The organism is Phyllobacterium sp. T2-21 (assembly GCF_055378485.1).
This window is the reverse complement of record NZ_AP027913.1, coordinates 172,254-229,924: the sequence shown is the minus strand read 5'-3', so window position 1 is coordinate 229,924 and position 57,671 is coordinate 172,254. Positions and strand designations below refer to the sequence as shown.

Sequence of the window (57,671 nt, the reverse complement as noted above, 5' to 3'; positions counted from 1 at the left end):
CAGAGTCCGATCTTTACCCGGTCCGGCCACGACAGATGAAAGACGCGGATAACCGGGGCGCCTGGGACGCCCCGGTTATCCGGTGAAAGTGGATGCTTACTTGGCGGCGGCTGCCTGTTCGATGAGAGCAGCGACGGCTTCAGGCTTGGAAACATAGACGGCATGGCTGCCGGCCGTTTCGACGACGGTGGCATTCGCGCGCTTGGCCATCATGCGCTGGGCTGGCGGCGGGATCATGTGATCGTCCGAGGCAACCAGGTAGAAGCTCGGCTTGCTCTTCCAGGCCGGTTCGGTCACCGCACCGGCCAGGGCTTCGACACCCCAGGGAACCTGCGAGTCAGCCATGAATGCAGCCGTTCCCGCATCGACATCGGCAGCGAAGGCGGCGGCAAACTTGGCTTTGTCAAGGAACAGATAGCCATCAACGGGCGGTAGGATCGGCGGCACGGGAGCGCCGGCGGGCGGATTGGCGATCAGGGACGAGACGGATTCGCCTTTGTCGGGCGCAAACGCTGCGATATAAACGACAGCCTTCACCTTTTCATCCGTACCGGCTTCGCTGACAACGACGCCGCCATAGGAATGGCCGACGAGGATTACGGGACCGTCCTGCTGCGCGATGATCCGCTTGGTCACAGCCACGTCATCGGCCAGCGAGGTTGTCGGATTCTGCACGATGCTGACGGTGTAACCATCCTTTTTCAGGATGTTGTAGACGCCCTGCCAACCGGAGCCATCGACGAAGCCGCCGTGGACAAGGACGATGTTCTTGGCACCGGCGGGTGCGGCGTGAACGGGGTTCAAAGCGGTTGCGGCCATGGCGAGGGTGGCGGCTGCGGTCAGGATCTTGCTCATGTGCGTATCTCCTTTTGTTTGGTTCGCAATAATCATTATCGCGATAATTAATAGATAACCGATGATCCAAACCTTGTAAAGCATTTTCTTTATCGCGATATCATTATTGTGATAAAGGTTATACACACCGTCGAATCAAGGAGGCCACAATGGACAATGCACCCACCCTGCCGCTTGACAGCCAGCTCTGCTTTTCAATCTATTCGGCGTCGATCGCCATTCACCGGGTCTACAAGCCGATGCTCGATGAGCTTGGGGTTACCTATACGCAGTATCTTGTCCTGAGCACCCTGTGGGAACAGGACGGCCTGACCATCAGCGCCATTGGCGATCGGCTGGCGCTGGAGCCAAGCACGATCACGCCCGCCGTCAAGCGGCTGGAAAGCGCCGGCTTTCTCGCACGCCGCCGCAGCGTTATCGATGAGCGTCAGGTTGAGGTGCATCTCAGCCCCAAAGGCACCGACCTTCACGCCAGGACGGGATGCCTCACGGAGACGCTGTTGCGCCGCTCCGGCTTCACCATACCGGAGATGATCGATCTCAACCGCAAGGTCCAGTTGTTGCGCGACGGAATGACAAAGGCATCGGTCTAATGGCCGCATTCGTTGAACGGGAGTGGCTGGATTGTCCGCGAGTTGATCAACCCGGTTGACGCCGGTAATGCCACAGACACTGCGGCACCACCGGGCATCCGCCGGTTCTACAAGGAAAGTTCACGCCGCAACGCTTCGAGCCATTCCATCGCAGTCACTCCGTCATGAATCGTCGGAGCAGCTGTCGAAGCGCCGCCAAGCGCCGATACGACGTCGGCGAGGAGTGAGTGATAGCCTTTCGGATCCTCGTTCGCCGCTGCGGTGAAATTTGGCTTCCATGTCAGCGTATCCAGATCGTCGGCGAGCGTCGCGTGGGGATCGTCGACCTTGAACGGAGGATTGCGGTTCCAGCGCACTTCGATCACGTCATCCACCTCCAGCCGCTGATGATCACTCATCAGTTCGATGCGTTCGACCGGTGTGCCACGCGACTGGATCGTCCCCATCGCAATATTGCCGATGGCTCCGCATTCAAACTCGAAACCCACATGAAAGAGTACCCTGCCCGGCGTCTTTTCCACCTTCCGGGCGGAAATCGTCCGTATCGGCGACACAAAGAACGATACAAGATCCATGTAGTGCACACAGTGGTGCAAGAAGAAGCCGGTGTAGTCGACATTCCCGGTGAAATAGCCCGGGGCTGTCATGTAATACCCCGTAAGGCCGAGTACAGGCCCAAAACGTCCGGACTGGATGATGTTGTGGGCAATCTTGTTGCCGACTGAATAGCGCTTCATGAAGCCGACCAGCAGCGGTTTTCCGGAACGTTCGGACGCTGCACGCAAGTCACGCGCGCCCTGCGCCGTGCCTGATGGCGGCTTTTCCATGAACACAGGCAATCCTCGCTCGAGAGCCATTTTGCCGAAGTGCAGGTGCTGCTCAGGGCCCACAGCCATGCCGACGGCATCAATGCCGGGCGTGCGGATCAACTCCTCGGCATCGCTGGTCAGGCGGGACACGCCGAATTGCCGCCCTGCATCCGCCAGGCGTTTGCCGTCAATATCGCACAGTGCAACGATCTCGACATCGTGGCGAACAAGTTGCGGAAGAAGCATCTGGGTTGCGTGAATACCGCAACCGATCCAGCCGATTTTCAATGTCATCGCCGATATTCCGTCAGTGTGAGGTGGGATTTGATAAAGGCTGCACTCGCCGCCAGACGCTCGCTTTCATCCTCATGGGGCGGGCGCCACTGCGCGAAAGGAACGCCGAAACGGTCGTCATTGCGCCGGAACGGTTCCAACGATACCGGCCCGTTATAACCGATCTCGTGCAGCGCCCGACCGACGGAAACCCAGTCTGTCGATCCGGTCCCCGGAAACCCGCGATGGTTTTCGTTCGCCTGGAAATGCACGAGGTGTGCTCCGCCCAGCCGGATGGCTTCGGCAATCGAGGCTTCTTCCATATGCATATGGAAGGTATCGAGCATCAGCTTGATGGCTGGATGATCGACCGCTTCAAGAAGTTCGATGGCCTGCTGTGTCGTGCACAGCACATCGCTTTCAAACCGGTTGAGCGGTTCAATAGCAAGCAGGACACCTGCACTTGCAGCATGGTTGCCCGCTTCCACCAGACCTTTGACACAGCGCTCCTTGCGCGCCAGGCGCTCATCTTCCGGCACGGGCAGAGGAGCGCGTCCGGCAAAGACCAGCGGATTGCCTGTCAACGGCCCGCCGACCACGCGCGCACCGAGCGCGGCCGCGCAGTCAGCCGTGTAGCGCAGATAATCGATCCCGGCACGATGCGCTTTCTGATCGTCTGACGAGAGGTTGCGCTGAAGATTGACGCGCGCTGCAAGCACGACATCGAGCCCTGCATCGTCCAGCGCACGCCTGGCCTCGGCAAGATCGATTTCGCCCGGTTCCGGTACGAGCAGTTCGACGAAGTCGAAGCCGAGGTCGCGCATCTTCTTGAACAGGGGAAAATGCGCGGCGGTAAACGGCCTTGCATATTGCATGGAGATCAATCCGATGGGATTCATCATAGGTCCTCTTTGATAAGCATGGGTCATCCCTTCACCGCACCTTGGGTAAGGCCACCGATGAGACGGCGTTGGACGAGAAGGAAAAGGAGGGTGGCAGGCAGCGCACCGACAACGCCACCCGCGGCAAGCAAACCCCACTCGATCTGGTATTCACCGATCAGGGTCTGGATCGCTACGGTAACCGGCCGGACATTGCGGCCTCCCAGCGTCAAGGCATAGAGGTACTCGTTCCAGGCGGTGATGAAGATGTAGATACCGGTCGAAATGATGCCGGGCATCGCCAGGGGCAGAACGATGCGCCGCAGGGCCTGCAGCCGCGAACAGCCATCAATCATGGCCGCCTCGTCAAGGCTGCGCGGAATGGCGCCGACATAGCTGGTCAGCATCCAGACGGCGAAGGGAATGGCAACCGTCGAATTGGCAAGGATCAGCCCGATATGGGTATCGAGAATACCGATCTTCCGCATGAGGACGAAGAGCGGCAGGATCAGGAGCACGATCGGGAACATGTTGACCAGCAGGAACTGCAGCATGATCAGCTTGCGTCCGGCAAACCGGAAGCGCGACAGTGCATAGGCTGCGGTAACCGAAACGACGAGCCCGAGGACAACGGTGCCGCCGGCAATGATCAGGCTGTCCAGCATGTTGTGAAGAAATGAAGTTTGCCGGAGAAGCCGGGCATAATTGTCGATGCTCCATCCTGATGGTGACAAGGATACACCGGACGCAGACAGCTGCGCGGTCGGCGTGAGCGAGGTGAGGATCATCCAGACAAATGGCCCTATGGCGAGAAGGATGATCAGGACAACGGGAATGTCGGTTGTGAGAATGCGCCGGAGTGTCGAGGGCTTGTTCATCTTTCCACCTCGCGCAGCGTGCGGACGATATAGACCGCAACGATCGCCCCAAGCAGAAATGTGAAGGTCACGGCGATCGCTGTCCCGTAACCGAAGTCGAGATTTTGACGCGCCTTGATGAAGGCGTAGAGCGGCAGCGTGTGCGTTGCATAGCCCGGGCCGCCGCCGGTCATTACAAAAATCACGTCCATGGAATTGGCAACCCAGATAATGCGCAGCAATCCTGCGGTTGCCAGCACGGGCGCAATTCCCGGCAGCGTTATATGGACGAACTGCCGCCAAGGGCTGGCGCCGTCGATAGAGGCGGCTTCATACTGACTTTGCGGAATGCCTTGCAGGCCAGCCAGGATCATCACTGCGAAAAACGGAAAACCCTGCCAGGTCAGCGTCGCGATTACCGCATAGAGCGCGAGGTGGGGATCGGCGAGCCAGGGCACCGTCGAATGAATGATGGAGAGATAGAGCAGGATATCGTTGAGCACCCCTGTGGTCGGGTCATAAATCCAGCGCCACATCAAAGCGATGACCACACTTGGCAATGCCCAGGGAATGATGACCAGCGCCCGCGCCAGGCCACGCCAGGGAAATTCCCGGTTGAGCAGAAGTGCCGTGACAAGACCAAGCCCCATCTGCAACGGAACCGTCAGACCGATCCAGATTGCCGTGTGGCCAAGCGACGTCCAGAACACCGGATCACGCAGAAGTTTGACATAGTTGCCAAAGCCAACGAAGCGATTGGCGTTCGGCTTCCACAGGATGACATCATAGAAGCTGGTGACAACCGCCTGGACCATCGGAAAAAACACGATGAACAATGTCACCAGCACAGCAGGCGCCAGCAAAGCATAGGGCATCAGCCTGCTGCGGAGCGGGCGCGCCTGCGTGAAATCGTCCGGTGCGGATGGTGCGAGCGTGGACATGGGCTGACTTTCTGGCGGTGCCAATGACGAGAACCTGCACGCGCTATTGCGCGAACAGATTCTCGAGTTGCTCCATCATCTGCTGCGAGGTGATCTGGCCGGTCAGCGCCTGCTGCATTGACGTCTGCCACGCGGTGTTGACGAACTCTGCCGTAGCGGTGCTTTGCGGCAAGACGTGTGCAAAGGGCAAGGACTGGACCGTGGCGTCAACAAACCGGCGTTCGTGCAGAGTCCAATGTTCAGCTCCGCTTTTGGTCACGGTCATCTGCCCGGTTGCCTTGTTGAAGGCCACGTTGTTTTCAGCTTCCGCCAGGAAGGAAATCCACTTCCACGCAGCGTCCTTTACCTGTGACGACGAAAAGATCGCCAGGGATTCGTCGCCATAGGAGGTCCACTGCTTGCCGCCGCATTTGGGGACGGGAACTGCGGATACCTTGTCACCGAGCGCTTTGACCAGGTCATTCGACGAGCCGATATGGTGAATGGTCATGGCTGTCTTGCCGGCCTTGAATGCCGCGACAATTTCCTGGAAGCCGTCATTGGGGGCCGATGGCGGGATGACTTTGTCCTTTTGGAACAGATCGATCAACCACTGGTTGGCGGCAATAGCCGATGGCGTGGTCAAACCACCCGGCTTGAGTTCCGCCCCTTGCGAAAAGACAAATGCTCCCCACTGATCCCAGCCGCCCTTGCCGCCACGCAGGCCAAAGCCATAGGTGTCAGGTGCCTTGGTCAGCTTTTGCGCTGCCGTGCGAAACTCCTCGCAGGTGGCGGGTGGATTGAGGTTCGCGTCCTTGAACAGATCGGCACGATAGTAGAGATAAAGCACGACATACTGGATCGGCAGATAATATTGCTGCCCGTCCGGTCCCTTGTTCAACTCCAGCAGATTGTCCAGCAGGTCGGCTTTGCCTGGCCATGCATTGATACGGTCGCCGAGCGGCTCGAGTGCACCCATTTCCGCCAGTCTTGGCTGCGCGAAAAGCTTGACCATTCCGGCGTCCGGCGCGTTGCCGCCGACCAGCGACGTGTAGAGATTATCGTAATAACTGTTCCATGGAACGTTCTCAGCGTCGATCTTGATATCCGGGTTCTTGGCCTGGAATTTTGCCACAAGATCCGACATCGGATTTTCCGGATTGTCGAAATGATACCAGAATCGTACCGTTTCCGCCGCGTTGGCCGTGCTGATCGCCAAGCCGGTCAGGAATGCGCAGCTGATACCCAGCTTCTTGAGAATGCTCATTGTTTCCTCCACGTTTATTATGCATTTATCGATTGCCGCTGATCATTCCCCGGGCAGCTTCACCAGCCGACTTAAGCGCCTCCCGCGCTGCCGCCAGTTCGTTGGTGTTTTGCAGAAATCCATGTGTGACCCCCGGCACCACCGACAGGGGATCATCGCGGCCGACCACCTTCAGCCGTTCGGCTAGACGAAGCGTATCGGACAGCAACGGGTCGACCCCGGCAGCCATGAGATAGAGCGGCGGCAGCGCGCGCAGCGCGTCATCATCGGCCTGAAGCGGAGCAGCCAATGGATTGCGCCGCGCCTGATGATCCGCGCAGTACCAGTCCCAGTAACGTTGCATTTTACCAAGCGTCAGCCCCGGACCATCGGCAAAGCGCCGATAGGACTCCGTATTGAAATCGGCATCAAACGTGCCGTAAAATAGCAGTGCGCCCGATGGCAGCGGCCGTCCCGCCTTCTGTTCGTGCATGATCGCTGCGAGCGCGAGATTTGCACCGGCTGAATCCCCCGAGATGATCAGCGGCCCCGCCGATACGCCTGCGGGAGATGTTGCAGCGAATGCAGCACGCAGGCAGGCGATAACATCGTGCAAGCCCGCTGGAAACGGATGTTCCGGGGCAAGACGATAATCGGGAACGAGCACGGGCATCCTGGTCTCATTGGCAAGAACGCGGGCACATCGTTCATGCGTCTCGGGGCTGCAAAAGGCAAAGCCGCCGCCATGAACAAAGAGGACGGCACCGGCACCCGCCCCGTGCGGAACAAGAACGCGCAGGCGGCAGGCCGAGGAGCCAAGCTCTGCGTCAGCGGCAACAACGACTTCCGTTGCCCCGGCAAGCGGCGGCAGATCGACGTTGTTCCGCTCATTCGCGCGTTCGGATTGTGCCCTGCCCTCGGCGGGCGTCAGCAATGTAGGATCGGATTGCGGTCCCAACGCACGTTCCGCGCGAAGCAGCACCTCACGCATATCCACCGAAAGCTCATTGCTGAAACCGAGCGCGACGCTCATTGATCCGCGTCCGGGAATACGGTCGGCCCGAAGTCGACGATTGTCACGATATGGTGACGCAAGGTTTGCGTCGCAACCGAAACATCGCCCTGCTCGATGGCCTCTATTATGACGCGATGCCGCAACGCTGTGGCCATAAGATCGCGGGAACCGATACTTCTCGATATCTTGAACCGGTGATTGTGAACGAGGCAGCGATGAAGGATCGGATCGAGCGCCGGAAGATCGGCATCACGAAAGATTCTGCGATGAAAATCCCGGTCAAATGCCGCCAGTTGCAGCTCGTCATCGACCTTCGCAGCGTCGACCATATCGTTTGCGATCTCGTTCAGGTCGGCGATCAGCGTGCGGCTTTTGTGGCGCAAAACCCGGATGATGCCGTTGCACTCGATCTGTTGCCTCACCCGGAACATCTCGACCGCTTCATCAACGGTGCAGGCTGACACCAGCGTACCGCGGTGCCCCTGACGCCGCACGAGCCCCTCTTCCTGCAATTGCAACAGCGCCTCCCGAACCTTGCCCTGGCTGCACTGGAAGCGGGCGGCAAGGTCGAGTTCCGTCAGCGGCTCTCCGGCACGCAATTCACCAAGCATGATATCGCGCTTGAGCGAGTCGAACACGGCGGATGCCTTGGAGACGGCCGGATTGCGCGACGGACGGATTGGCCGCGGAGCGATGGGGTCGGACACTGCTGGCTCTCCTGTCAAGTTGCGGACTGCACGAATTATCATTATTGATATTGATATCGATAATGGAAGTCAATAACGTATTGGCGGAGGAGGAACAACACATGACAGCGATCAGTCTGAAGCAGATCAAAAAGCTCTATGGCACGGTTCCCGTGATCCACGGTGTCGACATTGACATTGCGAGCGGCGAATTTCTGGTTCTCGTTGGTCCATCCGGTTGTGGAAAATCCACACTGCTGCGCATGATCGCTGGACTGGAGGAAATCAGTTCAGGCGAGTTGAAGATTGGTGACACGACGGTCAACACGCTGCCGCCATCGGATCGTGACATAGCCATGGTCTTTCAGGATTACGCGCTCTATCCGCATATGAGCGTTGAGGAGAACATGGCATTTGGACTGAAGATGCGCAGTGAACCCGCCACCGAAATTGACAAGCGCGTCGCAGGCGCCGCAGACATCCTCAAACTTCAGGATTATCTCGAACGGCGTCCAGCACAACTTTCGGGCGGACAGCGCCAGCGTGTCGCCATGGGGCGCGCCATCGTCCGCCGGCCAAAGGCCTTCCTGTTTGACGAGCCGCTATCGAACCTTGACGCGGCGTTGCGCGTCGAGATGCGGCTGGAGATCGCCAAGCTGCATCGCCGGATGCAGGCGACGACGGTCTATGTCACGCACGATCAGGTCGAAGCAATGACATTGGCGGACCGGATCGTGGTGATGAACGCCGGTCATATCGAGCAGATCGGCCAGCCGCTTGACCTTTATCGCAAACCGGCAAGCCTGTTCGTTGCGCGCTTCATCGGCAGCCCGACGATGAATACCTTCCCTGCCCAAGTCATCGAATCCGGCGGTAACCATCTGGTCGTGCAGTTGCCGGCAGGCAAGGCCTCGGTCGAAATCTTGAACAGTTCATATGAAACAGCAAAAATGGTTACCTTCGGTGTCCGGCCGGAAGATCTTGCGATCTGCGACGCCGCGGAAGCATGGTTCAGCGGCGAATTGGTGGTGGTCGAACGGCTTGGGAGTCAGACCTTCGGTTACCTCGATGCCGGAACGGAGAAATTGATCACCGTCGAATTTCCGAGAACCGCGGACATTCGCGTCGGCGAGCGGATCACCATCAAGGGTGATGGTTCCCACATCCATCTGTTCGATATCGACAGAGGAAAGCGGATCAATTGACAGGCTGGCGAACCACACTTATTGCGCTTAACGGGGGATGAGGTTCGGGCCAACAATATGGCCCTTGAACCGTGCCTGGGAATCAGCAAAGAATCATAGCCGCACTGTATTGAACAGCCCCGTTTCTGCGGCCTGTATTCATATAATCAAATGGTTTGGAAAACACTGTGAGCAGCAACGCATTCAAGCGGGCGGCGAGTCATTCGGATTCGTTGGCGCACGCAAATGCAGCGGGGTGGGGTCAAGGCTTCTCCACCCTTGTCCGAATTACCCATATGACGCTTCGCCATCCCTGGCAGACGACATTTGCCATCGGAGCCACCGTGATTGCGGCCAGTCTCCAGCTGATGATCCCCAAGCTCCTGGGGCGTGCCATCGACGAGACCCAAACGGCCATGGCTGGAGGAACCGCTGGCACGATTGCACAGAATGCCCTGCTCGTGACCGCTCTCGTCCTTTTGGTGGTCAGCATTCTGCGCGGCGTCTTCACCATGATTCAGAACTATTATAGCGAGGCCGTGGGCCACCATATGGGTTACGAGTTGCGTCTGGCCTGTTATGAGAAAATCCAGCGGCTCAGTTTCAGTTTTCATGACAGCGTTCACTCAGGCGATCTCATCACGGTCGGCATGCTCGATCTCGAGGGGGTGCGCATGTATTTCTCCACAGCGCTGATACGCACAGTTCTCCTGTCCATTCTGATCGGCATCGGCGCCTATATGCTCTTGTCGACGGATTTCACTTTGGGGCTTGTTGCGTTGAGTTTTGTGCCCTTCGTCGCATGGCGCTCGTCGGTTACACAGTTGCGCTTGCGTGCGACATGGCTCGATCTGCAAGAGCGATTGTCGGTGCTCACAAGGGTCATGGAGGAAAATCTCGGCGGCATTCGCGTGGTGCGCGCATTTGCGGCGAAGGATCATGAGCTGGCAAAGTTTGACAAGGCTTCGCAAACAGCACTCGATCTTGCCCACGAACGTGTCGGTATCCGCGTCAGAAACACCAGCGCCATGACGCTTTCCTTTTTTGCGGCCATGGGCCTCGTGCTGTGGGTTGGCGGCAACAAGGTCGTTGCAGGTGAAATCACCGTGGGAACGCTGACCTCGTTCCTGACATTCATGACGATCCTGCAAATGCCCGTGCGCCAGCTTGGCCTGATGGTCAACTCCTATGCCCGTGCCTCCACATGCGGAACACGCATCTTTGCGCTTCTCGACCTTGATGTCGCGATCAAGGACCCCGTAAATGCCAGGCAGCTTGCCATATCGGATGGGCTGTTGCGTTTTGAAGATGTTGGCTTCTCCTATCCGCAGCTCAGCAACCGGCCGGTCTTGCAGCATCTGAGTTTCGAAGCCCGGCGCGGTGAAACCGTTGGTATTGTCGGCAAACCAGGCAGCGGGAAAAGCACGTTGGCGCATCTCATTCCACGTTTTTACGACGCTACCAGCGGCAGGATCACCATCGACGGACAGGATATTCGCAGCGTGACGCTGGAATCGCTGCGCCGCGCGGTCGCGGTCATTCAGCAGGACGCATTTCTGTTCACGACGACAATCGAAAACAACATCGCCTATGGTGATCCATGGGCGGAAGAGCCGAGAATCGAACGGGCAAGCGAGTCCGCGCAGCTGCATAATTACGTCCTCGGCCTGCCCATGGGCTATGGCACAATCGTCGGTGAACGCGGCGTTTCATTGTCGGGGGGACAGCGGCAGCGCCTTTCCATCGCGCGCACCCTCATGCTCAAGCCGGCGGTCATGGTGTTCGACGATTCAACGGCTGCAATCGATGCCGGCACGGAACAGCGCATCCGCATCGCCATGCGCCGCTACGCCAAGGACCGGGTGACAATCGTTGTGGCGCACCGCCTGAGTTCATTGATGCATGCCGATCAGATTCTGTTCATCGAGGACGGCCAGATCGTTGAACGCGGGACCCATGAAAGCCTGCTCGCGGCAGGCGGCCGCTACAAGGCACTTTACGATTTGCAGGTTCGCCCCGGTGACGGTCACGCCGCAATGGAAAAAACGGAGATGGGATCGTGAGCGACGAGAATGAGACGGAGCGCAACGACGTTCGCGACGATGGACGCCGCCCGCCCCGCGCCGTTGTGGGATCGCACCGGATCGAAGAGGAAATGTTCGGCAAGGTTTTCGATGGCAACATCGTCAGACGGATCTGGGCGTTCGTAGCACCTTACAAGACGCAGATGCTCATTGCCGTTGGTGCAGTGCTGACGTTTACGGCCACGCAATTGATGATCCCGCTTATCATCCGCTACGCAATCGACCACGGCATTGCGCCAGGCGGCAATCACGCCGCACTTGCCTATGCGATCGTTGCATTTGCTCTGGCGATACTTGTCAATTTCGTTGCCAGCTATATCCAGGAAACGGTGGTGGGACGTGTCGCGGAAGACGTCCTGTTTGACATTCGCCGGGCGATGTTCTCGCATCTCCAGCGCGTTTCCCTTTCCTTCATGGACAAGACCGAGGTTGGACGGCTGATGTCGCGGCTGCAGGGCGACGTGAACTCGATGCAGGAGTTTCTCGAAACCTCCGTCCTGTCGGTTGGCGATATCACCCTGCTCTTCGGCATTGTCTTCGTCATGCTGTATCTGGATTTTCGCCTTGGGCTTTTGACCCTTGCCGTGCTTCCCATTTTGTTCGTCGTGCGCATTTTCTGGCTGCCCCGTGCTCGGATCGCCTTCATGGCTGCGCATGAAACCAATTCAGTCACCAACGGTGCTCTGGCTGAAACCATCCACGGCGTGCGCGCCGTTCAAAGCATGGGACGCCAGAGGGTCAATTTCATGCTCTACAATGACAAAGCCCATGCCAATCTGATGACCCATCTCAGAGCAGCAAAGTACGCTCAGGTCATGGTACCGATCGTGGATTCACTCACCGGCGTTGCCATGGCGCTCGTCATCGTCGTCGGCGGCGCGCGCGTGCTCAATCAGGCGCTTGACGTGGGTGTCATGGTCGCGTTCCTGTTTTACATCCAGCGCTTCTTCGATCCGATCCGCTCCCTGACCCTGCAATATTCGGTGATGCAGCGGGCCATGGCGTCGGGACAGCGGCTGACCGAAGTGCTGGATGTGCCGATCAGCATCACCGATGCTCCGGATGCACGGGTTCTCACGCCGGACACCGATGGATCGGTCGAGTTCCGCAACGTCGTTTTCGGCTACAATCCGAAGCATCCGGTTCTGAAAAATGTCAGCTTCAAGGTCAACCCGGGCGAGACAGTGGCGCTCGTTGGCCCCACCGGTTCCGGCAAGTCGAGTGCAATGGCACTCATTCACCGCTTCTATGATGTCCAGCAGGGACAGGTTCTGGTGGGCGGCCATGACGTGCGGAATCTGACCCAGGATTCCCTCGGTCAGCAGATCGCAATGGTCCTGCAGGAGCCGTTTCTGTTCACCGGAACGGTTTTCGAAAACATCCGCTACCACAAGGACAGCGCATCGCTCGACGATGTCATCGAGGCGGCCAAGGCCGTCGGCGCGCACGAGTTCATCATGAATCTTGCCGAGGGATACGAGACTGAACTGGGCGAGCGCGGCGGAAATCTTTCGCTTGGCCAGCGCCAACTGATCAGCTTTGCCCGCGCACTGGTGGCCGATGCCAAGATCCTCGTTCTTGACGAGGCCACGGCAAATATCGACAGCTACACCGAGATGCTCATCCAGAAGGCCCTCGTCAAGCTGCTGGAGAACCGCACCGGGCTTGTGATCGCCCACCGCCTCGCCACCATTCGCGAAGCCGATCGCATCATCGTCCTGCAAAATGGACAGATGATCGAAATGGGAGACCATGATGCCCTTATGGAGAATGGCAAACTCTATGCGCAGCTCTACAATCTCAACTATTCATCCTTCGATGATATTCCGGCCGTCGAGCCCGAATGGGGCCAGGCCAAGGATTCCGGCACGTAGCGAATTCACCGCGGATGGCAGTGCCGGCAATAGCTATTTCGCGGGCGCCTGTTTGCGGACAGTACGGGCCTGCGGAACACGTTTGTCCGGTGACGGTTCCATGCGCGGCTTGCCGGTGAGCTTCCCCTCGACAAAGGTTAGATAAACGGAGCCGCTCCAACCGTCAGGAACGATCCTCGGCAGTGCCGACGGTTCCAGATGAAGCATCCCGGCAGCCGGGGCATCAAACAAGGCGGCGAGTTTCGAACCAATAGGCGAACCGATGCCCGTACATGGGTCGGGACCGATGCGTGCCCGGTAATAACCATTGTCACCCACAGTGATATCGTTGAAGCACATATGGTTCAGCCAGAGTTTGGGCGTGATAAAACCAAGTTTGCGGCCAAAAGCGGCAAACAGGCCTGCATAGAGAGGTGCCACCGCGCTGGTACCGCCGACGATCATCGTCTGCCCGTGCACGCAAATCTCATAACCGGTGCGCGGATCGGCATGCGCAGCAACATCAGGCACCATCCGGCCCGGCCCGTGCGGCGCGCCGGCCTCCCACGGTTGCGGCGCAAACAATGTCGAGAAGCCGCCGCCCGTCCCATTGCCGTCCGGATTGCCCGGATCTTCATTCCAGACCACTTCACCTGCCGCCGATTTGGTGGTTCCACCGCAACCGATCACATTCGGGCAGGACGCGGGCATGTCGACATTGGCGGGACTGCTGCCACCATCACTTGAATTATTGTCACCAGCTGCCGCGAAAACCACCATGCCCGCTGTTGTCGCCGCCTGCACTGCGCTTTGCATCTGGGCAACCAGATCCTGGCCAGTGCCCTGTCCGGCCTTGACCCAAAGTGCCTCATCGGCACCCCAGGAAAGCGAGCAGATATCGCAGCCATCCGCTGCCGCCGCCCGCACCGCCGCTGCGATTCCACTGGGTTGAGGCGACGCCCAGTAAACCCGGATCGAGGCGGGCCGGCCGGTTGCCGCATAATAGGACGCGGCCGCGATCTGAATATCGAGTGCAACCTCGACATCGGCATCACCGGACCGGCCATTGTTCCTATTGGGATTGTTCCCGGCACCGGCAACCGGCACATCAACGATCTGAGGCACAGGCTGTCCCAGCGCTGCAAAATACGCGTCCGTGTCGCTCGCAACCCAGCCGCCGTCAAGCTCAACAATGGCAATCACACCGCCGCCGAGAAGGTTCTGCGGCCAGTCATAGGCCTTGCAAAGATCAGGAACGCTCCAGCTTGCCGGTACCGCCTGGCCACGGCCGGTCTTGTGCGCCTCGACAGGATTTCGAAGTTTGAAATAGGGCCTGCAAATGGCAGACTGTTCGCTGCGCAGCGCCTGGGCAATGAAACGGGCCCTTGTGCTGTCGTAGAAAACACTGAGATCAGCTTTCAACGCGGTCCGGGATTCGCCATCAAGATAAATCATGTGCCCCGACGGATAGTTGCGAACAGTCAGATTGGCGCGCACCGACGGATTGGTGAGCGGCATAGCCGCCAATGTCAGCGCGGTCTGGAAGAATGGCGTGACGGAATCATAATAGCCATTGGCTGAAAACACCTTGAGACTGGGATTGAGCGCCATCACCGCCGCCAGATCGCCGGCCGTATAGAGAACCGGGTTGCCATTGGCATCCTTGCCGCCTCTCTGCGCGCCCGTTGGATCGATGTGGCCGAAATCCCAATTTTGAAATGCCTGGTCGTTGAGATCGGCGAAGGGTGACAGAGCCGTGAACTTCAACTCATCGTTCAGATAGGTATTCCACATGGCGGTATAGACGCCGCTCACGGCGGTCATCGTCGGGTCATTGCCGCCGGAATTAGGGTCAATCTGACCGGCAATTCCCGTATCGATGGCAGTCACCCTTCCATCATAGGCCCCAAGCGCCAGCCCCCGATCCTGCAGGAGGGTCGTCAGGAAAAGGAGATTGGCACCATTGTTCGCCTCGACATTCAAGCTCCAGGACGTGAGGACGACGGGCGAAATGCCGAGATAATCACTCAGTGTCTGCAATGTCGCCGCGTCAAACTTGGGAAAATCTGTCAAAGCCTTTGCATAAGGACCTTGCGCGAAGGCCTTCACCGTATCCATGAAGGCAGGCAGCGGCGGCCGCACCCCCACATTGACTTTATTATGATACCAGGCGTCTGCCGCCAATGTCGGCAACAGTCCAACCGGATTGCCGATTTGCGTATAATCGAGGATCGACGACTGCAGCGTCAGGCCGTTGATATCGACACCGTCTTCATGCAGCATCCATGCCAATACACAGGTGCGGGGCGTGCCATAGGATTCGCCGAAGAGGAATTTGGGTGAATTCCAACGATCAAAGGCGGTCAAATAACGCTTGATGAATTGCGCGATCGAGCGCGCATCCTGATCGACACCCCAAAAATCCCGGTTCCGGTTCGGCGCGATTGCGCTTGAGTAGCCGGTGCCAACGGGATTGATAAACACCAGATCGCTGCGATCCAGCAGACTGTCCGGATTGTCCTCGATGGTATAGGGAGCGGGCGGCGTAAAATCGGGCATATTCGTCTTGATGCGCCGCGGCGCAAACGACCCGAGCAGCAGGAACACCGACGAGGACCCCGGCCCGCCATTATAGAAAAAAGTGACCGGGCGCGTCGATGGATCGACACCATCAGCGGCAAAACTGACGTAGAAGAACGCCGCTGCCGGCTGCGCACTGGATGGATTAACGGTAACCAGATGGCCGGCACGCGCTGTATAGGGAATTGTCTTGCCGCCAATCACTGCCACGTGGTGAGTAACCGCAGCATTCTCTGCCGCGCTTGCAACGGAATCATCAGGCCCTGCACCGTAAGGCGTGGTATCGAGAACGGGTTGGTCTGAGGGAGATTCTTCAACAGATGAAACCTCGGTCATGGATCACACTCCGATACTAGGTAACATTTTCTCTGCTGCCTTGATCCTAGACCTCAAGCTTTGCCCTGTAAATCAGATAGGCGCCGCTTTGAGGCGACGCCGTCTTGATCCGGCACCAACCACCGCAGAGCGGATGGCACCGCGTGCCCTGGATTTGCGGGAGGATGAGCGGCGCTTCTGCCACCGCCCTGTAGAAACGGCCTACATCAATCCTTCCAGCCGGACATAACTCGCTTCCATGCCGTGCTCCATGCCGCTTGCCAGCATCATGGCCCGCGTTTCAGCGTCAGGCAAAGTCATCCGCATAGTCATCAGCGTACCGGATCCGTCCGGATCGAACCGCGTTTCCACATGGTTGTCCGGCGTCGTGTCTGGAAGATGCATCCGCTCGATATGAACAATGCGGCTATAAGGCTCCAATTCCAGATATTCGCCTGTCAGATAAAAGCCACTGCCGTCAGGGCCTTTCCATTCAAATCGGATCTTCCCGCCAGGGCGCGCCTCGTTGGTGCACACGGGCATTGTCCATCCGTCCGGCCCAAGCATCCATCTTTGAATCAGCGTTGGCTCTATGTGTGCACGGTAAACGGCTTGAGGCGGCGCATTGAAATGCCTCGTCATCACAACATGCAGATCGCCCTCGGTCTTGATCGTTAGTTTGCTCATTTCAATTCCTCTCCATTGTCAGCCATGTCCGCCAGGACTCCATCGAGCCTGTCGTAGTTCTGAGCCAGTGCATCCCTCAGCATCGCAAGCCATCGATCGACGGTTTCGATCCCGTCGCCCGATAACCGGCACGGCCGCTTCGCGCCCTGGATACGCCGGACAATCAGCCCGGCATTTTCGAGCACCTTCAAGTGCCGAGAAATTGCTGGCTGGGTCATCGCGAAGGGTTCCGCCAACTGCATCACCGTCTCCTCGCCATGCGCCAGGCGCGCAAGAATTGCCCGGCGTGTGGGGTCGGCCAGCGCTAAAAATGCAGCATCGAGATTTGTCGCGTCAGTTGAAATGTTCATAACATGTTTGTTATATAACATATTCGTTATAGTCAATAGGGAGCACACGTCTTGACACCGGATTGGGCATGATGTCCCAGCCTGCGGTCAGACCGCCCATTCCAGATCAGTGGTGAATGCAATTGTCAGCCACCGGTCTGTACTTTCGTCGCCTATGGCTTCGCCGATCTCATCCCGGATAGCATCCCATTCCTCAAGGCGCCTTGACGGCCACCCCATAGGGACAATGAAGTACAGCTCAATCTGCTTTCCGCGTCCGACCTTTGCCACATAAGCACGGTAGGAAACGAAGCCATATCGCTCAACAAAATGTTGCGCGACGGTGTCGACGTGCAATTTCAGCGCCGGGGGCGTGATCAGAAAGATATCGGCCAGTGCCTGCCTGATCGTGCCGATGGGAAGTGGAATGATAACGACGCAGACGAGGGCAAGGACTGCAGGATCAATATAGGGGGTGATCCAGTCGAGCCGCGTTCCCTCTATTGCATAGCCAACGGAAAATGCCACCAATAGTGCAGCGGTAATGCCCCCCGACATAATCCAGGCCTTGGCATCCAAAGCGACAAAGTCGGAATGCAGACGTTTATTCATTCTCATTTCAACGACTGCCATGACCGTGCAGGCAACGAGAGCAACGGCGGCATAGAAAATCGCGAAGCTGAACTCGAGATCACGGCCGCCGCTCATCAGGCTGCCGATCGCATTGATCAATGCGTAAATCGCAACGCCCGATAGCATAATGCCGTTGAGGCCAAGCACCATGGGTTCAAGATGCCAAAAACCCATTGTGAACCGTTCCCGGAGTTTTCCGGTCGGAACAGCGGATAATGCGATCAGCCGCGCAACCCCCAGAGCCAGGCCGCTCATCGCGGCATCGGCCAGCATGTAGACACCATCAAATACGATGGAGAAAGACCCTGCCAGCAAGCCGAATATCACGCCAAAGCCCGCGACACAGATTGTAACAGCTATGGATATGCGAAGAATGCCCTGTTCGCTGTTCAACGGTGGCCTCCGGTCATGAGTGTCGGAATGATATCCCGGCGAACCGTATCACCATCACAAGATGACCGACAGGGATTCCGGGCAGCAACACACTTGCGGATAAACATTCCGACATAAAACCCGTCCGCGCCCCGCGGGACACCGAGCATCGGCGAATGCCCGGCGCGCCCAATCTAATGCTCGCCCAACTTCTTCAAATAGATGGAAAGAAGTTGGGTCTGGGACGATATGCCGAGCTTGCGGTAAACATTACGCCGGTGAACCTTTACAGTGCCCATGGTGATCGAAAGCCGCAATCCGATAGATTCCGACGAGTGCCCTTGCAGCACAAGTTCGATGATCGCCGCCTCGCGATCCGTCAGGTTGAGATCACGCCACACCGTGTCAGCGGCATTTAACTTGTCCTTGCGACGCCCTTTCCTTTGCTTTGCAACGGCGGCATCAAAGAGAAGGCCGATATCCTGATAATAGTGTTTCACCAGTCGTGCGATCAGCGGCTCAGCCTTGCGCAACAGCGAAAGATCTTGCGTTGCAAAGGGACCTGTTTCTTCGCGCCGCATCAGCGAAAGCACAATCGTCAGGTCCTGCGCGATGGGAACGAAGAAGCCAATTTCCTCGGCAAGTCCTGTCTGAACATAATAGGTGCGATAGTACTCGCTGGAAAAAAAGCGGTCTGGCGCAAGCTCGCGCATGCGCCAGATGCCGGACCTCGCCTCGCGGGCGTTGTGATAGAAGGGATCGAGGAGATAAGGGCCCATTTGATACAGATTGACGAAAATGACCTGCTCCGCCGGATCAAAAGTGCTGTAGAGATCAATGGGGCGTTCATTCCCGCGATAAGCAAACATCACCACGTGATCGAACTTGACCAACGAGCGCATCATCTGGCGAAAAAGATCGCCAAACTCATGCGACAGCATTGTCGATCTGCCTACAAACCGGCGAAACACATCGAATAGCGTTTCAATATCGACGCTCATCGTGCCGGCCCCTCATCTTTTCATAACCGCAATTGCATATACACCTTACATTGGTATTGGCCTGATGAAATACCTCTTTTGGGGTATATACCGCACGGTCACGGATTGGCTACTTTGCTGGTCATGACGGTGGCAAAGGCAGCGCAGACTGACCAATGTAACTTAAAAGCCGCAGGGGACTAATGTGACATCTCATTCAGTGAACGACATCGAGTTTCGGTCGGTCAGCAAATCCTATGGCGCCGTGACCGCTGTCTCCGATATTAATCTTCAGGTCCCAAAAGGCGCATTCGTCGCTTTGCTCGGCCCGTCCGGCTGCGGCAAGACAACGTGCCTGCGCATGATTGGCGGTTTCGAACAGCCCACGACGGGCGACGTCCTGATCAACGGCAAGCCCATGAACGGTGTCCCGGCCCACCAGCGGCCCGTGAACATGGTGTTTCAGCAATACGCACTCTTTCCGCATTTCAATGTCGAACAGAATGTCTCCTACGGGCTAAGGCAGGCCCGCCCGAAGATCAGTGCGCCCGAGATATCCCGCCGCGTCGGCGAGGCGCTGGAAATGGTGCGGCTTGGCGGGTTCGGCAAGCGCCGTATCCATGAAATGTCCGGTGGACAGCAGCAGCGCGTGGCCTTGGCGCGCGCATTGGTCAACAAGCCGTCCGTGCTGCTTCTGGACGAACCCCTTGCGGCACTCGACAAGAAATTGCGCACGGCCATGCAGATTGAGCTGCAAACATTGCAGCGCGAATTGGGCATCACCTTCGTCCTGGTAACCCATGACCAGGAAGAGGCCCTCTCCATGAGCGACCTTGTCTGTGTGATGAATGCGGGACGCATCGTACAGCTTGCAGCCCCGCAGGAAGTCTATGACAAACCGCGCGATCTCTTTGTTGCCGACTTTGTCGGCAAGACCAATCGAATAGCTGCAACAGTCGAAGCCGATGGTGCCACGCTGCGCCTTGCAGATGGGAGTGCCCTGTCGATAGGGGAAAGGAGCGCCCTGCCCCCTGGCGCCGTGACCCTGGCGCTGCGCCCTGAGGCCATCACCTTGCATCGACAAAACCAATCGATCTCGGGCAGGCTTTCGGGGGTTGTAACCCACCGAATCTTCCTTGGATCATCGGTTGAATATTCGGTTTCCGTTAACGGGCTTGGCAATTTCCTGATCACTGCCGATCGGCATGTTCTCTCGGAGAGCAGCCTGGTTGAGCCCAATGAAAGGGTTGTGCTGAGCTTCAACCCGGACGCTGCGCATATCTTTCCGGCCTGAACAATATCAAAAAAGGGAACATCTTCATGCCTAAACACTATAGAGAGAATGCCCCAATAACAGCTGCAGAGTTCATGGATGAGTTGATGCGCCTCAAACGCGGGTCCGTCTCCCGCCGGCACTTCCTGGGCGTTACCGGACTTGGTCTGGCCTCCGCAGTGCTGGCAGGCCAGACCGGCTTGCTCTCGTCTCCGGCCTTCGCCGAGGACCTTGGCAAGCAGATGTCGATCGCCACCTGGCCGAACTATCATGATCCTGCAACGTTTGAAGCTTTCACGGCGAAAACCGGCGTTGCGGTCGAAGTCAATGTTTTTGGTTCGAATGAGGAAATGCTGGCGAAACTACAGGCCGGAGGCACCGGCTGGGACCTGTTTGTGCCAACCAACTACACCATCTCCACCTATGTAAAGCTTGGCCTGATCGATCCTCTCGATATGTCGAAGCTGACCAACTACAGCCCCGCCACAGAAACGGCGCGCTTCACCGCCGAGGGGACTATCAGCGGCACGACCTATGCGGTGCCAAAAAACTGGGGCACGACCGGAATTGCTCTCAACTCAAAGAAAATCAAAACACCCGTAGCGAGCTGGAAGGATTTCTTCGAGGTCGCACAAAATGAGGCCGACACGCGCACTATCGTGCATGACTATCAGCTCACGACAATCGGCAGCGCTCTGGTTTCGCTCGGCTACTCCTTCAACTCCGTCAAACCTGACGAACTGGCCAAGGCAGAAGCACTTCTGGTGAAGGTCAAACCGCACCTCTATGCCATCAACAGCGATTATCAGCCGGCCATGCGTGCAGGAGATGCTTGGATGACCATGTGCTGGACCAATGATGGTGCGCAGCTCAACCGCGATGTGCCGGAAATCAAGTTTGTCCTTGGCAAAGATGGCGGCGAGATCTGGTCGGACTTCTATGCCATCCCCAAAAGCGCCGCGAACAAACCGGCGGGTTACGCTCTGTTGAACTACCTCATGGATCCAGCCAACGCCGTCAAGGAGCATATCGCCAATGGCGCTCCGACAACTGACAGCCGCGTGCTTTCGCTTCTTCCGAAGGAAATTACCTCCAACACCATTGTCTATCCCCCGGATGGTCAACTGACCCCGCTGGAGTTCGGCGCGGCAGTCACGCTCACCGATCCCGCCCGTGCCGAGGTCATGGCGCGCTTCAAGTCAGCCTGACAACACAACTTGTCCTTCTCTCGGCACTCCGTAGTCGAGAGAAGGACGGGCACATCATCCATACAAGAGATATCCGATGGCATTGGCTATAAACACAAAACGAAGGATGGTGACCGCATCGCTTGTCGCACCGGCTGTGGCTTGGCTTTTCATTTTCCTCGTGCTGCCCTTCATTGCCATGCTGGTTTTTTCAGTCGGAGAGCGCGCACCTGAAGGCGGATATCAACCGGCCTTCACATTCGCACAATTTGCCAATCTGCCATCGCGCGCTGCGGCTTTCTGGAATACGCTCTTTCTCGCGCCTGTCGGCGCCTTCATCTGCCTGATTGTCGCTTATCCGGTTGCCTACTACCTCGCAGTCAAGGCCAATCCCCGGTATCGGCTCCTGCTTGTTTCACTGGTCATTGTCCCATTCTGGACCAGCCTTTTGGTGCGCACCTATGCCTGGATGTATCTCCTCGGCTCCCGCGGCATTCCCAACCTTCTGAGCATGGTCGGTTTCGACGACGTGCGCATCCTCAACACCCATGGCGCCGTCCTTCTTGGTATCGTTTACGGCTATCTGCCGCTGATGATCATGCCCATCTATGTCAGTCTGGAAAAGCTTGATCGTCGCCTTCTCGAAGCGTCCGCTGATCTGGGTGCCAAACCGGTCTCCACTTTTTTCAGCATCACACTGCCACTCTCCCTGCCCGGGGTGATGACAGGATTGTCGCTCGTCACGATCCTGCTGCTCGGCGAGTATTTGATCCCGCAGCTTCTTGGCGGCGGCAAGGTGTTTTTCATCGGCAATGCCCTCGTCGATCTCTTCCTGCAGTCGCGCAACTGGCCATTCGGATCGGCAATCGCCGTCACACTGGTGATTTCAGTGGTTTTCGTGCTGCTCATTGCCATGCGTATTGCCTGGAAGATCGCGGGAACCAGACAAGTGGACCTCATTTGATGCGTGCTTTTATTTCGGCAGTCTATGTGTTCCTCTACGCGCCGATCGCGCTCGTGGTGCTGTTTTCCTTCAATGCCGGTCGCAATGCCAGTGAATTCACCGGCTTCTCAACGATGTGGTATGGCAAGGCTCTGGGCAACACGTTTCTCGTTGCCGCACTGCAGAACAGCCTCATCATCGCCCTGACAAGCGCGACACTGGCCGCCATATTCGGCACAATGGCAGCCATCGGGATGGAGCGGTTGGGCACCCGCACGCGGGCTGTGCTCGACGGTCTGTTTGCAGCTGCCATCGTCGTGCCGGGCGTGGTGATCGGCATTGCGACACTCGTTGCATTGGTGGAAGTTTTCTCCTTTCTCAATCCACTGCTCAACGCCATTTGGCCTGGTGCCAATCCGCCGCAGCTTGGCCTTGGCTACGGATCGATTGTCGCTGCGCACGGGCTCTTTTCGATGGCATTGGTGACCATGATCGTGAAGGCGCGCATCGCCAGTCTCGGCCGCGACATCGTCGAAGCTTCAAGCGATCTCTACGCAACGCCGCTGACCACTTTTCGATTGGTCGTGCTGCCGCAAATCCTGCCGTCGGTGCTGGCGGGCTTTCTGCTCTCGTTCACATTTTCCTTCGACGATTTCATCATCGCCTTTTTCGTCGCCGGTTCCAAAACGACTTTGCCCATCTATGTCTTCGCGTCCATTCGCCGGGGTGTTACCCCGGAGATAAATGCCATTGCCACGCTGGTTCTGGTCGCCTCGCTGATGATGATCCTGATAGCCCGCATTCTGATGCGTGAGAAAAAAACAACAAACTGACACACAGGAAACCCCATGATCCTCAGAGATCGCGTTGCTATAGTCACCGGAGCCGGCTCCGGAATCGGCGAGGCCGGTGCCGCCATTCTGGCGCGCGAAGGCGCCCATGTGGTCGTCATTGATATCAATGCAGAGAATGCGGAAATCGTCGTGGACCGCATTTGCAAGGCGGGCGGACACGCGGAAATTGCTGTTGTCGACGTGACCGATGATGAGGCGCTTGCGGCAAGTATATCTTCAGTGGCCGCCAGGCACGGGCGCATCGATATTTTGCACAACCATGCCGGAGCACAGATTGCCGGCAACCTCGAGCAGGTGCCGGTTGAAGGGTTCGACCGGTCCTGGAGCCTCAATGTTCGGGCGCATTTCATGGCCTCCCGTCTTGTCATGCCGGTGATGAAGGCCGCCGGCAGAGGCGTCATACTCAACACATCATCATCGTCCGGCGTGCTCTATGATCGCGAGATGATTGCATACACGACCACCAAACATGCTGTCATCGCGATGACCCGCCAAATGGCCGGCGATTACGCGCGATTTGGAATCCGTGTAAACGCGCTTTGCCCCGGTTGGGTTGATACCCCCTTCAACGAACCTTTCATCGGCCAAATGGGCGGACGCAGTGCAATAGAAGCCTATGTCCAACAGCAGGTTCCATTGGGGCGCTGGGCAGATGTCGAGGAAATAGCCGAATCGATCCTGTTTCTGGTTTCAGATCGTTCGTCCTACATTACCGGGCAAGCGCTCGTGGTGGATGGTGGAGAAACAGTCTCCTGAGCGCTGGCGGATAACGCGGACATGCAGGCCAGCTCGGACGTCTCTTGAAAAGGGCCGGACCATTGGGTCCGGCCAAGTTGTGAAGGCCCAAGACCTTCTCCCTGGGGTGGGGGATGTCAGCACCCAAGAGGAGTGGTGCCGACATGTCTTCAGTAATGCCCTGCTGAAGCACTTGCAACCCGATTGTCTCCAGCATTCTCACATTATGGGCCGCTTGCCAGTCCCTCGCAGCAGGTTCATTATTTAATGGGGAATCCAGCCCGTGGGATAAAGCGCGGCAGGATCGTACATCCGGGTTCCTGCGAGGTCATATCGATGAACTGCACGGGTTGCGGTTTTGACGTTCAAAGCGGTTTTGCGTTTTGCCCAAAATGTGGCGCGAAACAAGCCAGCGCGTGCCCCAACTGCGAATATCTGTGTCCACCAGACTTCGTGTTCTGCCCAAAATGCGGAGCCCAGATCGCCGATCCCCCGACAATCAGCGGCCTGCAAAGGCCGCAAGAATCGTCCCGTCAAGTCCTCCGGCCCACGCTGGTAAAATCCGAAACTGGTGCGGATCGCCGTACCGTTACCGTGTTGTTTGCCGATCTCTGCGGTTTCACCACATTGAGCGAACAACTCGACCCGGAAGTCATGCAAACGCTCCAAAACGAACTTTTTGAAGAGCTGACGGCGGCGGTGCAGGGCTTCGGGGGCTTTGTCGACAAATTCATCGGCGATGCGCTGCTCGCATTGTTCGGGGCACCGGTCGCACATGAAGACGACCCCGAGCGAGCGCTCCACGCGGCGCTGGACATGGTCAGCCGGGCCGCAATGGTGGGAAAACGCTGGCAAACACGCTCGCATTCGCCCCTGATTCTGCATGTTGGCATCAATACAGGCCCGGTCGTTGCCGGCGGCTTTGGTGCGGGCAACGCCAAATCCTATTCAGTGACGGGCGATACGGTGAACAGCGCACAACGGCTGCAGTCGATGGCGAAACCGGGCGAGATCCTCGTTGGGCCGCTCACCTATCGCCTCACGCGACATGCATTCTCTTATGATTCGCTTGGTGACCAGGCCCTGCGTGGCAAGGTTGGCAGCGTGCTCGTACATCGGCTGGTGGGAGCACTCGAGGAGCCCCGCACCGCACGGGGCCTCGAAACACTTGGCCTGAGTGCGCCACTGGTCGGGCGTGAAAAGGAACTTGCCCGTATGCTTGGCTGTCTTGATCTAGCAGCCGCAGGTCGAGCCCAACTGGTACGGCTGATCGGCGAGGCAGGCATTGGGAAATCACGCCTGACCGAGGAATTCCTGGCAAACACGCGTGATGATCCTCGTTTCACCAATGTCGTGGTTCGGCGAGCCATCTGTTCACCGCTCGGTGAACCGTCATATGGCACACTCGCCGCTGTGTTGCGCAGCGCCTATGAAATCAACGCCAATGATTCACCGGAGAAAACAAAGGATTTGCTCGCCGCAGGCCTGAGCGAACTTGGCCTTGCCGCCGGCGAAGTGAAGCAATTGATGCCGCTCCTGCTTTACGTTATCGGCCTTGGCGAATCCGATGACGTGCTGCATCAGGTTGAACCCGAGCAATTGCGCCGGCAGATCTTCTATGCGATCCGCACTATTTTCGAGCAGCGCCTGGCGCGTTCACCCCTGCTGCTTGTCGTCGAAGACCTCCATTGGGCTGATACCGCATCGCTCGAGGCATTGCGCTTTTTGATGGACCGTCTGGAGCGCAGCCGCTTCATGCTGCTGACAACCCATCGGCCTGCATTTGACACGGATATGCTGGATTCAAGCCGTATCAGCTTGACGGCGCTGCGCCTCCCCCCTTTGCACGCCAATGACGGTCGAAAAATGCTCAGTGCATTCTTCGGTCACGGCCCCAGCGGATTGCCAGCCGATCTGTGCAACAGCATTGTCGATCGCGCCAACGGCAATCCTCTGTTCATCGAGGAAATTGTGCGTCATTTCATTGAGGTTGGGGCCGTGCAAAGGGACAACCGGCATTGGCGGGTGGCAAACAGGGAGGCAGCTGCCGACATTCCCGTCGGCATACAGGCAATGCTGCTCGCCCGAATGGATAGGCTGCCGCCGGACGTGCGCAGATTGGCCCAGGAGGCCGCAGTTATCGGGCCGCGTTTCGACGCGGAATTATTGAAGACCATTTCGGCAGCCCCGGCAAACGTCGAAGCGGGGCTCGATCTCCTTTGCGATGCCGAAATCATCGAGGAAATCCCCGGCGCAAACCCGGTAACGGCGCCAGGCTACCGCTTCATCCAGACGCTGCTTCACGATGTGATTTACCACAATCTCCTGTTGCAACGGCGCATTGAGATGCATGAGCTCATCGGTGACACACTGGAACGATTGTATGGAGACGATCCAGAACGTCTCGAAGATCTGGCAATGTTGGGTCACCATTTCAGCCAAACCGCAGCCACGACGAAAGGTGCGCACTACCTGATGGCAGCGGGCGACCGGGCGCGCAAGACATACGCCAACGATGACGCGGTCCGTCTCTACAGGCAGGCACTGGATGCCCTGTCGAATACTGGTGACCATGGAACGGAATCGCTGCTCTTGCGCGAACGTATTGCCGATCTCTGCGGACCCGCAGGTCAGCGCGATATCGCCGATGAACAATACCAGACCGTCCTTGACATTCATCGCGCCAAGGGTGACCTCGCCGCAACCGCAAGAATATTGCGCAAGCTTGGGCGATTGCTTTGGGACTCCGGCAAACGCGATCAAGCAGAGACACGCTATGCCGATGCAGCAGCGCTGCTTGAAGGGATAGATCCGCTGATCGAGCATGCGCATCTCGCGCAGGAACGCGGCCGCCTTGCATTTCGCACTGGCGACCACATGGCCGCCGTGCGGTGGGCGGACGAAGCACTGCGTTTTGTTCAAACCATGGCACCTGAAGCCGGCGCCGAAAGTGACATCGAAACTGCTCGGGTTACGGCCGAAGCGCTGAACACCAAAGGGGTGGCGCTTGCACGGCTTGGCCGGAGCCAGGAAGCGGTGAGCGAGGTGGAGCGCAGTGTCAAGGTCGCTGAAGATGCAGGCCTTCTAAGTGCCGCCTGTCGCGGCTACACCAATCTGTCGGTGCTCTATACCATGGTCAATCCGGAACGCGCGATCCGGGTGTGCCAGCGCGGGCTCGGGGTGGCACACCGCATCGGCGATCTGGGCTTTCAGGCGCGTCTCCTTGCCAATCTTGCCGTGGCCTACTGCACCTTTACCGACCGATGCATCAGCGAGGGCGTGCCCGCGGCCGAAAAGGCAATCGAGATCGATCGGGCACTGGATCAGCGCGACCATCTCTCGGTTCCCCTCATCGTGCTCGGCCAAATTCATCAATGCCACGATCAACCGGAACTGGCGCGTGAATGTTACAATGAGGCCCTCGACGTGGCACGTGAAATCGGTGAACCACAATTGCTGTTTCCGTGTTATGATGGGTTGGCGACGCTCAATCTCGACCTTGATGATTTGGCCGAGGCGGAGCGATATTTCGCCATGGCGCAAGAGGTCTGCGCACAGCATGGGCTCGACCCCGAAGCGCTTGTCGTATTGCCATTTCTCGATTAGTCGAGTGAAAGGGGATGACGCATATGTCGGAGCCTCATATCAAAGGACCGTTGCAGCCGGGCGACCGGGCACCCAATGTTGTGCTTGACGCGATTACCCGTCAGGGCAAAGTCGCAATCGATGATTTTCGTGGCCGCAAACCGGTATTGGTGGGCCTGTTTCGGGGTTTGCATTGCCCGTTCTGCCGGCGCCAGATCACAGCCATGTCGCAGCTTGAAGGCGCCCTGCGCGAGAAAGGCATTGACAGTCTGACTGTGGTGAATACGCCAATCGACCGCGCTCGGCTCTATTTCAGATATCACCCATTGCCCAACCTGCTGGCTGCATCCGACCCGGAACGGATCTCGCACCGGGCATTCGGCCTGCCCAATGTCGAATTCACCGAGGCTGAAAGCGATTGGCCACGCAAGATCAGCGCAGAGGCCGTCACAAATATGCGCATTGAGATGCCGGGCGAATTACCCGAACCGATGAATGCAATGGCCGCGGTCGAGTTTCTCGACAAATTGGATGGATACGAATTTTCCGAAGCCGACCGCCATATGATCGCCACCGGTGAAGGTCAGCTTGTGGGAGAGTTTCTGCTCGATCGTGACGGTATCGTACGCTGGAGCTTTACCGAAGTACCCGAAGGTGGCCGTTATATGTTTGGGGTGCCGGCACCGCAGGAACTGATGTCCGCCGCTTCGCAGATATCGGGGTAGAGCGACGCCGTTCTGCCTGCAAGGCAGGCCCAGCGCCGGATGAGTTGTCAAATATCCGTTGGAGAACAAAGAACAAAATAAAACAATAATGAGGAGGAGAAAATGACGGACGTTAAATGGACTCTCGTGGGCCGTGAATTCGTACACTGCAACTGCGCCTATGGTTGCCCCTGTCAGTTCAACGCTTTGCCTACCCAGGGGGATTGCTGCGCGGTTGCAGCCCTTGCGATCGAAGAAGGCCATCACGGAACCACCAAACTGGACGGGTTGAAATGCGCCATGATCGTGGCCTGGCCAGGAGCGATCCATGAGGGCAACGGCCAAGCCGTGCCGATCGTCGACGAGCGCGCTTCGGCGGAGCAACGGGAAGCGCTGTTGCGCATCATGAGCGGATTGGATACCGATCCCGGCGCGACCTTCTTCCAGGTCTTTTCGACGACGTTCGAGAAAGTCCACGACCCGGTTTTTGCAAAAATAGATTTTGAAGTGGATGTGAATGGCCGTGCGGCGCACCTGAACGTTCCGGGATGGATCGAGGCTCGCGGCGAGCCGATCCTCAACCCCGTCACCGGCCAGACCCATCGGGCACGCATCAATCTGCCAAACGGTTTTGAGTATGACACATGCGAAGTCGGGCGCGGATGGGCCGAGACGCAAGGTCCCCTGAAGCTGTCTATTCCCAACTCTCATGCGCAGTTCGCCAGACTGCACCTGACCCAGAGTGGTGTCGTGCATTGAATGCCACGGGCGCCACAGCGCTCGAAGCGGTACTGCGACGCGATCGATTGATCGTTGCCGCATCCCTTGCCGTGCTCACGATGATCGCCTGGGCCTATATTCTCTGGCTCGCGCGCAGTATGAACAGTGATGGCATGGCAATGCAGGGCATGGATGCCGCTTCCATAGATGTGATGATGATGCACGGGTTTCGGTCGTGGAGCACGACCGAATTTGCCGTCACGATGTTGATGTGGGTGGTCATGATGATCGGCATGATGACCCCCTCCGCCGCACCGATGATTTTGCTCTATGCGCGGGTTGGCCGTCACGGCGAGGTGCAGGGCAAGCCATTGGCTGCAACGGGATTTTTCGTTGCCGGCTATTTTCTGGCCTGGACGGCTTTCGCCTGTGCTGCGACCATTGGTCAATGGGCACTGGAGAGCACCTTGCTGCTCACCCCCCTGATGACGAGCGCAAGCGGAATTTTCAGCGGGGTTACGCTCATCGCAGTCGGGCTGTTTCAATGGACGCCCCTGAAGGATGTTTGCCTCCGACAGTGTCAGGCACCCGTCATGTTCATTCATCTACACGGCGGGTTCCGGCGTGATCCGTTGGGCTCCATCGCCCTTGGATTTCGCCACGGCATCTATTGCATTGGATGCTGCTGGGCGTTGATGGGCTTGCTCTTCATCGGCGGGGTGATGAATGTCCTTTGGATTGCGGCCGTCGCAATCTTTGTCCTTGCCGAAAAGCTTGTGGCAAGGGGACGCTGGTTTTCCCGATTATCCGGCGTCGGGTTGTGCCTGGCTGGGTTGTGGTTGCTGGGAGCAACGATCCTCTGACTTGTCCGGCGCAATGGAATATTGGAAAATGCATTCTTGCTCGAAACCGGCTCTCAATCGTAGGTAAGCGACCAGCCTGGAGCCCGCAGCCAGCAGCGTTCAGTTGGTATGTCGTCGGTGCGATAGAGGCGAGCAACCCGTTTATAGTCGCCGCTCTCAAAGGCTCTCGCGAGCGCTTTTTCTGATGCTGCATCGCGCATCCCCTCGCATGGGAAGATCGCCACCGGTGATATCCACCTGGCCCAAAACGTCTCTGCTTGCCGCGTTATCAGAAAGACGGCACCATGGAGTTGTATTTTGCTCCAATCGCTGCTGAAGCCCTTTTCGGTCGTGAGCGGAAGGATCAGCCTTCCGCCTTCCTTGAGGCGATCAAGCCAGATATCTGCGGGTTTGGTGGCGCCCGCGTTGACATAGATCAGGTCTGCGGATTCGAAGTCAACTTTGCTGCCATCGCCCTGTATCACGCAAACGTTCGAATATCCGGCAAGGTTTGCGCGGGCCCTTTCAGCAAGTTCCGGGTCATATTCAATCGCGGTCACCTTGCCGGATGGACCAACGAGTTGCGCCATAATCGCCGAATAATAGCCAACGCCCGCGCCCACATGCACGATGTGTTCGCCTTCCCGCGTCGCGCTCTGTGAAAGAAGGAAAGCATGCAGCGAGGGTTGCCCGTTGTTGATATGCCGTTCAGGCAGAATTCCAACAAGACTGTCGGTGTAGAGATAAACCGGGTCGGCGGTGGGCGTCGGAGTATAGGCTTCCTGCCAACGCAGGACGGGCCACGGTCCCGGCCCCAGATAATCCTCTCGCGGGACGGTCGCAAATGCGTCCTCTACGGGTTCGTCGGCGATCCCTGCAGCTGCTGCGATCTGCATCGCATAGGCGCGCCGTATTATCTTCAGCTCGTCAGGTGTCATGAGCATAATACCCCGTTGATTGAAAGAGTAATCCTAACGAGCAACATTCCCAAATCCAATGACGTTGCGTGAGTTAGACTTTGGCCTTGATACAACTGTTTCGGCAGATCGCCACCCACGTCGTCGATCTGTTTACCAATCGACAGCCAGCATATCAATTCGATGAAAAATAATGTGGTTTCCGTAGCTTGCAATCCATTTGAGATGATGGAAGTCTTTAAAAAAACACAAGCATGACGGGAACCGTGCTTCATGACTCCACCAAAACTGGTCGCTGCAGACAGCATTTTGCACAATGGTAACATCTGGTGCGGATACGAAGAAGGCGTCGTTGAAGCGCTGGCCATATGGCAAGGCAAGATCCTTGCAACAGGCTCATCCGCTGAAATGCTGGAACTGCAAGGCGCGCATACGAAGCTCGTCGATCTCCGCGGAGCATTCGCAACGCCCGGCCTTAACGATGCGCATCTGCATTTGATTTCGACTGGCTTAACACTCCAATGGATCGATGCAACGCCGGCTAAGCTTCCAACACTTGACGCTCTGCTTGACGCAATCGGAGCCAAAGCTGCCAGCCTTCCCAAGGGCGAATGGATTCTGGCGCGCGGCTATGACCAGACCAAGCTGGATACGGGCCGCCACCCCTTGAAATCGGAGCTGGATCAGGTGGCCCCCGACCATCCGGTCATGCTGACGCGGGCCTGTGGTCATGTTTCAATCTTCAATTCCGTAGCTTTCGCCAAGGCAGGTGTCGACGAAGCCTATGCCGCTCCGTCGGGAGGCATGATCGAACAGAAAAATGGCGTCTTGACCGGTATGGTCGCCGAAAATGCCCAGGACGTTCTGCGTGCCGCCATTCCTGATCCCGATGAAAACCAATTGATCGAAGCGATCGAAACAGCCGGGAAAATGCTGCTCTCCTATGGCATCACGTCGGTCATGGATGCTGCGGTCGGGCACGTTGCCGGCTTTAACGAAATTCGCGCCTATCAGATTGCCCGGCGTGATGATCGGCTACCGGTCCGCAGCTGGCTGGTTTTGCTTGGCGACCCCGGCAAATCGATTGTGCCCGACTGTTATCGCGCCGGGCTTGTCTCGGGGGTTGGCGATGACATGCTGACCATTGGCGCCGTTAAGATTTTCCTGGACGGTTCGGCGGGCGGGCGTACGGCCTGGATGTCCAAACCCTATCTCGGGGACGATAACAATACCGGCATTCAGATGCTGCCAGATGCTGAACTGCAGGATCTTGTCATGGATACCCATAACAAGGGCTATCAACTTGCCTGCCACGCCATCGGCGATCAGGCCATAGAACAGCTGATTACGGCTTACGAAAAGGCGCTTGCTGCCACACCTGATCCAAACCGTCGCCACCGGATCGAACATTGCGGATTTTCAACGTCCTCACAGCATGATCGCATGCAGAACGCAGGCATCTATCCCTGCCCCCAGCAGGTTTTCATCTATGATTTCGGTGATGCCTATATTTCGGTTCTGGGTGATGAACGCAGCCGCTCCAGCTATCCGTTGAAGACGTGGGCCGATCTCGGCTTCAAGCCTGCCACAGGCAGCGACAGCCCGGTCTGTCATCCCGACCCGTTTCCGAATTTGTATACGATGCTGACGCGCAAAACCTGGAAAGGGACGGTGATGGATGCCGCGCAATCCGTTTCCATCGAAGATGCACTGCGCGTTTATACCGAATATGGGGCTTTCTCCCAAAAACAGGAACACATCAAGGGTCGTTTGGTACCCGGACAGGTTGCTGATATCGCGATCTTCTCACGCAATCTGTTGACCGCGACACCGGAAGAAATCCTGCACGAAACCCAGTGCAATATGACCTTGAGAGGCGGGGAAATCGTTTTCACGCGAGACTAGAACCTACCAATACCGTGCATAATCATAACAGGGGGAAACACTCAATGTACAAACGGTTCGTGCTCCAATCAACTCTGGCTGCCGTGCTGCTTGCCGGTGTGGCGTTGTCGGCATCCGCGGAAGAGCCACGCAAAGGCGGCACGATTAATTTCGTTGCTCCCTATGGTTCGAGCTTTGGCACGCTTGATAACCAGGCGAGCCCGGCAACACAGGATGAGTTTGTCACCAAGGCCATTCACCGACGACTTTATGCCTGGGACGGCAATGCCAACAAGCCGGTGCTGGATCTGGCAACCGACGTCAGTGCTTCGGCTGATCGTCTGACTTACACGTTCAAGCTGCGTCAGGACGCGTTTTTCCACAATGACAAGAAGATGACTGCCGATGATATCATCGACAGCTACAAGCGCATCATGACGCCCGGCAAGGCCTATACGGGCGCGCGGTACATCGGCGCAATCAAGGGTGCAAGTGACTATTCCGACGGCAAGGCAAAGGATATTGCCGGCTTGAAGAAGATCGACGATTTCACGCTGGAAATCACCTTCAATGAACCCGTCAATCCGGCGTTCCAGCTCATGCAGCCAAGCACGGTGATCTATCCGTCGGGTGAAGCCGACAAGGACAGTTTCAAGAGCCATCCGATCGGCCTTGGACCTTATAAGTTCGCCGAATATATTCCGGGCTCACGTCTGACCGTTGAAAAATGGGACAAGTTCTACGGAGCTGACAAGCCGCATGCCGATAAGATCAACATCATGATCATGGGCGAAGCTTCGGCGCGCGACGTCGCTTTCCGCAACAAGGAGGTTGATGTCTCCGTGCTCGGACCGGCGCAGTATGTTGCCTATAAGAATGATCCGGAACTGTCGAAGAATATCTTGGAAGTGGCCGAGGTCTATACGCGTCTCGTCGGCTTCAACGTGGATTTCAAGCCGTTTCAGGATAAGCGGGTCCGCCAGGCCATCAACTATGCGATCGATTCCGATCTGATCATCAAGCGTCTGGGTAAGGATAAGGCCTATCGCGCAGTGAGCTGGTTGCCGCTTTCGTCACCCGCCTTCGATAAAGCCGCCAAACCCTATCCTTATGATCCCGAGAAAGCCAAGGCGCTTTTGAAGGAAGCCGGCTATCCCGATGGATTTGAGTTTGAACTGACAGCCACCCAGAACGAAAGCTGGGGTTTGACCATCGTCGAAGCGATTATTCCGATGCTCGACAAAGTCGGCATCAAAGTCAAAGCCAAGCCGGTTGAAGCGGCTGTTCTGTCCGAGGTGGTTCCAGCCGGTGATTTCCAGTCCTTCATGTGGTCCCTGGAAAGCGGTCCTGATCCAATGACAGCGATGCAGTGCTTCTATTCAAAGACCTCACAGTCAGCCTGCAATTATTACAAGTTCAACAACAAGGACTTTGACAAACTGTATGAGGCAGCATTGAGCGCGCCGACGGAAGAGCAGAAGAATGATCTTTTGCGTCAGGCGAATAATCTGCTGCAGGACGAGGCCCCCGGCTGGTTCTTCAACTACAACAAGGCGGTAATGGCCTATCAGCCCTGGCTGCATGGTTTGCAGCCAAACTCGGCGGAGCTGGCCATCCAGTCTTATGAACAACTCTGGGTAGACGACGGCGCCCCATCGGGCCGCTGAAGCGACAGTGACCTGCCCGCCGTCAACGACATGACGGCGGGTCAGCCTTTTCATCTCGCGTGAAGCGCTGCGCACGTACCCTCATCTCCCAACATCAAGCGGCGTGAGGGACGCATCGGGGCCACTATACCGGACAAGGCGGACGCGACCGCCATCCGAACGAAAGGACATGGATCCGTTGCTTCGATTTATCATTCGGCGAGTTCTGCAGATGATACCGACCATTCTGGCGGTATCTTTGCTGATCTTTGTGATTTTCAGCGTGATACCGGGCAGCTTCACATCAAGCCTGATCGCTGATGGCAAGGGTCGCAATGATCCGAAAGTCGTCGAACAGATGAACAAGGAATTCGGGCTGGACAAGCCCGTCTACCAGCGGTTCGGTAGCTACGTCGTCAATCTCGCGCAGCTCGATCTCGGACAGTCCTTCCGTACGCGCCAACCCGTCACGCACATGTTGCTGGAGCGGGCGTGGCCAACCATGAAACTGGCCATCGCTGCAATGGCGATTGCCATCCTCATTGGCGTGCCGCTTGGGTTCGTCGCGGCGCTCAAACCCGGGAGCCTTCTGGACACGGCCACGATGATTGCAGCCGTTTCGGGCCTGTCGCTACCGCAGTTCTGGCTGGGGCTGCTGGCTATGTATGTCTTTGCACTCACACTGGGCTGGCTGCCGAGTTTCGGTTATGGCGATGGCGGAATACGCAATCTGATCCTGCCGGCCGTGACGCTCAGCGTGGCACCCCTGGCGCTGCTTGCCCGCACCACGCGGGCGGCGGTTCTCGACGTGATGAGCGCGGACTTCATTCGCACCGCCCGCTCGAAAGGCATGAATGCCTATCGTCTCGTCACATGGCACCTGATGCGCAATGCGCTGGTGTTGATCATCACCACGGTTGGACTGCAATTCGGCTCTTTGATGGGACAGGCCGTGGTGATCGAGAAGCTTTTCTCATGGCCTGGCCTTGGTTCCCTTCTCGTCGACAGTGTTTCCATGCGGGACATACCGGTGGTGCAGGGCGCCATCCTCATGATTGTATTGTGGTTTTTGATCATCAATACGGTTATCGATGTTCTTTACGCGGTCATCGACCCGCGTATCAGCCACGGGTGACGGATATGCGACTGCGTTTCAACCTCCTCTTCGGTGGCGCCATCTGCCTGATTATCGTGACGCTGGGCGTGTTTGCACCTTTGTTCGTGCATCACGATCCAATCCTTGATGCCAATCTGATGAACGCGGAATTGCCCCCGAATGCCGATTTCTGGTTCGGAACCGATTCGCAAGGCCGCGATGTGTTCAGCAGGGTGCTTTATGGGTCCCGTGTGTCGCTGACGGTCGGTATCGTCTCGCAGCTGATCAACAGCTGCATAGGCCTGCTGTTTGGCATATCAGCTGGCTATATCGGCGGCAGATGGGATGAATTCGTCAGCGGGCTTACCAATGTGATGCTGTCGATCCCCTCACTGATTTTTGCATTGGCGATTATGGCCATTCTCGGTCCTGGCCTCGGCAGTTTGCTGATCGCACTTGGACTGACCAACTGGTCATGGACCTGCCGGATTGCACGCTCGTCGGCGTTGTCGCTGAAGAGCCAGGGCTATGTGCAAGCTGCCAAGACGCTTGGCTATAGTGATATCCGCATCATGATCACGCAGATCCTGCCCAATATGATCGGCCCCATCCTCGTGATCGGGACGCTTGGCATGGGTGATGCCATTCTTGCCGAAGCAGCGCTTTCCTATCTGGGACTCGGCATCAGACCACCCTTCCCCAGTTGGGGCAGCATGCTGACGGATGCACGCGAATTGATCGCCGTTGCACCCTGGGCAGCCATATTCCCGGGGATCGCTATATTTCTGACCGTGCTCGGCCTCAATCTGTTTGGAGATGGGCTGCGCGACTACCTCGATCCGCATATGAGGACACGCAAGGCATGAGCGCTTCCCCTTTGCTTGAGGTCAGGAATCTGCATATCGATATGCGTTCTGGACAAAAACGACTGAATGTCGTTGAAAACGTTTCTTTTTCGATCGGTGCCGGCGAGACATTCGGACTTGTCGGCGAAAGCGGATGTGGCAAGAGTATAACCGCTTTGTCGCTGATAGGTCTTCTCAACAGGCCGCTTGCGGTTGGACAGGGTGAAATCCTGTTCAAGGGCCAGAACCTTCTGAAGATGAACGGCAGCGAGCTGCGCAAACTGCGCGGCAATCGAATCTCCATGATTTTTCAGGAACCGATGACAGCGCTCAATCCGCTGGCGACCGTCGGACGTCAGATTGCCGAAATGTTCGTCTTGCACCAGGGCTCGACCTGGCACGAGGCTGAACGCAAGGCGATCGCCGCACTGGCACAGGTTCAAGTGCCCGCTCCTGACAAGCGCATCAAGAACTATCCGCACCAGATGTCAGGCGGCATGCGCCAGCGCGTGATGATTGCAATCGCATTGGCCTGTCATCCCGACCTGCTGATTGCCGACGAACCCACGACTGCGCTCGATGTCACCGTTCAGGCGGAAATTCTCAAACTGATGCAGGAGCTCTGCGATCAACGCGGTACGTCAGTCCTGATGATCAGTCACGACCTGGGCGTTATCGCAAAAATGTGCCAGCGTGTTGGCATCATGTATGCGGGCCATCTCGTTGAAGAACGGGCGGTCGCCGATCTCTTCCGCCATCCGGCTCACCCTTACACGCATGGCCTGCTCGCTTCATTGCCGGTCTTGGGGCAGCGCAGGCTGAACGAGCGCAAACCTTTGCAGGAAATCGAAGGAATCGTGCCATCGATTGCCGCTTTTCCCACCGGTTGCCGTTTTGAACCACGCTGTACGCGCGCCTCAACAATCTGCCGCGACGCAGTGCCGGGCCCATCCGTTCTCGGGGACGATAGCTTTGTGAGGTGTTACCACCATGGCTGATCAAACCCAACCTCTGTTGCATATTGAAAATCTGAGCGTGTGCTTCCCGGTATCGGCGGGATTGTTCCGTCGTTCGCATCAAGCTTTGCGGGCAATCAATAATCTCAGCCTCAGTCTTCACAAGAACCAATGCCTGTCCATTGTCGGTGAATCGGGCTGTGGCAAATCTACCCTGGCACTGACAATACTGGGTTTACAGCACCCCACGCAGGGCAGCATTTCCTTTGATGGAAAGCCTATCACCGGCGCTGACCAGCCGGGACGCATGCAACGCGCACGCATGGCTCAAATGGTGTTTCAGGATCCCTATGCGTCGCTCAATCCACGCCAGACAATTCAAGCGGCCCTTGCTGGGCCGCTGAGGCTGCATGGGTTGCGCAACAAAGGTGAAGTCGAAGACCGTATTGCGACGACCCTGAAAATGGTGGGATTGAAACCGGAACAGGCGAAGCGCTATCCGCATGAATTTTCGGGCGGTCAACGTCAGCGCATCGGAATTGCCCGCGCATTGATCCTCGACCCGAAAGTCATTGTTCTGGATGAGCCGGTTTCCGCGCTCGACGTGTCCATCAGGGCGCAGATTATCAATCTGCTTTTGGACCTTAAAGAACGGCTGGACCTGTCTTACATCATGATCAGTCATGACCTGAGTGTTGTTGAACATATGAGTGACCGGGTCGCCGTGATGTATTTCGGCCAGATCGTTGAGGAAGGTCCGTGGCAAAGCATTTTCGCCAATCCGGTCCATCCCTATACGCGCCGCCTGCTCGCCGCCATTCCGGATCCGTTCATGATCATCCGCCACGAGGACATGACCTGCAAGGACATGCAGCCGCCGCCCCTGTCAGGTTTTTCCTATTACCCCGAGGAAATCGGCACACATGACGTCTATCTGTCACCTCCACCCACGGAATTCCTCACTGTCGGGGACGATCACAAGGTTCGCTTCATAGCCAGATAACCGGACCAAAACGCTTGGCTGTCAGATCGGTCGAGCCGATGATCGGGACACCTTTCTGTTCGCGCGGCAACACGTAGCCGCAAAGCGGCTGGCCGACACGCTGATAGTCAGTTTCGATATCTTCCCGCGACAGCCTAGCCTGAATTCTTTGTAAGTTACGCAACGGTACGGCCGCGCGGATGTCCAAGCATTGCAGCCCTTTCATCATCTGTCAGGGAATAGATGAAGTTATCGCAGGCGTGACGAAGTGCGGCCCAAAGCGGGTCGAGCAGCGATATCATTTCACCGGCTTTGGGAAAATCGCTCTCACACACGTAATGCGACTGGACGACATGGCGCGCGCCCATCGACTGAAACACCGGGCGCAGACCGTAATCAAGCGCCAGGACATGGGCGAGGCTGCCGCCAGTGCCAAGCGGCAGGATAACCTTTCCAGCCAGTGCAAACTGCGGGAGCACGTCCAGGCCCGCTTTCAACAGACCCGAAAACGATGCCTTGTAGATTGGCGTGGCGATGATCAGACCATGCGCAGCGGCAACCTTTTCCAGGAAAGACGCCACCGACGGAGCCTGGACGTCGGCTGACAGCAAAGCGCCGGGATCGAGATGCCGCAGAACCAAGTGTTCCGCCTCGATTTTCTGTCCGCGCAATTCGTCCAGAACCGCCTCGACGACCCTTGCGGTCTTGGACGTGGCGGAAAGGCTTGCGGATATGGCGAGAACTTTCCGGTTGCTCATGGTCGAACTCCGGTTTTTCCCGCCCGGACGCGATCTGGCTCGCCGGCGATTGCTTCGCGACGAGCAGCAAATGCATTCTGCGGACGCGCCAGGCCCAGACGGTCGCGCAAGGTGCCGGGCTCGTACTCCGTTCTGAACAAGCCGCGCCTTTGCAATTCCGGCACCACGGTCTGCATGAAATTCAGCCAATCCTCCGGCAGCAGCGGAAACATCAGGTTGTACCCGTCAGCCGCTCCCGAGACGAACCAGGCCTCCAGCTGATCGGCGACTTGCGAAGGGGTCCCCGCAACGAGCGGAACCGAGCCGGTATTGGCGATCTTGCGGGCGAGCTGACGTATGGAAAGGCCCTTGTTCGCGTCGTCCTTGACAAGCGCGAGCCAGGTGCGCCAGCCATTGAACGTGCCCTCGTCAGGCAGATCCGGTACTGGCCCATCGAGCGGATAGAGGGACAAATCTACCCCTGCCCAACTGGAAAGAAGATCGACGGCAACTTCATCGAGCATCAATGTCTCGAGATAGTCCTGTTTTTCCTGCGCCTCGGATGCTGAGGCGCCGACGATCGGCAGGATCCCCGGCAGGAGCTTCAGGCTTTCCGGCGAACGGCCGTGTTTCGCCAGGCGGTTGTTGATGTCCGCGCGATAGCTCAGTCCTTCCGCCTCGCTGCGAATGACGGCAAAATGCACGTCCGCATGCGCCGCGGCCAGATTCCTGCCCGCATCGGACGACCCGGCCTGGACGATCACCGGATGGCCCTGCGGCGGTCGCGGCACGTTGAGCGGCCCCTTTACCCTGAAATGCTTTCCCCTATGGTCGAGATAATGCACGTATTCGCGATGGGCAAAGAGGCCGGTTGCCTTGTCGATGACAAGCGCGCCGTCTTCCCAGCTGTCCCACAAGGCTTTGGCCACGTCGAGGAACTCGGTGGCACGCTCGTAGCGGATCGCATGTTCGATATTGGCATCGCGGCCAAAGTTGGCGGCCTCTTCTTCCAGCGCCGATGTCACGACGTTCCATGCGACCCGGCCCCTGCTGATATGATCCATCGAAGCAAACATGCGGGCGGTGTTGAATGGCTCGTTATAGGAACTCGACGCTGTCACCATGAAACCGATGTCCTTGGTGACAGCCGAAAGAGCCGATACCAGCGATAAAGGTTCCAGTCTGGGATTGGCATAATGTGCCAGCCCGCTGCCATAGGTATCCCAAACACCGAGATGGTCGGCGATGAAGATCGTATCGAGCTTGGCCCGCTCCGCTGCTTCGACCAATCGGCGGTAATAATCCAGATCGAGAAATTCGCGGCCGGGTGCACGCGGGTGTCGCCATGACAGGCGGTGATCTCCCTGGGGATTGAAGAAGAAGGCAGCTAAAATCATCTGTCGGCGCGGCATGACGGGCCTTCCTTTGGCCGGTGTTTCGTTGATCGCGCTTGCCCCGGAATGGCTGTCTTCTGCGCTACTGGTTAAAATAAGCGAGGCTTTCCCTTCCAAAAAGAGATGATTTCTGCAAGAAAGATAAGCTCAACTTATCTTTTCCGGGATGGCAGGATGACAGGTATCCCCTCTTTACGCGGCTTGCAGGCGGTCGAAGCCGCCGCCCGTTGTGGAAGCTTTGTCGCTGCGTCCGAAGAATTGGCGATTTCGGCTGCGGCAGTCAGTCAGCTCATTCGCACGCTCGAGGATCAGGTCGGGCGCAAGCTGTTTCATCGCATCAACCGGCGTGTCGTGCTGACCGAGGCCGGATTGGAGATTTTTCCGCGGCTTGCCAATGCCTTCAATGAACTCCGGAGCGTGTCGCGTGAGCTCGGCAGCGGCAATCCGCGATCCTCCCTGGTGGTGTCGGTGGCACCATCGGTTGCCATGGGCTGGCTTTCCTCACGTCTGCCGGGATTCGTCAATATCCATGGTCCGGTCGACATCTCCCTCAGGGGTGAAGATGATCCGGTGCCATTCGACCGCGACCTCATCGACATGCGCTTGTCCTACGGTGTCTTTCATTATCCGGAACATGTCACCGAAGCGATTGGCACCGATGCGGTCTATCCGGTGTGCTCGCCGCGCTTCCTGGCTGGACATGGCCCGATCACCTCTCCGGAAAATTTGCTCTCCGTCCCCTTGATCCACACCGATTGGGGTCCTGCTGGAGCTTCCTTTCCGTCATGGCGGAACTGGTTCGCATCCGCCGGCATGTCGCCGGGCCGCCATATCCAGCATGGAATGACCGCCAACTCATCCATGGCGGCGCTTGACCTGGCACGCGGCGGACTGGGCATAACACTGGCGCAGGGATTGTTCTGTGCCCGCCAGGTAGAAGCGGGCGAACTGGTCGTAGCCTGCAATCACGTGCTCGAACTAGCCAACCCCTATTGCATCACCACCCCGCGCAGAAGCGCACAACGTTCCGTTGTTGCGGCCTTCAAATCATGGTTCATCGATGAGTGCCTGCGTTGTGTGAACGCGCCAGCGCTGTTGGTTTCCAAGGTTCAGCGGTAACTCGGCAGCCAACAGCTTCAGCTCCCTCACGCGCCGATATCCCGCAGACGCTCCGCAAGGCGGGACACGTCATGTCCGAGTGGTCGGTCTTCGATGAGAGGCCCGGCAATGGATCGCACGATATCATGGGTCTGCTGCGTACCGCGGCCACAGCGATGGCCCGCGCGCAGATCGACGGCCTGCGCCCCGGCCAGCATCTCGCAGGCAACAAGATGCCGCCAGAGATCGAGCATATCGGCGCACTTGGCCACCGCCAGAAGTGTCTGGGTGGCGTGATCCTCAACTCCTTCGGAAACGGGCAGGAAATCCAGCAACACCGGATTGGCCTTGTGCCGGATCGCACCGGCGAGCGCCGTAACCGTCTTCTGCAGCGGGACAAAACCGGCGGATGCGCCGCCGACCGATGAAAGGTAGCGCGGCAGGCCATTGCGACCAGAGCCGGTCAGTTGAATGAACCGGGCCGCGCAGGCAAGCGCCGTCTGGGCAATGGCAAGTCCCAGGGTTTCAAAGGCCAGCGCCAAAGACGGTGTGTGAAAATTGCCCGTCGAAAGCACCCTGTTCTCATCGACAAGCACCAGCGGATTGTCAGCCGCCGCATTCAGCTCGATCTCCACGGCTTCTCGGGCTGCATTCAGCGCATGCGCCAGCGCACCGTGGATCGATGCGGCACAGCGCAGGCTGAGCGGGTCCTGAATGGCCGCGCGCGCTTCATGCAGCGACGAGCCTTCGAGACGGGCAAAGAGCCTTTCCGCTTCCAGCACTTGCCCGGCGGCGGAGCGCGCCTGCTGGATGGCGGGGTGTAGGATCAACGGGTTGCCGCCAAGCCCCTCGAAACTGAGCGCAGCAGCCTGCCGCTGATAGTCGAGCAAGACCATGGCATCGCTCAAGGCCAGCGCGCCCTTCCCCACCGAGACTGCCGACGCGTTGAGAAGCGACAGCCCGTCCTTCGGACCAAGTGTGGAGGGTCGCAGACCGGCCTTCGACAGGGCTTCGGCGGAGGCAAGCACCGCGCCTTCATATTCGGCCTGCCCCTCGCCGATCAGGGTCTGGGCAATGGCAGACAGCAGAACAAGATCACCCGCACCGATCGACCCGATGGATGGAACAAGCGGATGCACCTTATGATTGATCAGCGCCAGCAGATCGGCAAAGACTTCAGGCGAAAGGCCGGAGCCGCCAACCGCCAGCATGGACAGGCGCGCCGCCATGACAGCACGGGTTTCGTCGCGTGGCAGCACTGGACCGACACCGGCACCCCGTCCGCGCACCAGCTGCTGCTGAAACTCACCCGTTTCATCGACAACCGCTGTCTTGAGATTGGCGCCAAGCCCCGTGTTCAGGCCGTAAATCTGCTGCCCGGAAGCCGCTGCCGCATCAAGCACGGCCCTGGCCCGAACCAACCGGGTCAATACATCGGACGTCGCACTGACGGGAACATCCTGGCGCGCAACGGCGGCAATATCGGCGATGGTGACGCCTGAACCCGTGAGAACGAGCGTGTTCATGCGAACCGCAGCCTCTGGCCAATATTGTTCGCCTTGGCTTTCTCGAGCATGGCATAGCCGAGCGCAATATCGCTGAGCGAGAGCCCCCTGTGCCAGAACAGGATGGTTTCACCGTCGTTCTCGCGTCCCGTCCGGTGACCGGCGACAATCTGGCCAAGCTCCGCATGCAATGTCTGTTCGGAGAGCTTGCCCGCCTCGACATGGGCGCGCAGCGAACCGAATTTGCCGCCTTTGCACTGGCCCCAGTCATCAACCACCAGCTTGTCCATGATGTCGGTGAGCGACAGTTCCACCGCGCTCATCGTGCCATAGGGCACCACGAAGGCACCGGGCTTGATCCATTCGGTCTTGAGCATCGGTTGCGGCTCAGGCAGGCGCGATGCCTCGACCACGATATCGGCACCCTCCACGCAGGCTTGCCAGTTGTCGGTAACGGTTATCGGCTTGCCGAGATCATCCGAGAGTTTTTTCGCGAAGGCGTCGCGGCTTTCCGGCCGGCGCGAATGCACACGGATTTCATCGAAATCATAGAGATGGTCGAGCAGCCGCACATTCCAGTAGGCGGTGCCGCGCGCGCCGATATGGCCGAGCACCTTGGAATTCCTGCGCGCCAGATGTTTTGCACCGAGGGCGGTGATCGCACCGGTCCGCATATCGGTGATGACAGTGGCATCCAGGATAGCCTTCGGCGCGCCGGTGCGCGGATCGAACAGATTGAGCACGCCGAATTCGGAGGGATAATTCAGCTTATAATTATCAACGAAGTCGCCGACGATCTTGACGCCTGCCAGATTGAGCGGCGCCACATAGCCACGCAGCACGTTGAAATGGCCATGAAACGATTCATCGGGCTCCAGATGCACCCGCGGCTCGATCACGGTCTGGCCGTTGCCCTGCGCGGCGAGCGACGTCTCGATTGCCGCCAGAATTTCCGCATCGGTCAGCGCAAGCGCCTCAATGTCGAGTGCATTCAGATAGTCGATATAGATCGGTTTCATGCTGTTCTCTTTGCTCATGACGAACGGGCCGGTGTCTTGACGCCCAGATTTTCCCGCAGCGTGCGCCCTTCATATTCCGTGCGAAAGAGGCCCCGGCGCTGCAATTCCGGCACGACCAGTCTCACAAAATCGTCGAGCCCCGTGGGAAAGAGCGGCGGCATGACATTGAACCCGTCCGCCGCCTTGCCGCGAAACCGCTCTTCCAGCGCGTCGGCAATCTGCACGGGCGTGCCGATCAATTGCCAATGGCCGCGCGCGCCGGCGAAATGCCGTGCCAGCTGCCGGATGGACAGATTTTCCCGCCGGCCGAGATCGATGATGAGCTGCTGCCGGCTCTGAATGCCGTCGGTTTGCGGCATATCCGGCAGAGGTTCGTCGAGCGGATAGGCCGACAGGTCCTTGAGGCTGAGATAGCTCGCCAGCAGCGCCACACCGACCTGATCGGGGATCAGCTCCTGCAGCGCATCGTATTTTGCCCGCGCTTCGCTTGCCGTCTCGCCGACGATGGGCGAAACCCCGGGCATGATCTTGAGATCGTCTGCCTGTCGGCCGAATTTCGCCAGCCGGGCTTTCACGTCGGCATAGAAGGCCTGCGCTTCGCCCATGGTCTGGGCTGCGGAAAACACCACGTCGGCAGTGCGGGCGGCAAGGTCCTTGCCGACATCAGACGCCCCGGCCTGCACCATCAGCGGCCTGCCCTGCGGCGATCTCCGGCTGTCCAGTACGCCCGTGACAGTGAAGTGCGTGCCACGATGATCGACCGCGTGAAGTTTTTCCGGGTCGGCATAGACGCCCTGCTCCGCATCGAGGACATAGGCGCCCTCATCCACGCTGTCCCAGACGGCGGTAGCAGCTTCGGCAAACTCCTCTGCCCGTTCATACCGCTGGGCATGCGGCCGCAAGCCGCTCGAGACGAAATTCTCCGCTTCAAGATCACTGGCTGACGTTACCAGATTCCACCCGGCACGGCCGCCGCTGAGCTGATCGAGCGCCGCGAATGTCCGGGCCAGACCATAAGGTTCGTTATAAGTGGTGGAAGCCGTGGCGACGAGACCGATATGGGAGGTATTGACCGCCAGCGCCGCCAGCAGACTGAGCGGCTCGAAACTGGTCGAGCGCGCCGCCTGACTGGCAATCTCCGGGTTGCGCTCGCGAATGGCCGCAGCGTCTTCGATGAAGACCATGTCGAATTTTGCCCGTTCGGCCGTCTGCGCCAGCTGGATGAAGTGGCCGATATCGGCCCCGGCATTGGCAAGGGCATCGGGATGGCGCCAGGCGGCGATATGATGCCCGCCCGCCATGAGAAAGGCACCGAGTTTCATCTGGTCCCCACTCATGATGCACGCTCCAGACGAGCAGGATGCGCAAGACCGAGATGGCCGCGCAGGGTCGTGGCGTCATAAGCATTGCGGAACACACCGCGCCGCCGAAGTTCCGGAACAACCTCATCGACAAAGCTGGCAACACCTTCGGGCGCACTAGGCGGCAGAAGGACAAATCCATCGAGGCCGGCTGCTTTCGCCTGCTCCTGCATCTTATCGGCAATGTAGGAAGCGGTTCCAATGGACGGAACGATGTTCGCAAAAAGCCTGATATCCTCACGCTGTCGTCCACGCGCCACGAGGCGTTCAAGCAGACCGGCGGCAAGCGCCTTCAATGTATCCGGTGTTGTCTCCGGCAGGAAAACCACATCCGCCAGCGCGGCAATATCGAGCGTGTCCGGGGTCAGGGCATGGCTGATGACCGGCCTGCCCTGCGGTGACGGATTGACATTGAGCGGGCCGCGCACGGTGAAATGCGCGCCCTTGTGGTTGAGGACATGCATCTTGTCCGGTTCGAAAAACCGTCCCCGAGCCTTGTCATAGACAAAGGCGTCATCCTCCCAGCTATCCCAAAGCCCCGACACCACGGCAAGATATTCCCGATCACGATCGGGATCACCGGAGCCGATCACGTTCCAGGCGGTACGCCCACCGCCGATCAGATCGAGGGACGCGAAACGCCGGGCGAGATTATACGGTTCGTGCTGATACGTTGCGGCGGCGGCAATCAACCCGATCCTGCGCGTAGCCGTCGCCAGCGCCGACACCAGCATGGTTGGCTCGAACGGCATGGCGAGCGGCGAAAGATCATCATGAGGCCGCTGACCGAAGCTATCCGCCAGCAGGACGAAATCCAGCCCGCCTGCTTCCGCCTTATTCACCTGCGCCGCCATGTGACTGAAATCGAGCGCGTCCAGCTGGCCGCTTTTTGCGCGCCAGGCGGTCGGATGATGGCCGAACGGTGTCAGTGACAGGCCGATATGCATCATTCCGCATCCCCGGCGCTGACGCGGATTTCATCGACCTTTTCATTGTAGAACGAGATCAATCCCTTAATCCGCCCGCTTTCGTGGAGCGGCTCCGGATAATACCAGACGATGTTCTCGTGACGCTTTCCATCGAGATCGAAATGATAGTAGGACGCCCTGCCCTTATAGGGGCAATAGGTGTGCAGCGCGCTATTCGCCAGCGTGCCGGCAATCAGGTCTTCCACGGGAAAGTAATAGCGCGGGATCAGGCTGGTCTCGAACAGGAAAACCGCACGGTTCGTGCGGGCAACCAGCGTGCCGTCGACAAAGACCTCCACACGGCGCTTGCTGTCGATCGTATCGACCCGCCAGTGAACATTGCGTGGATGGCCGAAGATTTCCTCATCTTCCTCAAACCAGCGCACGGCGCTCCAGGCCACCGTCACATAATCCGCCAGTTCGGGCACGTCCTGCGGCACATTTTCATAGCTCCAACCGCTACCCTCAGCGCCCTTAAACGACCAGTAGCGCCTTGCCCCGAGCACCGGCGATGCCCCGGTCTTTTCCGACGGCTGGAGAAGATCAGCGCGGAAGTCCGACTTCGGCAGGTAGTACACGGGGTGACCGCCATTTTCATAGATGACGATGGCCTGCGTGCTGTCGGCGATCACCTCTTCACCCAGCTTCAGGCGGATACGGCGATAGGTCGGTTCAATCAAAACGGCGGGCACTTCCCGGGAACGATAGCTGATGGACATAAGCACTCTCCAAAGGTGAGTTTCTATCGGCAGGCCTGATCGGACGGGAGGCGATCAGACCGAAAAAATCGCATCGCGCGTCAACCGGCCGGTGACGGCTCCGGCGCCATCCACCACAGCAAGAACATCGCTGTTTGCAGCGACCATCAGCGCCAGCGCATCGCGCAGGTTGCTGGTGGCAGCGACGGGGTGAGCTCCATCCCGCGGCTTGTCCGCCGTCATGGCATCGCTGACAGTAAACAGGCTCAGGCGCTTGATCGCCCGGTCTATGCCGACGAAGTTTTCGACAAATGCGTCAGCGGGGTGGGAAAGGATCGCATCGGGCGTATCATACTGGACGATCCTGCCGCTCTTCATGATGGCGATGCGGTCACCCAGACGGATGGCTTCGTCGAGATCATGGGTCACCAGCACCACAGTCTTGCGTACCCTCTGCAATATCTGGCGGAACTCATCCTGCAGGCGGGTTCGGGCAATCGGATCGATGGCACCGAACGGCTCATCCATCAGCAGCACGGGCGGGTCGGCCGCAAGCGCACGCGCGACGCCGATGCGCTGCCGCTGGCCGCCTGAGAGCTGCCGGGGATAGCGCTTGAGCATTTCCGCCGGGTCAAGACCAACGAGGTGCAGAAGCTCGTCGATCCGGTTCCGGATCCGCGCCTCATCCCAGCCAAGAAGCTTGGGTACGGCGGCAATGTTCTGGGCGATGGTCATATGCGGAAACAGACCTACCTGCTGGATCACATAACCGATATGGCGACGCAGGATCACAGGATCAACCTTGGTAACGTCTTCGCCGTTGACAATGATCTTGCCTTCGGTCGGATCGATCAGCCGGTTGATCATGCGCATGGTCGTGGTCTTGCCGCAGCCCGACGGCCCGATCAGCGCAACTGTCGAACCCTCGGGCACGATCAGGCTGAGATCGTCCACCGAAGCAACGCTGCCTTCCCCATAGCGTTTGGTGACGTGGTCCATGTTGATCATGCGGATGTTCTTTCTGCGAAGAAGATTTTTTCGGCCCGGCCGAGAATGAATTCCGTTGCCAGCGCCAGAATGGCGATGGGAACCGCGCCAACCAGAAGCCGTGACATGTCCATCATGCTGATGCCGACAGCGATAAAATCGCCAAGGCCGCCGCCGCCGATGAAGGGAGCGAGCGTTGCACCGGCAAGCACCTGCACGGCGGCGGTGCGTGCGCCGGCGAACATGGCGGGCGCAGCCAGCGGAATGCGAATCTTGCGCAGCACCTGTCCGCGGCTCATGCCCATGCCGATTGCAGCTTCCACCGCATCGGGATCGACGTCGCGCAGACCGATAAAGGCATTGAGCAGGATGGGCGGCAGCGCGAGCACGGTCAGCGCGACAATGGAAGGCCACAGGCCGATACCGAGCAGCGGCATCATGATGGCGAGAATGGCAAGGCTCGGGATCGTGCGCAGCGCATTGATGGAATTGATGACCGCAAAGGCCAGTCCGCCGCGATTGATGATGAGAACGGCAAGCGGCAAGCCGATAGCCAGCGCAAACACCAGCGACACGCCGGACATGACCAGATGCTGGCCGAGCGCCCGCAGGAATTCAGGCTGGTTGTTGACGATCCAGTTGGAGGCGGTGATCAGCATGGCCACCCCTCAACGCCAACGAACCAGGGCTTTTTCAGCCTGGCTCAGAATGAGGTCAAAGAACGTCGCCATCAGCGCCGTCAGGATACCGCCGACAAGGATTTTCTCCGTATAGCTCTGGTCGATGCCCATGAGGATGATTGTTCCGAGCCCGCCGCCGTCGATGAAGGCCGCGACGGTGGCGATGCCGATGACGGTCACCAGCGCGATGCGGATACCGGACACGATGAGCGGCAGGGCCAGGGGCAGTTCGATGCGCACCAGCCGCTGCCAGGCGCTGTAGCCCATGCCGTCGGCCGCATCGAGCACGTCGGCGGGGACGCCGCGCAGACCGGTTACCACATTGCGCAGAAGAATGAGCAGGCAATAGGAGGACAGGCCGACCAGCGCCGGTTTGGTGCCAAGGCCAAGCCAGGGGATGAGCAGCGCGAACAGAGCAAGGCTGGGGATGACGAAGATGATGCCGGTGATCGTCAGGACGACGGCATAGAACCGGGGACGCCGAGCGCAGATGATCCCGAGGATCAGCGCGATGACGAGCCCGATCAAAACAGATGAAACCGACAACACAAGGTGCTGCCAGGTTGCGGCAAGAATTTCCGGAATGTTTTTGGGAGCCCAGTTCAAATGCGTCGTTCCATATCGCTTAGAATTGAAACAGCGGAGACAATCCTATCTCCGCTGTTTCCGGGATGTCCACGTGGCCGTTTGGCCGCAGGCGTCAGGACGGTCTCAGATGCCCTTTTCCTTCAGAAAGGCTTCCGCCACTTCCTTCGGTTCCTTCTTGTCACGCTCGACGGCGGCATTCAGTTCGCGCATGTTCTCATTGTTCAAGAGTGGACTGATCTTGTTCAGGACTTCAGCGATCTTGGGGTTTTTGGCCAGGGTATCCTGGCGAACGACGGGCACGAGGTAATAGGGCGGAAACAGGTTCTTGTCGTCGGCCAGAACAACAAGCTTGTTGTCCGCGATCTGCCAGTCGGTGGCAAAGCCATAGGAAACATCGATATTCTTGCTGGTCAAAGCGCTGTAGCGGATACCGAGCTTGGCAAAAATACGAAAGTCCTTGAAGACGATACCGTAGGTCTGCTTGAGACCGGGCAAACCGTCCTTGCGTTCGCCAAACCCGCCTTCCGCACCGAAACTCAGATCCTTCGACACGGGACCAAGATCCGTCAGCGTCTTGAGCTTGTACTTGTCAGCGGTTTCCGGAAGCGTGATGATGGCGTAGCCATTGTTGATATTGGTCGGCTGGAGCAGGGTCAGCTGCAGGTTTTTCTCGTAGTAATCCTTGACTTCCCCATAGATCTTTTCGGCCGAACCCGAGAGATCGCCCTTCACCACGGCGGCAAGGGCCGTACCCGTATACTCGGGGTAGAGATCGATTTCGCCGTTCAGCAGCGCCGAATGAGCAATCAACGTTGCGCCAAGATTGGTGCGCCGCTCGACCTTCACGCCAGCCTTCTCCAGGGCTTGCGCATAGATTTCGGCCACCACGAACTGTTCGGTAAAGTTCTTGCTGCCGATCTTCACAACCTGAGCAAAGCCCGGCGTTGCGGCAGCCAATGCCAATATTACCCCCAGCCCTATGGAGGCCACGTTTCTGAAAGTCATGATTTACCCTGCGAGCTGACGTAGGACTTTGAATATCCTACTGGTTTCGTTGTTCATTTCGCATGCTAGCAATCCACGGCAGTAAGTTCGTAGAACAAACTCCCAATATTTCCCCGATAAGTAGAAATTATTTACTCGGCAATTGCAATCGCTTTGGCGCTGCAATGCAGGGCCTTTACGAGCCTCGCAAAACCACTCGGGTGAACTGTCGAGGGTTATGGCGTGGATTCGCACGGCCCGTGATGATGATGTGAAGCGCTGGAGCGACCAGTCCCCGTCGCAACAGCATGCTTTTACTCACACTCCGTCTACACATTTGTTTCGATTTGCCGGCGCATTTCATGGGCAATCGGATTGAGGGCCTGGGTGGAAAGAGGCCCGACCAGGCTGTAGCCGATGCCCTCCTTGGACCAGCTGACCCTTTGCACGGAACCGGTCGATTGTGACGACATGGGCGCGTTTTTATCGGCTGTCATCGCCCGTGTCAGCATCACCAGCCGGGTGCCACGGTCATCGTCGTACATGAGCATGCCTGCAGGGCCGTGCGCTGTTGCGACAACCCGCCCCCCCATGAACCGGTAGCCTGAGCCCGTCAGGTCAGGCACGGATATAGTGTGGCCCAAACTGTCCGAAACCCATTTGACCAGGCTAACCTGATCGGATGCCCTGATTTCGACTGGCCGCCCTTTATCGCCAGCATACACCTGATAGCTGTATGTTGCCTCGTCAGCGAGCGCCATGATCCCGCCAGCGGCCGGTTGACCCATATCGTGAAGCGACCAGCCGCCGGTTATGCCAACAGCAAGCAATACAACAGCGGCGGCCGCCGAGCGCCAAACCGGGAATCCGGGACGGCGCGCACCATCAAGCATACGGACCAGATTGAGCTCCGGAGGTACCGGTTCTTCGCTGATTGGTGCGAGCGCGGACCGCAGTTCATCCCTCTGCCTTCGGTAACTTGCGATCCTTTTTGCTTCGTCAGGGTGCTGCTCAAGATATCCGGCTACCTCATCCCGCCTGGCCGTGCTGAGAGCCTGGTCGACATAGGCATGCAGATCGTCTTCCGTAATCGGGCGCTTGTTCATTTTACCCTCCTCAAATGAGGACCGTTTTCAATTTTGTTGCTCACATCACCCTCGAGAATCTGCCGTAACCGTTCACGGCCGCGCGCCAGTCGCGACATGACCGTGCCGATGGGAACCCCGAGAATCTTCGCGGTCTCCGCATAGGACAGATCTTCAACCGAAACGAGAAGAATGACGCTTCTCTGTTCTTCGGGCAAGGTCTTCAAGGCACGCAAAACGTCCTGCTGGTGTAAGCCATCCTCCTGCGCGGGCCGTCCGGAGAGAGCCGGGTCAGATACATCATCAATGTCCAGATGCACCCCACGCCGTGCGGTTTTTCTCAAGTTGTTCATCGCCAGATTGTGCAGGATCGTAAACATCCATGTTCTGGCGTTGCCATCCTCACGCCGCTGATGCCAATGACTGACGGCCCGCTCCAGACAATCCTGCAGCAGGTCATCGGCAGCCGATCGATCCCCCATCAAGCTGCGCGCATATCGCCGCAAGGCCGGAATGAGGGGCTCAATCAAAACGACCATATCTGTCATGACCGAACCCCTTCTGGTTCAAGACATTGTCTTGCGTCTTTGGCGGTAGCCGGTGTGCCAATAAGATTCTGATGTCCCGTCCTGATCTGCAACCGCTGCCCGCATTCCGCTGTCCGGCGGCAAACCGAAGGCGGGCAGCGCGTTATCATTTGGTCTGCACCTGCACGGGCGTACCGATTTTGGCGGCTGTGCCGGACGCAACCACCAGATAACGGTTCGGGACATCCTGTCCACTCTGCGCCAATTGACGAATGGGGCCAACCGCATTGACGATTGCCGAACCTGCGGGGTTGGTCATGAACGCCGCCAGCGGCTCGAGCATGCCACCGCCATCCGCCTGAGAAGCCAAGGCCAGCACATAAGGCTGCTTTGGCTCCAGGCCCGTCACTGCGGCTTGCAGGACCTGTGTAAGCCCCTGATCGAAGAGGGTCACACTGGTCGGCTTCGCGTCCACAGACACAGCTGGTGTCACCGAACCGAGGGTCAAGTGGGCCGCTTGGCCAGCAACACCGAGAGGTTGCAAGTTCTGCATCCCGTCCCCTTGCGGGACGGCATTGGGAACATAGGCCAAGGCCTGCGGTGCCTGTCCGATGGGAATGGTTGCAGTCACAGTATTGGTGAGCGTGTCGATGGCCGCCAATGCATCGGCATTTTCCAGACCAACGTAAATGCGCGTGCCATCGCCAGAGGGCCACAGGCCATGCGGGAGCTTACCGACCGGGATCGCAGCCACTTGCTCAAACGTGTCGGTGCGGAAAACCTTGATCTGGTTCAATCCGCCAACAGTCACATAGGCAAACATGCCATTGGCATTGCGGACGATATTCACGTGATTGGTGATCGGCCCCGTATCCAGCGTTTTGAGGAGTTTGAAGGGGGGCTTGGCGTCAAACACCTGTGTCCTGCCCACGTCTTTCAGGGTGAACCAGACCTGCTTGCCATCGGGCGTTGCTGCAAGATCAGGGCAGAATGGACTTTCCTGCTTCACATGGCCGACGATCTTGTGATCGGCAATGGAGATGACAACGGTTTCCGGATTGAACGACGAACAGACATAGCCGTATTTGTTGTCAGGTGAGAAGATTTGCATGCCCGGTCCTGCGGGAACCTTGATCCGCGTCTTTTCTGCAAATGTATGTCCATCCAGAACAGCGATGTAATCTTCACCCCGAACCGTGACCCAGACTTCCTTGCCGTCGAGTGTGAAAAATGCCTCATGCGGGGCCCGCCCGAGGTAGGTGACGTGTTTGATCGCGTTGGTGGCCGTGTCGATAAACGTAACGGAATTGGTGCCGATCGAGACAACCGCAAGCGTTTTGTGATCGGGGGAGAAACCCATGCCGTGCACAAGCACCTGGCCGCGATAGAGCGGACTGAGATTGCCGGGTTGTGGATCTCCGAGCCGGATCACGCCCAACAACTTGTTATCGAAGGGATCGGTAACCGATACTGTATTGGAGAACTGTTCGGCAGCGTAGACGCGATCACGATGACTGACCGGAACGTCGGGTGCCGAGGCCAATCCGGGTACCTGCCCGGCCAAAGCAGGAACCAACCCTGCGACTGCGGTGCCAATCAGCAATGTTATTGTAAAAAGCTTCAATCTCATTTCAAACTCCCTATTTCATGTTCATGGCTGGTGACATGGACATTGCTTGCGTTGACGGCGAGTGGGTATCCAAATCAGGTATGAACGAGGTTTGGGTCGGAGATGGTTTGGATGGAGGCAGGGGTTCGCCGATCGCCAGGCGCATCGCTGCAATTTCCTGTTGCTGCGTGACGATGATTTCCTGGGCGAGACGCTTTATGTTCTCGTTGTTGCCATAGCGCAGAACCGCCAGTGCCATATCAATCGCGCCCTGATGATGCGGCACCATCATCGCAACAAAGTCGCGATCAACATCACCGGTTGGCTTGACCTCCATGTCCGCCATCATTTTTGTCATGGCCGCATCATTCTGCGTCAGAAATGGCGTTTCGTTCTGCACTGCAGATTTCGTCGCGTCGCTCATGCATATCACGTCGTTGGAAGGATCGCGCGCCGCAGCAATGGCGGACCAAGCGACAGCAAGTGTTCCGGCGAGAAGAAGTGCTCGTTGACCATTGAGATATCGATGGGACATGTCTTTCATACTCCGATCGGATTGTGTGTTCTGATGGTGAGACACGCCAAACGTCGGTTTATTCCACGCCGTGACATTTTTTTGCATTGAGCATGTTCAAGCAAGCTGCGGCGCCGAAGCCGGATGCTGAAATCTCTTTACCGCAGCCGTTTGCAGCTCGAGGCTTGGTGGAAGGGTTGAGCGTCCAATAAGGGCGCCGCCCGGCAGTGTTATATTTGTCGCCAGAATGCCCGGGACGCCAGTCTGCGGCGGGGCCCAATATACGCAACAGCAAGGTGGCTGTCCGTTGAAAGTGCGATTGAAAACCGCCGTGGAGGTTACAGACGAGACCGCTTTTCCTGCGGCCTCCATTTTGGGAAAATAGTCTCGCTTTCCAGATTCTTTCGCTCTTTACAGATCCGTCGCTATCAGTGGCTGCAGAAACCCGCCCAAATGCGAGCAGGTGACGGCTGCACAATCACGTCCCGCAACCAGACAGCTGTGGAAATCTTTCTGATGCAGGAAAGCCACGAGAAAGCCGGCAATGAAGCTGTCGCCCGCGCCGGTCGTATCCACCACCTCTGTCTTCCTGCTGCCTACTCGAATTTCACCGTCGCCACCGTGAGCGATTGCACCGGCACTGCCGCATGTGACAACGGCGTTGAGAGCACCTGCGGCGAGATAGGTTGTCAGCAATTGTGTTGCACGTGCGGCGTTCTCCCCCGCCGACCCGAAGGCGATTGTCAGCCCATGGGGTTCTAGGTGTGCTGGATCATTATTCACGCCGAGATCCTGCGATACGCTGACACCCCGCTCCGTGAGGTGACGACGCAGCGTTCCCCCGTCGTCGAGCCAACCGATATGCACGTGATCCATTGTTTCGAGAACGGCCAGATCGCGAGCCGGTGGGGCATATCCAGAGCAGGTGCCAAAATCTTCGTCGACTATTATCCGATCGCCTGAAGAAGTTATCGAAATTTGTGTCGACGCCGTTCTGCCGACTTTACTCTGGATGTATTGAACCTCCACGCCATTTTCTACCAGGAGCGCGACCGTGCGCTTCCCGGCAGCATCCTCACCAACGGCACCGAAGTAGAACGACTGGCATCCCAGCCGCGCGAGTTGAACCGCAACATTGACTGCATTTCCACCAACGACCGAATATGCCGGAGGCGCCTGAAAGTAGTCGATGCAATTATCGCCAACGGCAGCAATGCGCAGTGGTGTCTTCAACGTGCTTGAACCTTTCTTCAAATCGAAGGATGGCTTGGACCATGATCCTCTCTAGTAAGCCACCCGCTTATAGTAACGGCGGGTGGTCAGCGGATGGTTCCGTATCACTTCCAAATGGGCGCTGATCCTCTCTAAAACAGCTGCCAGCAGAATGGGCGAGACAAGCCCGCGCAGTTCGGAGGAAATACCGGGCAGATCAAATGCCGCCGTATCGATGACCGACACCTGGTCGGTATAGTTTCGTGCGAAGCTCTCCACACGGTCGGCCAAGGGGCGGCAAGCATCTTCCCCCTTTAGCAGGAACAGGCTGACATTCTTTTCGACGAGTTCCAGCGTTCCGTGAAAGAAATCCGACGCATGCACCGGACGCGCGCGTATCCACTGCATCTCCTCCAGAATACACATGCCGTAGTAAAAGGCCGCCGGCCACACATTCCCGGCCCCGGTTATGATGTGATAATTGGAATTCGCCAACCGCATGGCCAGCCCATTTGCCTGATCTTCGAAGGAACGCTTCACGTCGAGAAGAAGCCCCGGCAACTGTGTGAGTTCACCAATCAGCTGGTCATAATTGGCAATCTCACCGCGGTGTTTCATAACGGACAGAGCAATAATCAGGGATTGCAGATAGAAAGATTCGCAGGACGTATCGTCTTCTGCGAAATTAACGAACACGTGATCGCCACCCTTTCCAAGAGGTGTCTGCTCATGTCCGACAAGGGTGATTACCGTTGCCCCCAGCGTTTTTATTTTCTCAAGCAGTGCCACGCTCTCTTTGGTCGTGCCGGATAGCGAGGGCATCACGACGATCGATTTCGCGGTGAGATTGCGCGAACCGGTCACCAGCAGCTCTGCCGTCGATTCGATAAAGGCGGGAAAACGCGACTGCCGCTGCAGCAATTGCACGGCGGGCTGCATGAGGATTGCCGCGCCGCCGGTGCCGAGGAAAAATATGTTTTCAGCTCCGCGAGCCAAACAGCTTCCTATGACCTGATCAAGGCGGTTTTCCAGCGCGAGCGCGCCGGTTTGGATGCGAAGATATCGCTGTTCATCAAAATTCAGCATGTTGGTCTTTCTGGCAGAGAAGTGTGGATTGTTCTCAATCGGAGATACATTCTTAGTTGTAAGACAACTGACATCGTTGTCAATAATGCCCATATGAAAGAGAGCGATTTAAATGATAAGTTCAGCAAAAGCCTTCTTGACCGGATCATATTTGTCAGACAAGGAGGATCAAAACCACTTGCTGACGAGGTGATCCGTGGACGAGCCCCTTCGCGATATGCGAACATTGGTCATTCAACTTCGCGAAAGAATTGCAGACCTCATTCGCGAGCAGGCCCTCCGGCCCGGCGATAAACTCCCGACGGAAGCGCAACTGACGGCGCGTTTCAAAATATCCCGGCCGGCATTGAGGGAAGCGTTGAAACTGCTGGAACAGGACGGATTGATCTACGTCGAACACGGGCGCGGCCGATTTGTCTCGGCAATTTCCGCCATCCAGATCGACCGTCCCATAACGGTCTTCGAAAGTGTGACGGAAATGACCGGACACTACGGCTACAACACCGTCAACAAGGTCTTGTCCATCTCCGAAGAAGCGCCGGATCCGGCCCTGGCAAAGCAACTGAACCTCGACGAAGGCGCGCGCGTGATCCGGCTCGAACGATTGCGGTTGGAGCATGACGATCCGATAATGTATTGCGTGGATTACGTGCCGCGCAGCATCATAACCGCCCGCCTTTATGACATCGACTGGAGCGGCTCACTATTGGCCTTGCTGGACCAGTACAAGCAAAGGCCTCGCATGTCGGCCGCGTCCGTTTCCGCCGTGATGCTACCGCAGGATGTCGTGGATCGAAATGATCTGCGCAATTTTGGCCCCGCGCTGCTGATCACTGAAACCTGTTTCAATGCAGCGGGAACGCCGGTGGTCTATGCCCTGGACTACCACAAGGGCAGTCATTTTTCATTCAGTCTGGCGCGCAGGTAACGCTGCGATAGCAGCGTCCGGTCGCCGACGCATTTGCCGATACCGGTCAATGCAGTATTTGGCTCAAGAAATGCCGGCTGCGCTCATTCTGCGGATTGTCGAAAAAGTCATTCGGCTTGCCTTCCTCGACGATCTTGCCGCGATCCATGAAAATGACGCGATCGGCAACCTGTTTTGCAAAGCCCATCTCGTGGGTGACGCAAATCATGGTCATCCCCTCTTTGGCCAGAGACACCATCGTGTCGAGCACTTCCTTGACCATCTCCGGATCAAGCGCCGATGTCGGCTCGTCAAACAGCATGATCTTCGGATTCATGCAAAGAGCGCGGGCGATGGCGACGCGTTGCTGCTGGCCGCCGGAAAGCTGGAT

Annotated in this window: 52 protein-coding genes and 2 pseudogenes (1 of these 54 only partly in view); 21 read left to right on the top strand and 33 right to left on the bottom strand. The window is 57.8% G+C overall.

Features of this window, described 5'->3' with window-relative positions; genetic code table 11:
• Positions 1-96: 96 nt before the first annotated feature.
• The gene (locus ACZ5FP_RS19210) at positions 97-855 is read right to left on the bottom strand and encodes an alpha/beta hydrolase (RefSeq protein ID WP_464663676.1); all 759 of its coding nucleotides are present in this window, start codon (positions 853-855) and stop codon (positions 97-99) included.
• A 149-nt stretch (positions 856-1,004) separates the two neighbouring features.
• Here ACZ5FP_RS19210 and ACZ5FP_RS19205 point away from each other — a divergent pair, with 149 nt between their 5' ends.
• The gene (locus ACZ5FP_RS19205; protein WP_464663674.1) at positions 1,005-1,448 is read left to right on the top strand and encodes a MarR family winged helix-turn-helix transcriptional regulator; all 444 of its coding nucleotides are present in this window, start codon (positions 1,005-1,007) and stop codon (positions 1,446-1,448) included.
• A gap of 107 nt (positions 1,449-1,555) precedes the next feature.
• On the opposite strand, the gene ACZ5FP_RS19200 is transcribed toward ACZ5FP_RS19205, so the two are convergent.
• From ACZ5FP_RS19200 to ACZ5FP_RS19170, 7 genes are read right to left on the bottom strand one after another with little or no spacing between them, the layout of a single operon-like run.
• Positions 1,556-2,551 (bottom strand): Gfo/Idh/MocA family protein, encoded by a 996-nt coding sequence (locus tag ACZ5FP_RS19200; RefSeq protein ID WP_464663672.1) that lies wholly within the window; start codon positions 2,549-2,551, stop codon positions 1,556-1,558.
• Positions 2,548-3,429, bottom strand: a complete 882-nt coding sequence (locus ACZ5FP_RS19195; protein WP_319025566.1) for a sugar phosphate isomerase/epimerase family protein — start codon at positions 3,427-3,429, stop codon at positions 2,548-2,550. The genes ACZ5FP_RS19200 and ACZ5FP_RS19195 overlap by 4 nt, the downstream gene beginning before the upstream one ends.
• A 26-nt stretch (positions 3,430-3,455) precedes the next feature.
• Positions 3,456-4,289 carry a carbohydrate ABC transporter permease gene (locus ACZ5FP_RS19190; RefSeq protein WP_223614397.1) on the bottom strand — a complete coding sequence of 278 codons (834 nt, stop codon included), beginning with the start codon at positions 4,287-4,289 and terminating at the stop codon, positions 3,456-3,458.
• Positions 4,286-5,209 carry a carbohydrate ABC transporter permease gene (locus ACZ5FP_RS19185; protein WP_464663670.1) on the bottom strand — a complete coding sequence of 308 codons (924 nt, stop codon included), beginning with the start codon at positions 5,207-5,209 and terminating at the stop codon, positions 4,286-4,288. The genes ACZ5FP_RS19190 and ACZ5FP_RS19185 overlap by 4 nt, the downstream gene beginning before the upstream one ends.
• Before the next feature lie 43 nt (positions 5,210-5,252).
• Positions 5,253-6,455: an ABC transporter substrate-binding protein gene (locus ACZ5FP_RS19180; RefSeq protein WP_464663668.1), complete on the bottom strand. Its 1,203-nt coding sequence runs from the start codon at positions 6,453-6,455 to the stop codon at positions 5,253-5,255.
• A gap of 25 nt (positions 6,456-6,480) precedes the next feature.
• A complete protein-coding gene (locus ACZ5FP_RS19175; protein ID WP_464663666.1) occupies positions 6,481-7,467 on the bottom strand; it encodes an alpha/beta hydrolase in 987 nt (328 codons plus the stop codon).
• Positions 7,464-8,156: a GntR family transcriptional regulator gene (locus tag ACZ5FP_RS19170; protein WP_464663664.1), complete on the bottom strand. Its 693-nt coding sequence runs from the start codon at positions 8,154-8,156 to the stop codon at positions 7,464-7,466. Before ACZ5FP_RS19170 ends, ACZ5FP_RS19175 begins: the two co-directional genes overlap by 4 nt.
• 101 nt (positions 8,157-8,257) lie before the next feature.
• On the opposite strand from ACZ5FP_RS19170, the gene ACZ5FP_RS19165 reads away from it, so the two are divergent.
• The 3 genes from ACZ5FP_RS19165 (at position 8,258) to ACZ5FP_RS19155 (ending at position 13,277) form a co-directional block, all read left to right on the top strand.
• Entirely contained in the window at positions 8,258-9,340 is a 1,083-nt protein-coding gene (locus tag ACZ5FP_RS19165) for an ABC transporter ATP-binding protein (RefSeq protein ID WP_464663662.1), read from the top strand.
• Between the two features lie 167 nt (positions 9,341-9,507).
• A complete protein-coding gene (locus tag ACZ5FP_RS19160; protein ID WP_464663660.1) occupies positions 9,508-11,382 on the top strand; it encodes an ABC transporter ATP-binding protein in 1,875 nt (624 codons plus the stop codon).
• The gene (locus tag ACZ5FP_RS19155) at positions 11,379-13,277 is read left to right on the top strand and encodes an ABC transporter ATP-binding protein (RefSeq protein WP_464663658.1); all 1,899 of its coding nucleotides are present in this window, start codon (positions 11,379-11,381) and stop codon (positions 13,275-13,277) included. Before ACZ5FP_RS19160 ends, ACZ5FP_RS19155 begins: the two co-directional genes overlap by 4 nt.
• Before the next feature lie 33 nt (positions 13,278-13,310).
• On the opposite strand, the pseudogene ACZ5FP_RS19150 reads toward ACZ5FP_RS19155, so the two are convergent.
• The 6 genes and pseudogenes from ACZ5FP_RS19150 to ACZ5FP_RS19125 all read right to left on the bottom strand — a co-directional run.
• A pseudogene (locus ACZ5FP_RS19150) lies at positions 13,311-14,183 on the bottom strand (S53 family peptidase); the annotation flags it as partial.
• Between the two features lie 432 nt (positions 14,184-14,615).
• Positions 14,616-16,151, bottom strand: a pseudogene (locus ACZ5FP_RS19145) (S10 family peptidase); the annotation flags it as partial.
• A 222-nt stretch (positions 16,152-16,373) separates the two neighbouring features.
• Complete coding sequence (locus tag ACZ5FP_RS19140) at positions 16,374-16,838, bottom strand: SRPBCC domain-containing protein (RefSeq protein WP_464663657.1); 465 nt, start codon at positions 16,836-16,838, stop codon at positions 16,374-16,376.
• Positions 16,835-17,188: an ArsR/SmtB family transcription factor gene (locus ACZ5FP_RS19135; protein WP_464663655.1), complete on the bottom strand. Its 354-nt coding sequence runs from the start codon at positions 17,186-17,188 to the stop codon at positions 16,835-16,837. Before ACZ5FP_RS19135 ends, ACZ5FP_RS19140 begins: the two co-directional genes overlap by 4 nt.
• Positions 17,189-17,275: 87 nt before the next feature.
• The gene (locus tag ACZ5FP_RS19130; RefSeq protein ID WP_464663654.1) at positions 17,276-18,193 is read right to left on the bottom strand and encodes a cation diffusion facilitator family transporter; all 918 of its coding nucleotides are present in this window, start codon (positions 18,191-18,193) and stop codon (positions 17,276-17,278) included.
• A 173-nt stretch (positions 18,194-18,366) separates the two neighbouring features.
• The gene (locus tag ACZ5FP_RS19125) at positions 18,367-19,173 is read right to left on the bottom strand and encodes a helix-turn-helix transcriptional regulator (protein WP_346308096.1); all 807 of its coding nucleotides are present in this window, start codon (positions 19,171-19,173) and stop codon (positions 18,367-18,369) included.
• Between the two features lie 184 nt (positions 19,174-19,357).
• On the opposite strand from ACZ5FP_RS19125, the gene ACZ5FP_RS19120 reads away from it, so the two are divergent.
• The 9 genes from ACZ5FP_RS19120 to ACZ5FP_RS19080 all read left to right on the top strand — a co-directional run bounded on the left by ACZ5FP_RS19120 (position 19,358) and on the right by ACZ5FP_RS19080 (position 30,016).
• On the top strand, positions 19,358-20,446 hold the full coding sequence (locus tag ACZ5FP_RS19120; RefSeq protein ID WP_288193012.1) for an ABC transporter ATP-binding protein: 1,089 nt from the start codon (positions 19,358-19,360) through the stop codon (positions 20,444-20,446).
• 26 nt (positions 20,447-20,472) lie between these two features.
• Entirely contained in the window at positions 20,473-21,633 is a 1,161-nt protein-coding gene (locus ACZ5FP_RS19115; RefSeq protein WP_464663652.1) for a polyamine ABC transporter substrate-binding protein, read from the top strand.
• 76 nt (positions 21,634-21,709) lie between these two features.
• The gene (locus ACZ5FP_RS19110) at positions 21,710-22,576 is read left to right on the top strand and encodes an ABC transporter permease (protein ID WP_464663650.1); all 867 of its coding nucleotides are present in this window, start codon (positions 21,710-21,712) and stop codon (positions 22,574-22,576) included.
• A complete protein-coding gene (locus ACZ5FP_RS19105; RefSeq protein ID WP_223614416.1) occupies positions 22,576-23,388 on the top strand; it encodes an ABC transporter permease in 813 nt (270 codons plus the stop codon). The genes ACZ5FP_RS19110 and ACZ5FP_RS19105 overlap by 1 nt, the downstream gene beginning before the upstream one ends.
• A gap of 15 nt (positions 23,389-23,403) precedes the next feature.
• On the top strand, positions 23,404-24,165 hold the full coding sequence (locus ACZ5FP_RS19100; RefSeq protein ID WP_464663648.1) for an SDR family NAD(P)-dependent oxidoreductase: 762 nt from the start codon (positions 23,404-23,406) through the stop codon (positions 24,163-24,165).
• Between the two features lie 315 nt (positions 24,166-24,480).
• Positions 24,481-27,750 carry an adenylate/guanylate cyclase domain-containing protein gene (locus tag ACZ5FP_RS19095; protein ID WP_464663646.1) on the top strand — a complete coding sequence of 1,090 codons (3,270 nt, stop codon included), beginning with the start codon at positions 24,481-24,483 and terminating at the stop codon, positions 27,748-27,750.
• 23 nt (positions 27,751-27,773) lie between these two features.
• On the top strand, positions 27,774-28,454 hold the full coding sequence (locus ACZ5FP_RS19090; RefSeq protein ID WP_464664011.1) for a peroxiredoxin-like family protein: 681 nt from the start codon (positions 27,774-27,776) through the stop codon (positions 28,452-28,454).
• A gap of 102 nt (positions 28,455-28,556) precedes the next feature.
• On the top strand, positions 28,557-29,192 hold the full coding sequence (locus ACZ5FP_RS19085) for a DUF1326 domain-containing protein (RefSeq protein WP_464663644.1): 636 nt from the start codon (positions 28,557-28,559) through the stop codon (positions 29,190-29,192).
• A gap of 47 nt (positions 29,193-29,239) precedes the next feature.
• A complete protein-coding gene (locus ACZ5FP_RS19080) occupies positions 29,240-30,016 on the top strand; it encodes a DUF2182 domain-containing protein (RefSeq protein ID WP_464663642.1) in 777 nt (258 codons plus the stop codon).
• 53 nt (positions 30,017-30,069) lie between these two features.
• Here the strand turns inward: ACZ5FP_RS19080 and ACZ5FP_RS19075 are convergent, their stop codons facing one another.
• Positions 30,070-30,933, bottom strand: coding sequence for a protein-L-isoaspartate O-methyltransferase family protein (locus ACZ5FP_RS19075; RefSeq protein WP_464663641.1), 864 nt, complete (start codon positions 30,931-30,933; stop codon positions 30,070-30,072).
• Positions 30,934-31,185: 252 nt separating this feature from the next.
• Here ACZ5FP_RS19075 and ACZ5FP_RS19070 point away from each other — a divergent pair, with 252 nt between their 5' ends.
• The 6 genes from ACZ5FP_RS19070 (at position 31,186) to ACZ5FP_RS19045 (ending at position 38,342) form a co-directional block, all read left to right on the top strand.
• Entirely contained in the window at positions 31,186-32,817 is a 1,632-nt protein-coding gene (locus tag ACZ5FP_RS19070; protein WP_464663639.1) for an amidohydrolase, read from the top strand.
• A 44-nt stretch (positions 32,818-32,861) separates the two neighbouring features.
• A complete protein-coding gene (locus tag ACZ5FP_RS19065) occupies positions 32,862-34,463 on the top strand; it encodes an ABC transporter substrate-binding protein (protein ID WP_464663637.1) in 1,602 nt (533 codons plus the stop codon).
• A gap of 178 nt (positions 34,464-34,641) precedes the next feature.
• Positions 34,642-35,577, top strand: a complete 936-nt coding sequence (locus ACZ5FP_RS19060; RefSeq protein WP_464664009.1) for an ABC transporter permease — start codon at positions 34,642-34,644, stop codon at positions 35,575-35,577.
• 5 nt (positions 35,578-35,582) lie between these two features.
• Positions 35,583-36,404: an ABC transporter permease gene (locus tag ACZ5FP_RS19055; RefSeq protein WP_464663635.1), complete on the top strand. Its 822-nt coding sequence runs from the start codon at positions 35,583-35,585 to the stop codon at positions 36,402-36,404.
• Positions 36,401-37,381: an ABC transporter ATP-binding protein gene (locus ACZ5FP_RS19050; RefSeq protein WP_464663633.1), complete on the top strand. Its 981-nt coding sequence runs from the start codon at positions 36,401-36,403 to the stop codon at positions 37,379-37,381. The genes ACZ5FP_RS19055 and ACZ5FP_RS19050 overlap by 4 nt, the downstream gene beginning before the upstream one ends.
• Entirely contained in the window at positions 37,374-38,342 is a 969-nt protein-coding gene (locus ACZ5FP_RS19045) for an ABC transporter ATP-binding protein (RefSeq protein ID WP_464663631.1), read from the top strand. The genes ACZ5FP_RS19050 and ACZ5FP_RS19045 overlap by 8 nt, the downstream gene beginning before the upstream one ends.
• A gap of 155 nt (positions 38,343-38,497) precedes the next feature.
• Here the strand turns inward: ACZ5FP_RS19045 and ssuE are convergent, their stop codons facing one another.
• Together ssuE and ACZ5FP_RS19035 are read right to left on the bottom strand one after the other, a co-directional pair.
• Entirely contained in the window at positions 38,498-39,079 is a 582-nt protein-coding gene (ssuE, locus tag ACZ5FP_RS19040) for an NADPH-dependent FMN reductase (RefSeq protein WP_464663629.1), read from the bottom strand.
• Complete coding sequence (locus tag ACZ5FP_RS19035; RefSeq protein ID WP_464663627.1) at positions 39,076-40,470, bottom strand: LLM class flavin-dependent oxidoreductase; 1,395 nt, start codon at positions 40,468-40,470, stop codon at positions 39,076-39,078. Before ACZ5FP_RS19035 ends, ssuE begins: the two co-directional genes overlap by 4 nt.
• Before the next feature lie 156 nt (positions 40,471-40,626).
• Here ACZ5FP_RS19035 and ACZ5FP_RS19030 point away from each other — a divergent pair, with 156 nt between their 5' ends.
• Positions 40,627-41,571 carry a LysR substrate-binding domain-containing protein gene (locus tag ACZ5FP_RS19030; protein ID WP_464663625.1) on the top strand — a complete coding sequence of 315 codons (945 nt, stop codon included), beginning with the start codon at positions 40,627-40,629 and terminating at the stop codon, positions 41,569-41,571.
• 26 nt (positions 41,572-41,597) lie between these two features.
• On the opposite strand, the gene ACZ5FP_RS19025 is transcribed toward ACZ5FP_RS19030, so the two are convergent.
• The 15 genes from ACZ5FP_RS19025 to ACZ5FP_RS18955 form a co-directional block, all read right to left on the bottom strand.
• Positions 41,598-43,076, bottom strand: coding sequence for an HAL/PAL/TAL family ammonia-lyase (locus ACZ5FP_RS19025; protein ID WP_464663623.1), 1,479 nt, complete (start codon positions 43,074-43,076; stop codon positions 41,598-41,600).
• Positions 43,073-44,074, bottom strand: coding sequence for an ornithine cyclodeaminase family protein (locus tag ACZ5FP_RS19020; protein ID WP_464663621.1), 1,002 nt, complete (start codon positions 44,072-44,074; stop codon positions 43,073-43,075). Before ACZ5FP_RS19020 ends, ACZ5FP_RS19025 begins: the two co-directional genes overlap by 4 nt.
• A 14-nt stretch (positions 44,075-44,088) precedes the next feature.
• Positions 44,089-45,411 (bottom strand): LLM class flavin-dependent oxidoreductase, encoded by a 1,323-nt coding sequence (locus tag ACZ5FP_RS19015; RefSeq protein ID WP_464663619.1) that lies wholly within the window; start codon positions 45,409-45,411, stop codon positions 44,089-44,091.
• A complete protein-coding gene (locus tag ACZ5FP_RS19010) occupies positions 45,408-46,385 on the bottom strand; it encodes an LLM class flavin-dependent oxidoreductase (RefSeq protein ID WP_464663617.1) in 978 nt (325 codons plus the stop codon). Before ACZ5FP_RS19010 ends, ACZ5FP_RS19015 begins: the two co-directional genes overlap by 4 nt.
• On the bottom strand, positions 46,382-47,122 hold the full coding sequence (locus tag ACZ5FP_RS19005) for a DUF427 domain-containing protein (protein ID WP_464663615.1): 741 nt from the start codon (positions 47,120-47,122) through the stop codon (positions 46,382-46,384). The genes ACZ5FP_RS19010 and ACZ5FP_RS19005 overlap by 4 nt, the downstream gene beginning before the upstream one ends.
• 54 nt (positions 47,123-47,176) lie before the next feature.
• Positions 47,177-48,109, bottom strand: a complete 933-nt coding sequence (locus ACZ5FP_RS19000) for an ABC transporter ATP-binding protein (RefSeq protein WP_464663614.1) — start codon at positions 48,107-48,109, stop codon at positions 47,177-47,179.
• Positions 48,106-48,747, bottom strand: coding sequence for an ABC transporter permease (locus tag ACZ5FP_RS18995; protein ID WP_464663612.1), 642 nt, complete (start codon positions 48,745-48,747; stop codon positions 48,106-48,108). The genes ACZ5FP_RS19000 and ACZ5FP_RS18995 overlap by 4 nt, the downstream gene beginning before the upstream one ends.
• A 9-nt stretch (positions 48,748-48,756) precedes the next feature.
• Positions 48,757-49,374, bottom strand: coding sequence for an ABC transporter permease (locus ACZ5FP_RS18990; RefSeq protein ID WP_464663610.1), 618 nt, complete (start codon positions 49,372-49,374; stop codon positions 48,757-48,759).
• A 105-nt stretch (positions 49,375-49,479) separates the two neighbouring features.
• A complete protein-coding gene (locus ACZ5FP_RS18985) occupies positions 49,480-50,361 on the bottom strand; it encodes a glycine betaine ABC transporter substrate-binding protein (protein ID WP_464663608.1) in 882 nt (293 codons plus the stop codon).
• A gap of 308 nt (positions 50,362-50,669) precedes the next feature.
• A complete protein-coding gene (locus ACZ5FP_RS18980) occupies positions 50,670-51,446 on the bottom strand; it encodes an anti-sigma factor family protein (RefSeq protein WP_464663606.1) in 777 nt (258 codons plus the stop codon).
• Positions 51,443-51,973 carry an RNA polymerase sigma factor gene (locus ACZ5FP_RS18975; protein ID WP_464663605.1) on the bottom strand — a complete coding sequence of 177 codons (531 nt, stop codon included), beginning with the start codon at positions 51,971-51,973 and terminating at the stop codon, positions 51,443-51,445. The genes ACZ5FP_RS18980 and ACZ5FP_RS18975 overlap by 4 nt, the downstream gene beginning before the upstream one ends.
• A 145-nt stretch (positions 51,974-52,118) precedes the next feature.
• Positions 52,119-53,582 (bottom strand): YncE family protein, encoded by a 1,464-nt coding sequence (locus ACZ5FP_RS18970; protein ID WP_464663604.1) that lies wholly within the window; start codon positions 53,580-53,582, stop codon positions 52,119-52,121.
• A gap of 10 nt (positions 53,583-53,592) precedes the next feature.
• Positions 53,593-54,105 (bottom strand): DUF305 domain-containing protein, encoded by a 513-nt coding sequence (locus ACZ5FP_RS18965; RefSeq protein WP_464664007.1) that lies wholly within the window; start codon positions 54,103-54,105, stop codon positions 53,593-53,595.
• Positions 54,106-54,486: 381 nt separating this feature from the next.
• Positions 54,487-55,308 carry a PfkB family carbohydrate kinase gene (locus tag ACZ5FP_RS18960; RefSeq protein WP_464663602.1) on the bottom strand — a complete coding sequence of 274 codons (822 nt, stop codon included), beginning with the start codon at positions 55,306-55,308 and terminating at the stop codon, positions 54,487-54,489.
• 51 nt (positions 55,309-55,359) lie between these two features.
• Entirely contained in the window at positions 55,360-56,373 is a 1,014-nt protein-coding gene (locus ACZ5FP_RS18955; protein ID WP_464663600.1) for an SIS domain-containing protein, read from the bottom strand.
• A gap of 196 nt (positions 56,374-56,569) precedes the next feature.
• On the opposite strand from ACZ5FP_RS18955, the gene ACZ5FP_RS18950 reads away from it, so the two are divergent.
• A complete protein-coding gene (locus ACZ5FP_RS18950) occupies positions 56,570-57,301 on the top strand; it encodes a GntR family transcriptional regulator (protein ID WP_464663598.1) in 732 nt (243 codons plus the stop codon).
• Between the two features lie 46 nt (positions 57,302-57,347).
• Here the strand turns inward: ACZ5FP_RS18950 and ACZ5FP_RS18945 are convergent, their stop codons facing one another.
• Positions 57,348-57,671: the end of an amino acid ABC transporter ATP-binding protein gene (locus ACZ5FP_RS18945; RefSeq protein ID WP_464663596.1), read on the bottom strand. It continues 429 nt past the right edge of the window; the window shows 324 of its 753 coding nt (coding positions 430-753); its start codon lies off the right edge, out of view; its stop codon occupies positions 57,348-57,350.

Bases quoted from the DNA above. Each gene is read 5' to 3' on its own strand.
- ACZ5FP_RS19210 (WP_464663676.1), bottom strand. From the start codon at position 855: ATGAGCAAGATCCTGACCGCAGCCGCCACCCTCGCCATGGCCGCAACC.
- ACZ5FP_RS19205 (WP_464663674.1), top strand. From the start codon at position 1,005: ATGGACAATGCACCCACCCTGCCGCTTGACAGCCAGCTCTGCTTTTCA.
- ACZ5FP_RS19200 (WP_464663672.1), bottom strand. From the start codon at position 2,551: ATGACATTGAAAATCGGCTGGATCGGTTGCGGTATTCACGCAACCCAG.
- ACZ5FP_RS19195 (WP_319025566.1), bottom strand. From the start codon at position 3,429: ATGAATCCCATCGGATTGATCTCCATGCAATATGCAAGGCCGTTTACC.
- ACZ5FP_RS19190 (WP_223614397.1), bottom strand. From the start codon at position 4,289: ATGAACAAGCCCTCGACACTCCGGCGCATTCTCACAACCGACATTCCC.
- ACZ5FP_RS19185 (WP_464663670.1), bottom strand. From the start codon at position 5,209: ATGTCCACGCTCGCACCATCCGCACCGGACGATTTCACGCAGGCGCGC.
- ACZ5FP_RS19180 (WP_464663668.1), bottom strand. From the start codon at position 6,455: ATGAGCATTCTCAAGAAGCTGGGTATCAGCTGCGCATTCCTGACCGGC.
- ACZ5FP_RS19175 (WP_464663666.1), bottom strand. From the start codon at position 7,467: ATGAGCGTCGCGCTCGGTTTCAGCAATGAGCTTTCGGTGGATATGCGT.
- ACZ5FP_RS19165 (WP_464663662.1), top strand. From the start codon at position 8,258: ATGACAGCGATCAGTCTGAAGCAGATCAAAAAGCTCTATGGCACGGTT.
- ACZ5FP_RS19140 (WP_464663657.1), bottom strand. From the start codon at position 16,838: ATGAGCAAACTAACGATCAAGACCGAGGGCGATCTGCATGTTGTGATG.
- ACZ5FP_RS19135 (WP_464663655.1), bottom strand. From the start codon at position 17,188: ATGAACATTTCAACTGACGCGACAAATCTCGATGCTGCATTTTTAGCG.
- ACZ5FP_RS19125 (WP_346308096.1), bottom strand. From the start codon at position 19,173: ATGAGCGTCGATATTGAAACGCTATTCGATGTGTTTCGCCGGTTTGTA.
- ACZ5FP_RS19115 (WP_464663652.1), top strand. From the start codon at position 20,473: ATGCCTAAACACTATAGAGAGAATGCCCCAATAACAGCTGCAGAGTTC.
- ACZ5FP_RS19110 (WP_464663650.1), top strand. From the start codon at position 21,710: ATGGCATTGGCTATAAACACAAAACGAAGGATGGTGACCGCATCGCTT.
- ACZ5FP_RS19105 (WP_223614416.1), top strand. From the start codon at position 22,576: ATGCGTGCTTTTATTTCGGCAGTCTATGTGTTCCTCTACGCGCCGATC.
- ACZ5FP_RS19100 (WP_464663648.1), top strand. From the start codon at position 23,404: ATGATCCTCAGAGATCGCGTTGCTATAGTCACCGGAGCCGGCTCCGGA.
- ACZ5FP_RS19095 (WP_464663646.1), top strand. From the start codon at position 24,481: ATGAACTGCACGGGTTGCGGTTTTGACGTTCAAAGCGGTTTTGCGTTT.
- ACZ5FP_RS19090 (WP_464664011.1), top strand. From the start codon at position 27,774: ATGTCGGAGCCTCATATCAAAGGACCGTTGCAGCCGGGCGACCGGGCA.
- ACZ5FP_RS19085 (WP_464663644.1), top strand. From the start codon at position 28,557: ATGACGGACGTTAAATGGACTCTCGTGGGCCGTGAATTCGTACACTGC.
- ACZ5FP_RS19075 (WP_464663641.1), bottom strand. From the start codon at position 30,933: ATGACACCTGACGAGCTGAAGATAATACGGCGCGCCTATGCGATGCAG.
- ACZ5FP_RS19070 (WP_464663639.1), top strand. From the start codon at position 31,186: ATGACTCCACCAAAACTGGTCGCTGCAGACAGCATTTTGCACAATGGT.
- ACZ5FP_RS19065 (WP_464663637.1), top strand. From the start codon at position 32,862: ATGTACAAACGGTTCGTGCTCCAATCAACTCTGGCTGCCGTGCTGCTT.
- ACZ5FP_RS19055 (WP_464663635.1), top strand. From the start codon at position 35,583: ATGCGACTGCGTTTCAACCTCCTCTTCGGTGGCGCCATCTGCCTGATT.
- ACZ5FP_RS19050 (WP_464663633.1), top strand. From the start codon at position 36,401: ATGAGCGCTTCCCCTTTGCTTGAGGTCAGGAATCTGCATATCGATATG.
- ACZ5FP_RS19045 (WP_464663631.1), top strand. From the start codon at position 37,374: ATGGCTGATCAAACCCAACCTCTGTTGCATATTGAAAATCTGAGCGTG.
- ssuE (WP_464663629.1), bottom strand. From the start codon at position 39,079: ATGAGCAACCGGAAAGTTCTCGCCATATCCGCAAGCCTTTCCGCCACG.
- ACZ5FP_RS19035 (WP_464663627.1), bottom strand. From the start codon at position 40,470: ATGCCGCGCCGACAGATGATTTTAGCTGCCTTCTTCTTCAATCCCCAG.
- ACZ5FP_RS19030 (WP_464663625.1), top strand. From the start codon at position 40,627: ATGACAGGTATCCCCTCTTTACGCGGCTTGCAGGCGGTCGAAGCCGCC.
- ACZ5FP_RS19025 (WP_464663623.1), bottom strand. From the start codon at position 43,076: ATGAACACGCTCGTTCTCACGGGTTCAGGCGTCACCATCGCCGATATT.
- ACZ5FP_RS19020 (WP_464663621.1), bottom strand. From the start codon at position 44,074: ATGAAACCGATCTATATCGACTATCTGAATGCACTCGACATTGAGGCG.
- ACZ5FP_RS19015 (WP_464663619.1), bottom strand. From the start codon at position 45,411: ATGAGTGGGGACCAGATGAAACTCGGTGCCTTTCTCATGGCGGGCGGG.
- ACZ5FP_RS19010 (WP_464663617.1), bottom strand. From the start codon at position 46,385: ATGATGCATATCGGCCTGTCACTGACACCGTTCGGCCATCATCCGACC.
- ACZ5FP_RS19005 (WP_464663615.1), bottom strand. From the start codon at position 47,122: ATGTCCATCAGCTATCGTTCCCGGGAAGTGCCCGCCGTTTTGATTGAA.
- ACZ5FP_RS19000 (WP_464663614.1), bottom strand. From the start codon at position 48,109: ATGATCAACATGGACCACGTCACCAAACGCTATGGGGAAGGCAGCGTT.
- ACZ5FP_RS18995 (WP_464663612.1), bottom strand. From the start codon at position 48,747: ATGCTGATCACCGCCTCCAACTGGATCGTCAACAACCAGCCTGAATTC.
- ACZ5FP_RS18985 (WP_464663608.1), bottom strand. From the start codon at position 50,361: ATGACTTTCAGAAACGTGGCCTCCATAGGGCTGGGGGTAATATTGGCA.
- ACZ5FP_RS18980 (WP_464663606.1), bottom strand. From the start codon at position 51,446: ATGAACAAGCGCCCGATTACGGAAGACGATCTGCATGCCTATGTCGAC.
- ACZ5FP_RS18975 (WP_464663605.1), bottom strand. From the start codon at position 51,973: ATGACAGATATGGTCGTTTTGATTGAGCCCCTCATTCCGGCCTTGCGG.
- ACZ5FP_RS18970 (WP_464663604.1), bottom strand. From the start codon at position 53,582: ATGAGATTGAAGCTTTTTACAATAACATTGCTGATTGGCACCGCAGTC.
- ACZ5FP_RS18965 (WP_464664007.1), bottom strand. From the start codon at position 54,105: ATGAAAGACATGTCCCATCGATATCTCAATGGTCAACGAGCACTTCTT.
- ACZ5FP_RS18955 (WP_464663600.1), bottom strand. From the start codon at position 56,373: ATGCTGAATTTTGATGAACAGCGATATCTTCGCATCCAAACCGGCGCG.